Origin of the sequence: Embleya sp. NPDC005575, assembly GCF_040605455.1 — a bacterium.
Taxonomy (GTDB): Bacteria; Actinomycetota; Actinomycetes; order Streptomycetales; family Streptomycetaceae; genus Embleya.
On record NZ_JBEXCV010000047.1, the window covers coordinates 1 to 56,472 of the forward strand.

Consider the following 56,472-nt stretch of genomic DNA (forward strand, 5'->3'; position numbering starts at 1 on the left):
CCCCGCGGGGACGGACCGGCCGCAGGCGTGCGGTCGCATTCACGCGCGGGTCTCCTCGGGCGCCGGGGTGGAGGCGCCGTCGGGGAGCGCGGCGAGTGGGCGGCGAGGGCGCGGACGGCGGAGGGAGGCAGCAGTCGCCTGTGCGTCGGGCGAGTTGCACGAGAGTGGCGTCGCCGATCATGCGAACCAGGTCGCCGCCCAGCATTCGGCCCAACCCCGCGCCTGTACCTGGGCGACCACGGCGACGCGGCCGACCCGTACGTGCCCCGATGCGCGCCGCGCTCACCAGCGGCCGGTTCGGCATCACCAACGGGGTGATCGGCCGCCCGTCCATTGCGCGACGCTCGCCGCAGTTTTGGTCCGTCACAGGATCTGGATGGCGGCAACCCTGGGCGAGCGGTTCGGGAAGGTGATGTCGTGCCAGCGCTCGATCTTCACCGAGTCACCGTTGACGTCGTAGTAGATGAGGTCGTTGTTGCCGGTGGAGATCCGGTCGACCCACCAGCCGCCGAAGTCGGTCCTCCCGGCGTTCGCGTAGCAGTCGACGCTCTCGCGGCCGTCGAGGTGCGACCAGATCTTCAGGAAATTCTCACCGCCGACACACTGGACGTGGTCGATGGCGTAGGCGTTGCCGCCCGGCAGACCGAGGGCGAGCGTAGCCGCCGCGGCGACCGCCACGGCCATGGAACGCGCGATCCTCTTGCTCTTCGAGATCACGAAGGACTCCCCTTTTCACACGAGGATCGGCGCAAGCCCCGACCCTGTCGGCGGCGTCGCGTCATGACGCAACGGTGTTCCGTCGAACCGGCAAACGACCGGCTTCCCACCAGGCCGACCCCTCACGGCGTACCCAGCAAGGCACAACCGGAGGAACCAGAAACCAACGTAATGGTTTTGCCTGGCGTTCGAGCCGTCCGGCCGCAACTTCACCCGTTCGTGGGGCCCACGGTCGGCGGGCCACACATGAGGTCCGCCGACCTCGCTCGTCAATGTCCGGGAAGAGAGCTCACCGAACACATCGACGCCACCTTCGCCCACGCAGGCATCAACGTCACCACCACGCCCTTGTGCACTGCGGCGAAACGACACTGGCCGGTCTCGTCCACTCGGGACGAGGCCGGCCGGTCGAGGCGGGTTGTGCGGTTACACGTCGTACGGCAACGTCCAGCGTATGCCGGGCTGTCCGACGCAGTCCCACAGCTGGGCACGGGCGCCGTTGGACCTGGAGGAGTTCTCGATCTCCAGGCACCGGTTACTGGTCCAGCTGACGATCTCCGACGACTGGGTGTCGGACTGCCAGAAGAACGCCCAAAGGGCGCCTTCCTGGCCGACGCAGCTCCACTGCTGGACGCGAGCACCGTTGTAGCCGTTGGAGTTCTGGACTTCCAGGCACTTGCCGCTGTTCTTGTTCACGATGTTGTAGAGGCCGTTGGACTGCCGCACCGGATACCAGTCGTCGCCGCGGCGGGAACTGCACGACCACTGTTGGACACGAGCACCGTTGGCGGTGGAGGAGTTCTCGACTTCCAGGCAGAGGCGGCTGTTCGTGTTGACGACACGATCGAAGTCCACCGGACCGGGGGCGGCCCCGGCCGTGGAGGTGCCCGCCATCATGAGCAGGCCTGCTGTTGCGCCGAGGATGCCGAGTGAACGTCTGCCCAGCCCCATGGTGGTTCCTCACTGTCGGATTCAGGGCATGCCACAGGCCACTCACGGGCGCGTGATGGGCCTGTGAGGGTGTGGTGTGCCCCGCGAGGTGGTCGGTCGCAGCCTAGGCGGCGACGGTACGGGGCGCTGTCCAGATCGCGCGGGGCATGGTCGGCCGTTGCGGCAGCCGAGGTCGGTGTCCGTCGCCGCCGGCACCGCCAGACGGCGCCCGTCGGCCGTCGGCGGACAAGGCGGCGATGACGTAGTCGTTGCCGACGGTGATCCGATTGTCGCCACTGCGCTGGACGACGAAATCCACCCGTCGCCTCGCGGACGAGTTGATCCGGCAAGGCACCGGATATCCGCGGACACGGTCGTGGACCTGCTGCGGACGGAGGGCTTCGGCCTGCAGGCGAACGTCAAAACGCTGAAGGGGAGGCAACGCTTCGACCGGGAGCCGCAGTTCCGCTACCTCAACGGAGCAGGTCCGTGAGTACCGGGATGCGGGACAGTCGGAGATCAGATCACAGCTTGGGGTTTCGGCCCATGCGGTGCAACAGCCGGTCCTGTGGCGATCCGTCGTCGGCGGGTTCCCCGTCCGGTGCCGCGAAGAAGCGATTCGTCGTTTCGACGGCGATGGGGGTCTCCATCAGGCCCGCGTAGATCTCGTCGAGGTGGGAGTCGATCCACCCGACCAACCCCGCATCCAGGGCGTCGTCGACGCCGATCGCCCGGGCCAGGTCCCACGTGTGGATCACGCTGTCCGTGGTTCGCACGGCGATTGCCTGCTGCCCGCTCACCCGGCCCAGCGGATAGTCGAGGACGCGCTCCAAGGCGCCGGGCTGTCCGAACGCGGCCGCGCATTCGCGCACCGATCGGATGTACGCGGCGACCGGGTCCGCACCCAAGGCGTCCTCGTCGCGGAGCCGAATGAAGTCCGCGCCGGCGCCGCCGTGAAGGAGTTGCACGTAGCCGACGTTCCCCCGGGTCATGTGGTTGACCAGTTGCCGTACGTTCCACTCACTGCAGGGGGTGGGCCACGTCCACTGTTCCGGCCGCACCATGTGCAGGCGCCGCTCGAATTCTCGGCCGGCGAAGACGAATCGGTCGATGGGTTCCTCGCTTGAGTTGAGCACGCATCCCAGCATGGTCGCGAAGGTGGCCCATGGCCGGCGGAAATCGGACATCGCTCCGTCGATTGCCTGGTTCGGCGGGCGTTGCGCTGCCAGGGCGCAGCGGCGGTGCCTCGGGTACCGGACTCGGTGTGCAACGTCGATGTCTTCGTGGACCTCAAGGACGGATCCCGGTCGAGCGCGACTGTCTTCACGGTCGCCGAAGTCGAAGATCCTCCAGCAAATCAGCGGTGACTGACCAGGCCACGGCCCGGCTTCATGAAGCGGCCGGTCAGGCCACTTCGGTCTCCCGCCCGATGGCTTGGAGGCGGTTCCGGAAGGGGCGGGTGCCGGTCAGCTCGTCGTAGACCGACAACGGCTTTTGCCCTACGTACCCGACCGCGTCGCCGCACTACCCGCAGCACGGCCGCTGCCGGTCGGACCCGGGTCAGCCATTACGGACGCGGAGAGCATCACGCAGTACTGTTCTTCCCTGGAAACCGCAAACGGTGAAGTCACCGGCCCAGCCTAGAAGTCTCGTACGGACCTCGGGGCCTGTTCCCGCCACACGAACGGCGGGTAGCGACCGCATCGTTTCGACGGCGAACCGCACACAGCCGAAGCGGGCAGCGCCGGTGAACGTCGGCCATGGGATCCGACGCTCGCCTGCCTCGCCGAGGCGGTGGTCCGCAGGGCGTGCGGGGCTTGTACGGTGGATTTCGTGACGGCTGACGCGTTTCCCGACCCGACCGCGGAGTTCGAGGCGGAGCGGGGGCGGTTGTTCGGGATCGCGTACCGGATGCTCGGATCGGCGGCGGAAGCCGAAGACGCCGTACAGGACGCTTACCTGCGCTGGCATGCGGCCGATCGGGGCTACATCGACGCGCCGGGAGCGTGGTTGGCCAAGGTGCTGACGAACCTGTGCCTCAACCGGCTCACGTCCGCACGGGCGCGGCGCGAGGAGTACGTCGGGCCGTGGCTGCCCGAGCCGGTGCGGACGGACACGGGGGCGCTCGGGCCGATGGAGACCGCCGAGCAGCGGGACGCCGTGTCGATGGCGATGCTCGTGATGCTGGAGCGGCTGTCGCCGCCGGAGCGGGCGGTCGTGGTGTTGCGGGACGCGTTCGCGTACAGCCATCGGGAGATCGCCGAGGTGCTGGACTGGCCCGAGGCCAACTCCCGGCAGACCTACCGGAGGGCCAGGCAACATCTCGCGTCCGGTCGGCCGCGCTTCGAGGTTCCCGCGGAGGCGCGGGCCGACCTGTTGGCGCGCTTCCTCACGGCGGCGGCCGAGGGAGCGCTCGAGCACCTGGAGTCGCTCCTCGCGGACGACGTCACGGCGTGGTCCGACGGGGGCGGCAAGGTATCCGCGGCGACGCGCCCGATCTCCGGCCGCGACAAGGTGGCCAGGTTCCTCATGGGTCTGGTGGAGCGCTTCTCGGCCGGCATGGAGTTCGGCTTCGCCGAGGTCAACGGCGATACCGCGCTGTTGGGTCGGGAAAGCGGAGTACTCACGACGGCGGCCGTGGTGGAGGTCGGCGGGGAGGGTATCGCGGGCGTGCGGATCGTCCGGAATCCGGAGAAGCTGAAATTCCTCGAAGAACAATGCCGAGAGTTGTCACATAACGCGTAGCCGCCCGGTTCCCAGCTGACGAGGGCGACGCCGCGGCGGAGCGACGTCCCCGGATCGAGGAGGAACGATGAGCGAGAACGTGATCCTGGTGACGGGCGCGACCGGTGTACTCGGGCGTGAAGTGCTGGATCGGGTACGCCGTACCGGCCTGCCGGTGCGCGCGATGACCCGCAGGGCGACGCTGCCCGAGGACCCGGGAGTGACCTGGGTGACCGCCGACCTACAGACCGGTGCGGGCCTCGATGCGGCGTTCGACGGTGTCGCGACGATCATCCACTGCGCGTCGGACACGCGGAAGCCGAAGCACGACATTCCCGGCTGGCGGCACCTGCTGGACGCCGCGAAGCCGGCCGGAGTCGGGCACATCGTGAACATCTCGATCGTCGGCGTCGACCGAATCCCGTACTCCTATTACAAGATCAAGGTCGCGGGTGAGCAGTTGCTCGCCGAGTCCGGCATCCCGTGGAGCAATTTGCGCGCGACGCAGTTCCCGGACTTGCTGAACGCGGTTTTCGGCGTGCTGTCCAAGGCGCCCTTTGTCCTGGTCCCGTCGAGGACCGTGTGCCAGCCTGTCGATCAGGGCGAAGTGGCCGACCGACTGGTCGAGTTGGCCCAGGGCGCACCGGCCGGGCGGGTCGCGGACATGGGCGGCCCGCACATCCACCAGGCGGCGGACCTGGCACGTTCGTGGCTGAAGGCGGTGGGCAGGCGGCGGTGGGTGTTGCCTGTGCGCGTCCCGGGCAAGGCGGGCGCCGGGTTCCGCGCCGCGGGGCTGGTCACGCGGGAGAACGCGGTGGGCGTCAGGACGTGGGAGGAGTACCTCGCCGCCAAGGCGACCCGCTGAGCGCGACGCGATATTCGGCACTTGCCGTCGTGACGGCCCGCTGCTCCGCGTCGAGGGCATCGGCGTCGCGTCCGGGCCGCCTGCCATCGGCGGGGCTTGGGAAGGGCCGTCCCGGCCAGGGGGAGGCCATGAGGCTGTGACCGATTGTGTGCCGAACCCGCCCTCGCCGGGTCGATGCGGCGAACCCGGTCGTCGTCCATGTCGTCGTCGGGTCGACCTGCCTGGCGACCCGCGTCATGGTCGAGACCGTCCCGCCGCTGATCGGCGGACGGCTGGGTCTGCTCACCCTGGGGGAGCATTCGGTGCCGTCCGGGCCGGCCACTCTGCCGGCTGCGGCGGTGCCGGTCCGGTGGTCGTGCCGCGCGTCGTGCACGGGGAGAGGATCGGTCCCGACCCCACCGACCGCCGCGAATTCCAAGAGGCGATGTCCGGGGGCAGGGCATGCGGGCCCGCAGTGGGGAGCGGGCCGCTCGGACCGCCGCGAGCGGCGCGTGGCGGATCCTCGCGTCAGCTGGAGGCCCGGCGTTCCCGACTGTGCGGGTCGTCGATCTCGGTCCACTCGGCGTCCATGCGCATCGTGGTCCTGCGGTCGTTGTCGTACGGAGCCCAGCCCGGGTCGCCGGTCCCGGCGAAGCGGATCCAGGCCTCGTGGACCCGGGCGGCCAAGTCCGTGGGCGGCTTCTCGGGGCCGAGCAGTGCGTTCGGGCCGTGCAGTCGGGCGAGGCCTGCCAGGTCGAAGACGAAGGGAAGCTCCATCGCGTGGGTGGCGCCCAACTCTCCGTCCAGCGCCTCGGAGCGCCACGTGAACTCGTAGCGGTAGGTGCCCGACGAGGGGTGCTCGGCATGCGCGGAGGCCATCGCCCGACTGCCCGCGCCGAACAGCGCGTCGCCCATGATCGCGGAGCGCAGCGCGCCGGGGGACGCCTCCGGACGCGCCGCCCGGTACACCTCGACGAGTTTTGCCGGGTCGGGGTGCGAGGCGGCCGCGGCCGCCTCGACGTCGGCGTCGGTCGAGGTGGAGTACTTGCCCACGGGGGCCAGATAGAGGTTGCCCTCTTCGGAGTTGGTACCGATGAGCAGGTCGACGTCGGCGCTCAGTCCGGCGGCGACGGCCTCGGCGGGCTGGATGTCCATCCAGGACCAGGCTGAAAGGGCTGAGCCCGATCAGCGGGTCGCCGTGCGTCTCGGTCTCGAGGTGAGCGGCGTCCGGGTGCTGCGTGCCGAGGGGAGCGAGTCGGAGGCGAGCCTCGCGTTCTCGGGTCTGCATCAACTGCTGCACCCGGTCGTCGGCGCCGTGGGCCGGCTGCCCGAGCGGCAGCGCGCGGCACTCTCCGGTGCCCTCGGTACAGGTCCCGCCGAGGGAGGGTCCGACCTCATGCTCATCGGCGTCGCCCTGCTGGGCCTCCTGTCGGATCTGGCCTGCCGGCAGCCGCTCCTCCTGGTGATCGACGACGCCCAGTGCATCGACCGGGCCTCCCTGGACGCCCTGGCCTTCGCCGTCAAACGCCTGGATGCCGAGCCGGTCACGCTGCTCATCGGCGTACGCACCGGCGATCCGCTCCCCGCACTCGACCGGCACTGGCCGGTCCTCACCCTCGACCCGCTCGACACGGCCGCCGCGGGACGGCTCCTCGAACATCAGCCGCAGAGCCCCACCGGACGCGCCAGGGACCGGGTCCTCGACCAGGCAGGGGCAACCCCCTGGCCCTGGTCGAACTGGCCCGGGCCGCCACCGCACCCGGCAGCGACCCCGCCGGGCCACTGCCGCTTCCCGAGCAACCGGAGCGGCGCCCGCCGGCTCGGCGACGACGCATCACCCCGGCTGCGTGCGCTGATCAGCCGGGCCCGCGCGCTGCTCGCGGACCCGGAGGACGCCGAACCGCACTTCCGGGAGGCGCTCGCCGACCCGGCGCTCGAACACTGGCCGTTCGAGCGCGCCCAGACACTCCTGGACTGCGCCGAATGGCTGCGCCGCCGCCGGCGCATCGCCGAGGCACGGTCGCTGCTCACCGCGGCCCTCGAGACCTTCCAGCGTCTTGGGGCCCGTCCGTGGGTGGAGCGCGCCCGGGCGGAATCGCGCGCCGCAGGCATCGATGTCGCACACCCCAGCTCCGATGCGCCGGCCGAACTCTCCCCGCAACAGCGGCAGATCATCAGGCTCGCCGCTCGTGGTCTGACCAACAGGGAGATCGGCGAGAAGCTCTTCCTCTCGCCGCGCACGGTCGGTTCGCACCTCTACCGCAGCTTTCCCAAACTGGGCATCACCGCCCGCTCGCAACTGCGCGACCTCATCGAGGGGACGCTCGTGACGACCTCGGGGCAGCCGGGGTGATCGGGCGCCGGGCGGCGGCAATCACCCGACGCATACCGCGCGAGGGGACGCCGGACCAGACTGGCCTCAAGGCGATCGATCGAGCGGCGGCCCTTCCAGTGGCCCCCTTCTCCATCACCGGTGCCTCGGCAAGGTGCTGGAACTCCTGCACCCAACTCTCCTCGGAACTGCCGGCACCGCGCATTCAGGAGACCGCCCTCGGGGTGGTGTGCAAAATCCTCGCCGCGGCGCTCGTCGTACCGTTGACTGTCCGGCGGATCGGCGACGACCGGCTGAGAGAGTTCCTCCTTGCCCTCAACCACGCGGTGCGGCGCACGGTGGACAGGTTGGACCAGGGCGCCGCCGACCCGCAGTCGGTGCAAGTGTCGGGCGTACAACCTGTGGACGGCGGCGATCGGCACCCAACTGCCAAGCCAACACACCGATCTCATCCTGAAACGATCGGTAAGGGGTTCGGGCCGCCCGCCGGACGGACAGCGCGAAATGTCCAAGCACGCCGGACTGTTTGTCCAGGTACGGGAGTTCGGCCGGGCGCAGACTGTGCGCAGACGCGGAGCGCCCCCACCCCCTACGCTCTGCGGACCGCACGGTGTTCGATGTCGACGAGGGATGGGGCCACCAGCGGCTACGAACCGGGTTCGGTGCCACCCCCTCCCGGCTGTGGCGCTTCCCGCTCTGCCTCACCCCCGCCGTCGCTCCCTCGCGTGGTCCGCCGGCCGGCTTCGGCGCCCTCGGCGAAGGCCCCGGCGTGGCGTCGATCCCGATTCGGATGCGGCAGCACTTCACTTTGACTGAAGCGACTTCGCCAGGGGCGACTGGGTGTCCATGGCGCCGGAATCGGCGTCGTCCACGCAGCCACCGTGCCGGCCGGGCGCAGCCGACCCGAGGCGGCTACTCCGAGCGCATCGAAATCGGCGCGGTCGCCGAGCCTGTCCCGAAACGGGGACGGGTCGGCTTCGGCGCCGGCGATCTCACATCGCCATGTGGAACAGCTCCAACTGGATCCCATCCGGGTCGCGCAGGCACAGCACCGCGCCGAAGTCCGTTTGTTCGATGGGTGAGTTTGTCACGCCGAGGGCGGTGAGTCGTTCCTGCCAGGCATCGAGTTCGGCGCGTTCGGCGACCGCGAAGGCGAGGTGGTCCAGGCCGGCGCGGCGCGGGTCGAAGTCGCCGCCCTCCCGGTCGTGGTGCTGCTGGAGGCCGAGCGAGAAGCCGCTCTCGTGGACGCAGATCCGTTCCACGAAGGCGGGATTCTCGATCGTGGTGATCTCCACGAAATCGAGCACCGAGGTGTACCACGCGACGCTCGCGGCACAGTCCGCGACGGACAACGAGATGTGCGAGAAGCCGGTATGCCGGGACATGAGGGTTCCTTGGGCAGAGCGGAAGATACTCTGGTTCGGAGTATCGAATCGGATTCGGAACGTACTCCGGACCGGAGTATGTTTCAAGGCATGCCGATACCCGACTCCCGCCCGCTGACCACGACTTCGTACGCGATCCTCACCCTCCTCGCCGTACAACCCTGGACCCCGTACGAACTGGCCCGCCAGCTCGACCGCAGCATGCAGTGGCTGTCGTCGCGATCCGCGAGCGTCGTGTACGAGGAGCCCAAACGCCTGGTCCAAGCCGGTTTCGCGACCGCCGAGCAGTCTTGGACCGGCCGCCGCGCCCGCACGCACTACGCCATCACCCCGGCCGGCCGCGACCGGCTCGCCGAATGGCTGGCCCGCCGCAACCCGGAACCCGACACCCGGGAGAGCGACCTGCTCCGCGTTGCCTGCGCCGATCAGGGCGAACTCGCGGATCTGCGTGGGACGTTGGCCGCGTTGCGCGCCGACGCCGAGGACCGCCGGGCCAAGGTCCTGGCCCGAGTGGACGAGTACCGCGAGGACGGCGGCCCCTTCCCCGACCGCCTCCCGGTGATCTCGCTGATCACCCGCCTCTTCCTCGAACAGGCGGAGGCGGCGGCCCGCTGGGCGGCCTGGGCCGAAACCGAGGTCGAGACTTGGCAGGGCGTCACCCCGACCACCGGCGCCCGTCTCCCCGACCTCGCATTCGACCCGGATCGGCCGCTGCCGTAGATCTCCTGACGCTATGTCAGGAATTGCGGCCGGGGCGCGGCGCAGCGGATGGCGTGGCGCCGCGAAGCCCGGTGCCGAGGGCCGGCCACCTCTTTTACGTGTCTCCGTAGACGAGCTGATAGCTCCGAATGGCCTGGCATCCTCGCCACGACGCCGACGGAGCCCACCCACTGGCTCCGCAACGTCGTCCGCCGCACCCTGAGTGCACCCGACGGGACGGGCACCTGACAGGTCTGCCGCCGGGTGGCCCCGCCGCGCGCGAAACCGCGCGGACGAGGTGCCGATCGTGGAAGGAACGCTCGTGCCGATCCGCGATCGGCAGTTCGCACGGCGCTCGCGTGTCCGGCCATGGCAGGCGGAGCCGCTGTCCGGGTCGCCGACCGGCCGACCGTTGCGGGCTCGTGCCGGGCGTCAATACCGGCGCGCGGTGATCAGCCAGGCGCGGGAGTCGAACCAGACGCCGTCGCCGGTGTCGTGCGCATCGAGGGTCGCGCGCAATTGATCGAGTGCGCGCTCGGCGGACGCGGCGCCCAGGCCGGTGAGCAGGTTCCGAGCCATCCGCAACCGAAGTACGGCCGCACGCGCGCGGTCGGCGTCCGGGCCGTAGTAGACGCCCTCGCGTACGTCGACGACATCCACCGCGGTGAAGCCGGCCGCGGTCAAGATGCCGACTGCGAGGTCCGGATCGGCCAGTGCGAAGGCGGCGTCGACTCCACCGGCCGGCGTCGACACCTTGCGCCCGGGCGCGAGCGCCGCCCCGATCGCGGCGTCCCAGTTGGAGCCCGCGGCTCGATTGCGAAACGCGATGATTTCTGATCGATTCATCGCCCATCGCAATGATCCCCGCCGGCAGATCCTCGCCGCTGGTGCCGGTGCCGGTGGTGTTGCGCTGTGAGCGGTGCGGATCGTGACGTAATCGATCGGCAATGTCCCACTGTGGCTGATCGCCGGCTTCGGAATCGAATCAGCAAGATTGCTATAGTCTCCGGCACTCGTCACCCATTCGGGTGGTCTCGGCCGGGTTTGGCACTCGGTGAAGTCCGACGTCCGACAGCGGAAGGGGCGCACCACAATGGCCCGGCACAGATGGCCCGAAGATAGCCAACCGCCTCGCGCCACCCGCCCGTGGCGGCAGCGTGGGCGGCATCGCCAACCATCGAGTGTGGCCGTTGCCCCGATCCTCGCGGCGGTCGCCGTCCTCGGCGTCGTCGCCGGCACCACCGCGCTTGGCCGAGCCGACGGGAGCGGTGACCAGCACGTGGCCGAGGCCAAGCGGGTGCCCTCGCCGCCGACCGTCGCTGATTCGCCCCCGTCCCCGCCGACCGCCGGCTCGGATGCACCCCCGTCCCCGCCGACCGCCGGCTCCGATGCACCCCCGTCCCCGCCGACCGCCGGCTCGGATGCACCCCCGTCCCCGCCGACGACCGACGCAGAGTCGACTTTCCCGTCGTCGCCGATCACCGAGGCGGGCGGTCGGCCCCCCGCGAGCGTGCAATCGCCCGCTGTTCCCACCACTGTCGACGACCGGTGGGGCGGGCAGTCTCCCTCGACCCTTGTCCGTGACAGGCCGTGGTCGCCACCCCCGACGCGTGCCATCGCCGGTGCGGGATCGACGCCGTCTGCGGCCCCTGCCACCAAGGCGATACCCACGCGGCCCACCGACTCGACGACGCCGCCACCTGCGCCGTCGACACGCCCGCCGCAGCCGCCCCCTTCCGTCTCCACATCCGCGCCCGCAACCGGTTCGAAGCCATCCACGAACGACGACTCCGCAGCGTTGGAGGAGCGCGTGCTGACCCTTGTCAACGTGGAACGGGGCAAAGCCGGCTGCGCCCCCGTGCGCAACGACGGCCCGCTTCGTAAACTCGCCGCAGCGCACAGCAAGGACATGGCGGAACGCGGCTACTTCGCGCATGACACCCCGGACGGCAAGAGTCCGTGGGACCGGGCGGCGGCGGCCGGGGTCACGAACCTCGCCGCGGAGAACATAGCCCGCGGGCAGGCGACCCCCGAGGCCGTGATGCAATCCTGGATGAACAGTTCGGGGCACCGTGCGAACATCGTCGACTGCGGTGCCACCTCGCTCGGCGTCGGCGTGTACATCGGTTCCGGTGGCCCATGGTGGACGCAGGACTTCGGACGGTGATCGGCAGGCACCGCGACCGCCGAGTCCGGTTGCGGTGCCGCGGGCGTTTCGGCTTCGCGGGGACTCCGTTCGGACAAACCGCGGCCGCTCCCGAGGCATGACGAAGGTGGCCCTGGCCCCCGCGAGGGGAGGCGGCGGGAGTCGTCGTGAGTACTTCGAACCACCCCGTAGGCCCGGCCTGACGGCCCCGTGCGGCCCGAACTCGGCTGTGTCGCCCGTTGTTTCGTGGGGCGTCGATCGCGGGCCCGCACCACGGTGCCCGCTCCGGAACCGACATCGGTTCCCGCGCCGGTCCCGCCGGCGAGGATCTGCCGGGGATGTACTGGCTCACGCACGGCGAACTCCACCAGGTCGCGGCCAGTTCCGCTCCGACCCTGGGCGAGCCCGGGCGGCGGGCGTTGGAGCCTTTCGACGCGGACCTGGCCCACGACGATCTCCACGACACGACCGGGGAGGCGCGCGGAGCCGTGCAGGGCCTGGTTGTCGTGGTGGAGCTCGCCGATGACGGTGGCGGCCGCGCCCACCTTGGCCGGCACATCCGTGCGCCGGCGGCGTTCGAGTACATGTACCCATCGCCGAGGCGCCGGTCGAGCAGGAGGTTCCTGTGACGTCCGCAACACGATCCCGGCAACCCTCCGACACCGACAGAACACCCCTGTCATGCCTGGATAAATGCTCGCGAATAGTCGCATTTCGGGCCGAGTAGCGGGCCCGTGCCGCGTGTGGCACGGGCCCTTTCGTGTGTTGCGGTACGGGTCAGTCGGGCAGGCGGTCGAGAAGCCAGGTGCACAGCTCTTGGGTGACCTGGGTGTGGCGTTCGTTGTGTGACGCGCAGACGAATTCGTCGACTTCGGCCTGTTCGGGGTCGAGTGCGTCGATGTTCGTGTACAGGTCGTCGTGGGTGTCGAGGCCGCGGGCGGCGATGGCGCTGACGGCGGGGACGAAGCAGTGCTCTGCGATGGGGTTGGCGACGCCGAGGCCGAGGACCTTGTTCAGCGCGTCGGCGAGGATTTCGAAGCTCTCCAGGGTGCCGCCGGGGGCGCCGTCGATGTCGGGGAGGCCTTCGACGCGGGCCTCGTTCTTCTGCGGGGTGACCACGCGCAGCGTGGCGGAGAGGGTGTCGGCGCCGGTGGGCGTGGTGCGCAGGTCGGTTCCGATGATGCCCAGACCCTTGCCCTTGACGGCGGTGGTGCCGGGCTTGATGCCGTTGCCGCTGCCGGTGGCCACACCGTTGGCCAGGGCCAGCTTCAGCGGGATCTGCGGCCAGGTGCCGACACGTTCGAGTTCGTCGAGGAATTGGGTGCGCAGGGGGCTGACGGAAGGCTTGTCCGACCAGTTCTCGATGTGGCGCCACAGGAGCTGACGCGCGGCGGGGCTGTTCATCTGGTCGGAGAAGCGGGGGTCGAGTTTGCGGATGTAGTGGGCGAACGCCTGGAGGGAGAGCGGGATGTGGGCGCCGTTGTGCGGGCTGTCGTAGGAGAAGTACACGGCGGTCCGGTGGTCCATGCGCTGGTACTCCATGCTGGCGAGCGCGTAGCGCGTGACCAGGCCGCCCATGCTGAAGCCGCCGACCGTCAGCCGGCTGTCGCCCATCTGCTCGGCGATGGTCCGCATGATCGCCGCGATGGCCGCTTCGGCGTTGTCGAGGATCGAGGCGCTGCGCTCCGCGAAACCGAGCAGGATCACGTCACGGCCCCGACGGCGCAGTTCGGTGATCAGCGGGTAGCCGCCGTTCTCCAATCCGGCCCAGAGGAATTCGAGCGTGCTGGGTCCGGTGTTGAAGCCGTCGGCCATGAGCACCGGCCGCACGATGCCCTGGTTGCCCTCGCCGTGATACACCCAGGCAATCCCGCCGGGCAGTTCCCACGTCTCGTCCGGCTGCGGAGGCGCCTGCGCGGGGAGTTCGCGCGGGCCTGCGGCGAGCACGATCGGCGGCGCCGCCTTCAGGGCATCGGAGGCGTCGCGTTCGGTGGGTTCGGACATGCGTGTTCCCCTGACTGGACGGGAATTCGGGACGGCCCGGCACCGAGGGCACGGGCCCGAACCCATTTGGCCAAACGACCGGTACGGTGTCGAGGTCCGACGACGAACGCCACTCGCACGGGTGACGGCCGAGTGGCCCTCGATCGACGTGCGCACCTCGGTCCGGGTTCCGGCCGACACTCCGGCTGACACCGTATGCCGCAGGGCCGGCGGTGGTACCGGCCGCCCGTGACGATCACGGTCCCGGCCGAGCCGATATCGGCCGCCCCGGTCGAATCCCTGCCGCGCGCCGGGGTGTTCGAGCCGGCTCCGTTCCTGGGGTGGCGCGCTCGGCCGCGGCCCGGCATGGGTCCTGTCCCGCCGGGGGACCGCCTTGTCGGACGCGTTCGCGGACATCGCCGAGGCCGCCGACCGGGACCTGCCGGACATGGACGGCTCCTGGACGGCGAGGGTCCCCGGCCGTGGGCAGCTCCGTTGGCTACCCCCGGGCGGACCGTTCACCTCGGCGCGGACCGGGGTTCGGGGCGCTCCACGCCGACGAGCTTCGATCGCGCCCGGGAACACCACCACGGAGGTGCCCGGCATGTTCGATCACGGAGCCGGATCCACGGCATGCAGGACCGCTCGGTCCCCGTCCCCGGTAAGCAGGATCGCGCGGCCGGCGCTGACGCCCCAGGGGATGGCGGCGTGGTCCGGCACCGCTACGACGCCGGACATCGTCAACGCGACGGGGTGGCCGTCGCGCGTGCCGTACGCTCGGCCGCCGGCGACGGAGCGGGCGACGAAGCCCGGGGTGACCGACGCGCGCCCCTCGGCGAGATCGACGACGACGGGTCCCAATGCCGCGAGGGGATTGCCGTCAGGGTGGATCCAGGCGCTCGACAGGGACCCGGTGGGAGCGTCGGCGCCGGCGAGCACCCGGCCGGAGGAGGAATCGTGCACGGCGAGTGTTTCGCTGCCGTCCCCGGGGCCGGACCACACGACGGCGACCGTCCCGTGCCCGCCGCCGGCCATGCGCAGTATGCGCGCGCCGGGGCGCGGCGGCAGCGGAGCCACCACGCGTGTCCTCCCGTCGAAGCCGAGCAGCTCCCAGGGGCCGACGGCGCGCCCCGCGAGGACGTGCGCCGCGTCGGCGGCCATCGCTACGGTTCCGGGAGAGAGCCGAACCGGAACGAGGGCATCGCCGCGCAGCACGGCGGCCGATCCGTCGGGCCCGGTCACCAGAGGGAGGGCGCCGGCGTAGCTGACGTGGGCGCCGGGCGCGAGCTCGACGGTGGTGGGCGGACGCGAGGGTTGGGGAGCGTGGTGTGGGGACCACACCACGAGCCGGCCCTCGGTCTCGGCGACGAGCACCGGCGCGGCCGGGTCGCCGGTCGCGTGCAGCGCGGCGTTGCCCGCCGGCAGCGGCTCGCCGACCCAATCGATGTGCCCATCGTGCGGATCGAGGATGGCGACACGACGGTCCGGCGTGAGTACGGCCAGGACACCCCCGAGGGCTGCCACGCTCGGCCGGCCGGCTCCGGGTGGCGCGATCGACCGCGACCAGGCGGACGTCTGCCGCCAGCCGGTCGGAGCGGTGATCGCGGCGGGCTCTGCACGCGAGGTCGCGCTCGGTCGGGACCCTGTGGATTCGTCGTCCGGCCATACGAGGACCGCGACGACCGTGACCGCCGTGGCGACCGCGAGGCCGATAGCGGCCGGCGCGACGCGGAGACCGGAGCGGGACGCGCGCCGCCGCGCGCGACCGGGTCGTGCGGGCGTGGTCGAAGACGGCTGTTCGGCCGGCGGGGCGGCTTCGGGCACGTTCGGCGGCTCGTGCGGGTCGTGCTCGGAGGCGGCCTGCCCGTGCGGGTCGTCCCCTTCGGTGTCGACCCACCACTCGCCGAAGTCGCCGTCGTGGTCGTCGGTCGGTGCCGCACCCCCTTCGCACGACGGGGCGTGTGTCTCGTCGCCGGGGATGTCCACGTCGGGATCCGGATGGGGCTCGGCCAGGAACGTGAGCGTCCCGTCCGGGTCGACGAGCAGGGGATAGCGCGTGCCGTCCGGGTCGACGTCGATCGCACGCACGGGCCGGTCAAGGAGGGACGCCGTGAAGCGGACCTCGTCGATGGCGGCATGCCGGGCTTCCGCTCCCTCGGGAACGTAGACGGGCGTGCCGTCCACGGTCGCAGTCCCGTCTTCGGGGTACTCGATGACGAACAGGGGCGTGGCCGGGACGGCGGAGGCGTGGTTGGTCAACGGTTCTCCCGGGCTCTCGGACGGTTCGGGTGGGCGCGGACGTCGTCAGCGAGAGGTCGCCGGCGCGCAGGTGGCCGGACCGGTGTGTGGCCCCGGGCGAAGCCCGGCGCTCGTTGCCCTGCCAAGGGACCGCGCGGCCCCCGTGGCCGCAGTATGCGGGCGGGGCCGTCGGGCGGGGCGTCGACTGCGGCCCGGTGACGGGTATTCCGGTCGAACGCGTCCGAGACCGTCCCACACGTCGACGTCCCCCGCCCGACGGCTCGGGGCAAGACGAAGCCCGACCCGGCGACAAGATGACCCCTCGGCCATGGTCGGCTCCTCGTTGTCGTCGATCGGGTGATTCCGGCACCCGGCTTCCGTACCGTCACGTGGGCGCGCCCCGGTCGCGGTATCGGTTCAACGAGCGACCCACGCCCCGGCAACGGATCAGTCGCCGGATTGCGGCGGTGGCGACCCCGGAAGACCTGCCCGGTCGGGTCGAGGAAGCCGACGTGACCTGTGCCGAAAGACGTCCGAACCCGTGGGCCGAATCCGTGAACCACCCACCGTGATTCGTGACTCGCGCCGCGAGGCCACCACAGCACCGGAGTAACTCCCCGAGCATGCACGCGTTACCCCCTACGGGACAGACCTCGTGCCTACGGAGGAACGCGTGCATATCACTCGACCGGCCGCCGCAGCGGCTCTCCTGCTCCTACTCGTGGCCGCCTGCGACACCGCGCCGTCCACCACCCCTACCCGAGCCCTCGATCCCGCCCTGGCCGCGAACAGCGTGCCTCTTCCCGACGCCGGCACGCCCGGGATCTCGCCGTCCACGACGAATCCCCTCGGCTCCACCGGCGCCGCGACACCCGCGACCTCGGCGGAGATGGCACCTCCCGACCAGCGAGAGGGCTCGCGCGCCGACACCCGATCGACCGGATCCTCCCCGTCGTCCCGTGGATCCGGCGCGTCGGACCGCGCCGACCATTCCTCCGGGTCCGAGACATCACCCCGACGCGGTCAACCCGACCGCACCACGTCCAGGGCGGGCGCCGTCGACCCCTGGGCCGCCTGTGGCTTCGGCGTTCGGTTCAGCGGCCGGACAGACGATGCCCCCGAAGCCCGCATCTGCCGTTCCGCCCACGGCTGACACGCACCGGACGGTGTCCGGTCGCTCATACGGGCGTTCGGTTCGAAGACGACTCTTCGAAGCCGTGATTCCGTGCGTCCGGCCAACTGTGATGCCCTGTCGGCTCGTGTGACCTGGCGTTGGTTCGTGGGGGGTGGGGTGTGTGGGTTGGGGCGCCGCAGGTGTGGTGCGTTCAACGCCAGTTCGAGCCCGACGCCCTCCAAGAGCGGTATCGGGCCGAACAGATGGCAACCACCCACCGAGATCGCCGACTTGTCCGAGGGACTCCGACAGGCACACCGCGCCCGCGAGGAAGCCGAACCACACCTGGCACGAGACGGCGCCAAAGTTGTGGCCGATCCACAACGCCCATGTCGCGGTCGGTCGTGACGACTTCGGAGGCAGCATCACGCCGCTGACGGCGTACACGACCGTCGAGGCCCGGTCGAACCAGGCCTACCCCGAGCGGTTCGCGGACCCACGCGCCCGACCGACGCGGAGTTCGCCTCGATGTACGTCGTCGCCCCGCTGACGGCCGTGCCGCCGGTTCCGTCGAAGGCCGGTGCGAATCACCGTGTGGCGTTCGCACCGGCCCTCGGAGACCGGTCAGTTCGGGTGCTTCACCCACGGGGATTTCGCATACCCGCTGTCGACGTGGAACACCTGGGGTTTCCCGTACAGGTTGCGGATGCGGATGGTCCAGACGGCCACCCCCTGCTCCGGCTGCACCACCACCTTGAAGTCCGCCGGGCGCCCCGCGTGGCGCCACTGCGCGCAGGCCTCGACGCAGACGGCCACCAGTTCGGCGAAGTACCTTGTGAGCTTGACGCCCGAGGGCGTCTTCCCAGTCTCCTCTTTCATGTGCTTCAGGCAGGCCAGGTCGGTCTCCATGCTCGCCGTGCAGAAGGCCCGCGGAACCCACGACTCGTGAATGGGGATCCAGGTCAGCGCGGTGACCCCGCCGGGACACTGGATCTCCGCGTAGCCGAGCTTGTGGATCGTGGCGCACACGAAATCCCACTCGACGCCGCGCCACGCGAGCACGTTGACCGCCTTGGACAGTTCGAGCGTGGTCGACTTCGCCGGCATTCGCTTCTTGAGCGCGGCGAGGATCGTCTCGTTCCGACAGTGCGCGAGGACCTGCGCGATCTCCTCCGGCTCCAGGCCTGCGATGCACACCAGCCACGGCTTGCCGTAGAACGCGACCATCGACGTGCACGCCTTCAGCGCTGGTGCCTCCATCCCGGAAAGGCACGTGAACCGGTCGACGACCTCGGGGCGGACCAGGCTCACGCTGCCGCACAGGTTCAGGTTCGCTGTGACGACCGCGCCGATCGGCGCCGCGCACAGGTTGGTGATCTGCTGCTTCTGCTGGTCCTCGGAGAGCGTGTAGGACGTGCCGAGTCGGACGTCGATCTGCTGTCCGAGTGTGACCGTGGTGACGTGGAGCAGGGGCACGGCGATGTTGCGGTGCTTGGCCAGCGGAGCGGTGAGCGGTTCGAGGATCACGGTGAGCTGGAACGAGCCGATATTGAGCACAGCGGCGTCCGCATCGGCAACGGTCGCGGTGAGTTCGTCGAACGCCGCGGTGTACGAGGCCAGTGCGGTCGTACGGTGCAGTTCGACGGTGGTCGAGCGTTGGGCGAACGCCGCCAGCTCGCCGTTCGCGCCGGGCAGTGCGGCCAGGAGGTCGTTCATCAGCTTGGTGGGCGAGGTGAACGCCCCGAGCCGGTCCTTGGTGGCGGTCGTGAGCCGTGCGCCGGTCACGTCGGCGCTCATGATGTCGTCGTGCCGGACCGACAGCAGCTCCGCGAGGGCGGACGCGACGGAATCGTCGAAGTGGGCCTTCAGGTCCTCGAACATCCCCAGCGCCAAGTGGTCGATGAGCGCGGCCATCTGGGCCTTCCACAGCGCCCGTCGCACCGGGTCGGCGATGTGCGCGAGCTGCGCGTCGATCTGCTGGTTGGCGTTGTCCTTCCACTTCTGCATCGCGCTGTTCGCCTGGCCCCGCAGCACCAAGTGCAGTGCGGGCTTCAGTTCGGCCTCGTTCGCGGGCCGCTCGGGCGGAGTATTGCCTGCCCCACCGATCGTGTGCTCGGTCATTGCCGCACCCCCAATCCCCCGCCGCGCTCGACGCCACGAGCGGGACAAGGTCGCGGCGGGCGACGGCACCCGACAATTCTGACAGCGAATCAACTCCCCGTGGGACAAAACGCGTTGATTCGACAGGACGGCGAACCGGCGCAACGCGCACGTGCGGCGGGCGGTGCACGGAATCGGGGAGCCGCCGACGTGCCGGGCCAACGTTTCGCGGGTGCGGTCGTCGTTGACGCGGGCGCCGGGTCCGCCGCTGACAGCAGACCCCGGATGGCGGCAGTACCCGATGCGAGTCCCGCTCGACCCGCAGGTGACCGTCGACCGCCACGTCGTCACACCACTCGCCATGCCGGAGTCGTGCGCGGCGTCCTATGTGGCCGCCCTCGCCGATTGACCTGCCTGGCTGAAGGGGCACCCGTCCCGCCATGCCCGACCGCCCAAAGGGGACGGGCATGGCGGGACGGGCGGTGCACACCGAGCACCGTAGGGCGCCGTGGCCGCGCACGAGATGGTCGCGTGAGGCGATGGCGTGGCCGCGCACGTTGCGTGGCGGATCCATTGGCTGCGGAGCCGGTCGGGATACGACACGGCGGTCGCCCGTAACCCGCATGCAACCCGAAGCGTGGTTGCGGCGTGACGTTTGTGGATGCTCGCGTCGAGAACCCGGCGTCGGCAGCCGACACACCAACTGCCCACGGCCTTGTGACGATCGCGGGGTCGCCCCCCGGTCGGCTCACCGAGCGAGCGTTCTCGCCGGAACCTGCGGCAGCCGATCCGGCGCGCACCCGCCCGCCGACGCCGACGCCGACGCGGATGTCGGCGATCGGTAGTCGTGCGCTTCGGGACACCTATATGAAGGAGTAGCTTCTTGACCACTCACCTACGGCGTGTCACCCGCCCACGGATGTTACTGGCGCTGCTGGCGGCCCTGTGCGGGCTCGTCGCCACCACCCTGCTCGGTACGACTCCGGCGGCGGCGGCCGATCAGCGTCAGGCGATCTATGCCATCGCGCACCGGGTCGACACCCTGGACGGCGTGGACGCCGCGATCAACCACGGTGCCAACGCCATCGAGATCGACGTCTGTGCCTGGTGGAATCCGAACGAGTGGCGTGCCTGGCACGACTGTTCCTCGGCCGGTGAGAACCGGCTGGGCCCCAGCTTCGACGCCATGCTCGACCGCATCGTCTCCAACGCCAAGGCGGGGCGCCGGTTGGCGCTGGTCTGGCTGGACATCAAGGACCCGAACTACTGCGGGGAAGCGCCGAACCGCACGTGCAGCGTCGCCGGACTGCGGGACAAGGCACAGCGCCTGACGGCGGCCGGGATCCAGGTTCTCTACGGCTTCTACGAGTACCACGGCGGCGGCACCCCGGACGTCGGCGGCAGGGGCTGGAAGAGCCTGGAGGGCAGGCTCGGCCCGCTGGAGGGCATCACCACGACCGGGACCCGCGACCAGGTCGTGAACGCGTTCGACCGATCCGGCTCCGGATTCCCGGCCGGCCGGCGGGCGATGGACTACGGCGACAGCGACATCACCAAGGGGTTCGGCAACTGCACCGAGGCCACCCGGAACACGTGCGCCGAATTGAAGAAGGGCGCCCGGGACCGCGCCGCCGGACGACTCGCGGCCACACTGTCCTGGACAACCACCTACAACGATCCTTGGTACGTCGACAAACTCCTGGGCGACGCACGCGTGGACGGCATCATCGCGGGCTACGGGGCCTACACGGGGGTGCGCGACTACGACAACAACTGGCAATGCGGCAACGCCGTCAAGATGGTCCGTGACTGGGTGAACGCACACAGCGGCACCCACCGCATGGCCAACAGCAGCGACCGCCTGTTCAGGTAGCACCACGCGGCTCCGGGGCCGGATGAATACCGTTCCGCGTCCCCGTGGGTTGCCTCGGGCCGTCGGCCGCCGTTCCCGGCCGACGGCCCCCTCTCGACAGGAAGGGGGCCGGTGCCGGTCGTCGTCGCGGTCGCGTACACCGCGCAGATTGCCATGGTGGTCGTGCAGGTCGAGGGGGCGCGTGGAGACCCGATACCCGGCCGACGCGGTGGAGACGGCCGCCTCGTGAGCGACGTCCACAACGTGACATCATCCGGGTACTGGGCCACATCGCCGGACCGGAACGAGGCTGAGATCGTCGGGCCGATCGATTCACCGGAGGAAGCCGGTGTCGGCCAGTGTGTGGCACCCACGCAACCGTGTGTGAGCACGAGGAGGTGCCGGAGAGCGGTGGATCCTGCGCTCCCCATCGTTCAGGCGTGGTTGCGGCGGTAGACCCGAGTGGCCTTGACCATGGCGACGGCGGCCGCGGTGGAGAGTACGGCGCGGATGCCGTTCCAAATATTCCAGGTGGTCTCGAAGTCGGCGCGGGTCTTGCCAGGGTCGACGCTGCCGGCGCCGGCGAGCATCTCGTTGAGCGGGACGTTGATGCCCGAGGTGGTCAGGACCGTCGTCGTGTAAAGCGCGAGGGCGGCGACCGCCCACCGCAGCGTTGTGCCGCCGCCACGCTTGCGGAGCCTCCACGCGGCGACGGCGGGTGCGACGAGCGCGGCGGTGAAAACGGCGAAGAACAGCGGGTTCTCGATGTTGGTGTTGATCTGCTGCATCGAGTGGACGAAGTCCGCGTCGCCCTTGGTGCCGAGTAGCGGCATGACGACGGTGGAGAACGCGACGTACGTGCCGGCCATGAGCGTGTTGGCGACGGTTCCGGCGGTGAGCCAGCGGCCGACGGTGTCGCGGGTGGTGGCGATCGACTGGGGGGCGGGGGCGATGAGGGTGTGGTCGAAGGCGGCCATGGCGAACTCCAAGCGAAACGAAAGAGGATGGGGGAGAGGCGGTGCGCGGTTTCCGCGACCGGCCGCTCCGTTCTGCGACACCTCAAGAATCGCGTGCATGCTCCGGTCGAACAACGGCCGTTCCCGGAAGCACTGTTAACCCCCGGGTTACCGATCTTCGGTTCCGGTCCGGAGCGCTCCGCGCCCGACCCGGGCGGATTACGGAAAGAGTGTTGCGTCCGGCAGGTTTCAGGCGAGGGCGGCTGCGTACTCTTCGTCGGTGACTGGCTCCAGCCAGGTGGTGCCGTCGCCGGTGTCGTCGCCGACGGTGAGGGCGAGGTGTGCCATGAGGGTGGTGTCGGTGGCGCCGTGCCAGTGCTCTTCGCCGGCCGGGCAGGTGACGGTGTTGCCGGCGGTGACGCGGACGACGTGGCCGTCGCGGGTGCCGACCAGGCCAACGCCGTCGGTGATGTGCAGGACCTGACCGAGGGCGTGGGAGTGCCAGTTCGTTCGGGCGCCGGGGGTGAACCGCACCAACGCCGCGACCAGGTAGGCCGGTTCGGCGGGCGCGGCGATCATGTTCAGGTAGACGTCGCCGGTGGACCGGTCGGCCGGCCCCGTGGCGGTGGGGGCGCTGGGCGTGAGACGCATCGGAAAACTCCGTTGGGTCGAGCGGGCGGGTCGGGCAGGCGCGCGTCAGACGGTGAGCAGGGCCTTGATGGCGCGGCGTTCGTCCATCGCCCGGTAGGCCTCGGCGGCCTGGTCGAGCGGGAGGGTGAGGTCGAAGACCTTGCCGGGGTCGATCTCCCGGCGCCAGATCAGGTCGATCAGCTCCGGCAGGTACTGCCGCACCGGCGCGGGCCCGCCGTGCAGATGGACATGGGAGAAGAAGAGTTCCTCGCCCGGCAGCGCGACGTCGTGGGAGACGCCGACGTAGCCGACGTGCCCGCCGGGGCGCGTGGAGCGGATGGCCTGCATCATCGACTCCTGCGTGCCGACCGCCTCGATTACCGAATGCGCGCCCAGCCCGCCGGTCATCTCCTTGATCCGTGCCACGCCCGCGTCGCCGCGCTCTTCGACGATGTCGGTCGCCCCGTACTCGACGGCGAGCTTCTGCCGGGGTTCGTGGCGGCTCATCGCGATGACCCGCTCTGCGCCGAGCCGCTTGGCGGCGAGCACCGCGAGCAGGCCGACCGCGCCATCCCCGACGACCGCGACGGTCTTGCCGGGCCCGGCCTGGGCCGCGACGGCGCCGAACCAGCCGGTGCCGAGCACGTCGGACGCGGCGAGCAGGCTGGGGACCAGGTCGTCGTCGGGCATGCCGGGGGTGGCGACCAGGGTGCCGTCCGCGAGCGGCACGCGCAGCCGCTCGGCCTGCGACCCGAGCGCGCCGACCGGTTCGCGGTGCACGCACGAGGACTGGTAGCCGGCGCGGCAGATCTCGCAGGTGTTGTCCGAGGCGAAGAACGACCCGACCACGAACTGCCCGGGGCGGATCGCGGTGACCGCGCTGCCGACCTCCTCGACGACGCCGACGTACTCGTGCCCCATCGGGGCCGGGGCGGCGAGCCGCTCGATCCCGCGGTACGGCCACAGGTCCGAACCGCACACGCACGTGGCCGCCAGGCGGATCACCGCATCGGTCGGGGCGAGGACCGCCGGGTCCTCGCGCTCCTCGACCCGGACGTCGCCGGGGGCGTGCATCACGACACCGCGCATGGTTGTGCTCCCATTTCTTCCGGAGGGCGGCCGCCGCGCGGCCGCCGGGCACTCGGGCCATTCAAGGACGGGCCCCGGAACCGGGCGGGTCAGGCGCGCGCGCAGGCAAGCCACGCTCACCCGTATGCCCGGCCGACCCGCGCCCCCGGGCCAGGGCGCTCAGCGCCGCGTACACGCGACAGAAGCCGGAGCCCTGCACGGGAGCCTGCAAGGGACTCTGGACGCGGTCACCGCCGGGCCCGCGTTCGTCCGCAACGGCCGCATGGACCTGCCGGCCGCCAACGCGCTCGCCCGCGCCTTCTACGCCGACGCGTACGCCTTCGCATCCGAAAGCCCCGGCGGGCGTCCCGCGAACCTGGCCCGCTTCCAGTTCCTCGCCCCGGCCGCGCGCCGCTTCTACCCCGACTGGGATCTCGCCGCCGACATCTGCGTCGCCATCCTGCGCACCGAAGCCGGCCGCAACCCGCGCGACAAGGACCTCCACGACCTCGTCGGCGAACTGTCCACCCGCAGCGACGCGTTCCGCACCCGCTGGGGCGCCCACAACGTCCGCCACCACGGCACCGGCACCAAACGCTTCCACCACGCCGTCGTCGGCGAACTCACCCTCGCCTACGAAGGGCTCGACATGGCCGCCGAACCCGGCCTCACCCTCACCGTCTACACCTGGCACGGCCGTACGTTCTCGCCCGCCTGGGGCTCCCGCGACAAGCGCTCCATGCTCCCGGTCGCTCCCGAACTCGTCGCGGAGATCGCGGTGGACTCCGCGTTCGCGACGGGCCTGCCGCGCCTGCTCGGGGAGATCGCCTACGCCACGCGCACCCGCGCCGGCCTGCTGCGCCATCCCGCGTGGCATCGACTGAGGCCGGATCCGGCCCCGGAGGATGCGACGTCGGAATGGGTCCGGCGGGCCGGGGCCGCCAATCAGAAGGGTGCGATGCCGGTGCCGGTGATGTGGGCGTGCCGGTCCAGGACGCGGTCGACGGTGAAGGAGGCGGCGCGTTGGTCGACGCGCAGGAGGCGGGTGGTGGCGGAGGCGATGCGGTTCATGTCGACGGTGGGGTCGTCGGTCCACACGCGTCCGCCCCAGGTGCCTCCGGTTTCCAGGCGCAGGTGGGCCTCGACCGGGATGCTCGCGCCGTCGGCGGCGACGATCGCGGGCCCGTCGTATCGGTCCTGTGTGTGGAAGGCGCCACTCATGTCTCGCGTCCGCTGATCCGGGCGACGTGGTCCGCGCTCGCGACGACGACGAACCGGTGCCCGAGCGCGGTGGGCTCGGTGTCGAGATGCAGGACACCTTCGGCGCCGGTCTCCAGGACGGGCCCGCCGTCGATGATCCCGCTCCAGGTGTGGGGGAGGGTGTCGCCGTCGACCGGCCAGTCGAACAGATCGGCCGTGACCTCGACGTCCCCGTGACCGGGAACCGTGACGTAGCCGTGCGCCGCGTGGATCTCCATGATCCGAGTGTGCGTCGACCCGTCTCGACCCGCCGGCGCCGGAACGCGCGGCTACGCGGACGGCCCGCCCGCGCGCCGGCGTCCTCGCGGGCGGTGATCAGGGTTCGTATGGCGCGCATCCGCGCGGCCCGCGGCCCGCGGCCCGCGGCCAGGGGCCCGGTTCAGCGCCTCGGCGTCCTCGGTCCCCGCCACGCGCCGGCACTTTAGGTGCGTGCATTCGAATGCGAGCTGGTGATCCAGCAGCGGGCGAGACGCTCGGGCAGTGAATCGGATATGTGTTCGATGTAACGGACGGCGTCCCGCGCGTCGACGCGACGCCCCGCCGGCCCGCCCGGATTCGCTCGGACGTTCGCGAAGAGCAACAGGTGCCGGGAAAGTCGGGCAGCATGTTCAGTGTCACCACCTGTCGCCGAGGGCGATGCCGGGAGCGGCAATGACACCGGCCCATTCGTTGTCGGTGGCTGCCGGCCGGTCGGCATCAGGTGGGGGTCAGCGGTGTGGCCTGGGCGATGAGGAGAGCGATGTCGTCGTGATCGTCGGGGTGCCGTAGCGCCTGCACGAGCCATTGACACATCTCCCCAAGGGGTCGACGTGGCTGTGCGAGGGTGTGGACCAGGAGATCCAGGCGCTCGTCTATGGGGTGGTGGCGGGTTTCGACGAGGCCATCGGTGTAGAGGAGGAGACGGTCGCCCGGGTTCAGCTCGAAGGTTGTGGTCAGGAACGGGATGCCGCCGACGCCCAGGGGCGCCCCGGTGGGCAGGTCGAGGAGTTCCGGTGGAGCGTCGTCGTGGGCGAGGACGGGCGGCAGGTGCCCGGCGTTGGCGATGTGGCACTGCCGGCGGTGGGGGTCGTAGACGGTGTAGAGGCAGGTTGCGATGTAGTGCTCGAGCCCGCGGGTGATCTTGTCGAGGTGTTGCAGGACCGCGTCGGGAGCGAGGGCGAGGTCGGCGAACGCGCAGGTGGCGGTGCGCAGGCGCCCCATGGTTGCGGCGGCGTCGATGCCGTTGCCCATGACGTCCCCGATGACCAGGGCGGTCTTTTCGTCGGCGAGGGGGATGACGTCGTACCAGTCGCCTCCGATCTCGCTGGAGGCTTCGGCGGGCTGGTAGTAGGACGCGAAGTCCAGTCCGGTCAGCGGGGGCGGTTCGCCGGGCAGGAGGCTGCGCTGGAGGGTCTCGGCGGCATTGCGGACGCTTTGGTGCCAGCGGGCGTTGTCGATGGCCACGGCGGCGCGGGCGGCGAGCTCGACGGCGAGGATCACGTCGTCCTCGTCGAACGGGAGCGGGTTGCCGGCGCGCATCAGGTCGAAGGCGCCGAGAACTTCGTTGCGCGCGATCAGCGGCACGGCGAGGTAGGAGTGCACACCGGCCCGGGCGAAGGCGCTCGCGGCGTCGGAGTTGCGGGCGATCCGCAGGAGGTCGTCTCGGTCGGTGTGGGCGACGACGACGGGCCGGCCGGTGTGGACGCACTGGGTGATCAGTCGGTCGGCGCCGTAGGCGGCCAGGTCGCCGGCCTTGTAGGCGGCGGCGGCCTCGGTGGGGTGGTCGGCGGCGACGGCGAGCGCACGGAACAGCTCCGGACCGTCGGACGGGGCGGTGGTGCGGCGGAAGGCCAGGACGGCGTCGAGGACGTCCACCGCAGCGAGGTCGGCCAGTTCGGGAACGGCGACGTCCGCCAGCTCGTGCGCGGTCGTCTCGACCTCCAGGGTGGTACCGACCCGAGCGGACGCGTCGGCGATCACGGCCAAACGGCGCCGAGCCCGGTCCGCCTCGGTCGTCGCCCGGTGCCGTTCGGTGACGTCGACGACCGAGGTCGCCACGCCGATCACCCTCCCGTTCGATCCTTCGAGCCGGTAGTACGACACGGACCAGGCGTGTTCGTGGTCCGGGTCCGAGGGGGTGCGGCCGACGGTGTACTGGTCGATGAGCGGTGTGCCGGTCAGGAGCACGTGCCGCAGCGCGGACTCGATGGTGTCGACATCGAGGAACGGCACGATGTCGTGCGGGCGGGCGCCGATGTGGTCGGCGGCGCGGATGCCGTTGATGCGTTCCAGGGCCGGGTTGACCAGGAGGTAGCGAAGATCGGTATCCATCAGCGCGATGCCGATGGGCGCTTGCGAGACAAGGCGCTCGGACAGGGCCACGTCGGTCTCGACCCGCCGCAGGGTGGTCTGGTCGGCGACGATGCCCAGGGCGTAGACGTCGCCGAGGTCGTCCAGCAGCCGCATGTTGCGGAACTCCGCCAGGCGGGTGCCGCCATCCTTGTGCCGGATCGGAAAGGCGCCCGCCCAGCTGGCCCCGGTGCCCATCACCTCGGCGAACAGCTTGTGCACCAAATCCCGGTTCTCCGCGTGGACCAAAAGCTCTTCCGCATGCCGGCCCAGGGCCTCCTCGGCGGAGTAACCGAACACGTCGTCCGCCTGCGGGCTCCAGAACACGATCCGCCCGCTCGTGTCCAGGACGATCGCAGCGACACCGAGCAAGTCCAGTAGGCCACCCGGCGGCGACGGGCCGGCCTCGTTCTCGGATCGTTCGCCTTCGGGAGGCATCGGCACATCCGCCATCCTGGAACGCTCCCTCCAAGGGCAGCCCTCGCAGCCGCGCGCGCGACCCTTCTTCCATGCTGAGCCCCCGAGCCGGGCGGAGCAAACAGCAGAACATGGCCCCCGTGGACGACGACGCCTTTGATCGACACGGGCCACAGCCGGGCGGTGGGCGCGTTCACGAATCCTCCACCGGCGTTCGTCGGGCGGCGCGGAGCGGCCCGACGAACGGGTGGGTGTGCCGCGTGGGTCACGGTGTCGGCGACGCGGCCCGACGAGTCAATCCTTGCGGCCGACAGCGCCGTACAGCCACACCAGGCTCTCGTCGAACGTCCCGTACGAACCGTCGTCGGGATCGTCGTCTGGGTCCCACCGGGGAAGCGGTACCAACCCGGGCGGCAACAGACGGAATCCGTCGAACAACGACAGGATTTCCTGCCGTGTGCGCAGCACCGCCGGCGCCGTCGCACGGTTGTAGACCCGCGCTCCGTTGTGGGCCCGCTCCGCGTCGAAGTCGGCGCTGGTGTGCGAAAGGACCAAATAGCTGCCGGGGGCCAAGGCGTCACGCAATTCGGCCACGAGCGCGCGCGGATCCTCCTCGTCGCGCACGAAGTGCAGCAACGCGACCAGCAATACGGCGGTCGGCCGATCGAAGTCGATGACCTCGCGCACCTGGGGATCGGCCAGGACCGACTGCGGCCGGCGCACGTCCGCCTGGACGTACGCGGTACGGCCCTGCGGTGAACTGCGCATCAGCGCCCGCGCGTGGGTGAGCACGATCGGATCGTTGTCCACGTACGCCACCCGTGCGTCGGGCGCCACGTCCTGTGCGACTTCGTGGGTGTTGCCCGCGGTGGGGATACCGGTGCCGATGTCGAGGAACTGGCGTATGCCGTGCCGCGCGAGATGTCGTACCGCGCGCCGGAGGAAGACCCGGTTTCCACGAGCCGACGGCCGCGCACTGGGGGCCGCGGCGATGACCTGCTCGGCCGCGTCACGGTCGGCGGCGAAATTGTCCTTGCCGTCGAGGTAGTAGTTGTACATGCGCGCCGGATGGGGGCGGGTCACGTCGATGCCCGGCGGCACATGGTTCCCGACCGATTCCTCCCGAGGTAACTGCCACGTACTGCTCGATTCCACCATCGACGTACCCACCTTCTCCGCGGTTCTCTGCCTGCCCCCGCACGCTAGCGCGTGTCTTCGATCCTGCGCAGGTCCGCGACGCCCCGCACCGCGTCTCGCCGCACTGGCGAAATAGCCGTGCGGAACCCCATATGTCAGCTCATCGGTGCGGTGCGCGACGGACGCGGAACGCGGTGGTTCTTGGACTGCTCGGCGACGGAATGGTCGCGGGTGGGCACCAGAGCGCCGTCCACGATCGGCACGGTGTCCTGGCGGAACCGCCGGCGGGAGCGGAGCGCGAGCACTGTGCCGGGTGCCGCCGGACCGTCGCCAACGGCGCGCTCAGACCGTGGAGTCCCGGTGCGAGCCCGTCGTGAAGGCGAGGATGTCGGGCACTGCCTCGTACAGGCTCGCGAAGTGGCGGTGCACGCCGTCCACCGGGACCGAGGCGTTGACTCCCCACACCGTCATGCCGGCCCGCAGCCCGGACTCGACTCCGGAGCGGGCGTCCTCAATGACCAGGCAGTCCTCCGGCCTGGCGCCAAGTCGTTCGGCGGCAAGCAGGTAGGGAACCGGTGACGGCTTGCCTTCCGCGACTGCGGCGGCATCCACGAGCACACCCGGAATCGGTAGCCCGGTCCGGGCAAACCGCCCACGCACCCGGTGCTCGTAGTTCGAAGTCACCAGCGCCCAGCAACCCGAGGGCAGGCCGGGCAGCAACTCGGATGCACCGTCGAAAGCGGCATAGACACCGGACCGGACGTCCTCATCCTCAAGCTCGTGCAGCACGGCCAGGCACTCCCGCGGGTCCTGCTCCGGGGCCACCCAGTACAGGACACAACCTGTCCGCTACCCCTGCAATGGTGGTCCACGAGCCGCCTAGGGGACACAGCCCCAGGTCACGGTGGCCGCGCCGTGCCACTTCCGTCGCAGCGGCGCACATCCGAGGAACCCAAGGCAAGGAGCGGGCCATGTCCGTTACGACCACCACCCACCTGAACTTCCGGGGGGCCGCGCGCGAGGCGCTGGACTTCTACCAGTCCGTCTTCGGCGGGCGGGTCGTCGCCGTCACCTACAAGGACGCCGGCAACGTGCAGAACGAGGACGAGGCGGACTGGGTGATGTGGGGCGAGGTGGCCGGGGACGACGGCTTCCATGTCATGGCCTACGACGTGCCCTCTCAACTGCCCTGGAACCAGGGCGAGAACCCCTTCTTCGTCTCCGTGCGCGGCGACGACGCCGACGAGATCAGCGCCCTGTGGCAGAAACTGTCGGACGGCTCGACGGTGATTCGGCCCTTGGCGGCCGCGCAGTGGGCGCCGCTGTACGGCATGCTCAGCGACCGCTTCGGCGTGACCTGGGTCCTGGACGTCACCGCCCCCTACAACGGCTGACCCGTCCGGGCCGGTGCGACGGACAGCGCCTTCGCACCGGCCCCGCGGGCTTGGCACGAGAACGACAGGGGGCCGCCGGGACGCGGCGGTCCGGTGGAGAGAAGCGAAAGAAGCGGGTCACCGTGCGAATGCAACAGCTGGGACGGACCGGTATCGAGGTCAGCGCCTACTGCCTGGGCACCATGGTGTTCGGCAGGATGGGCAATCCCGACCACGACGACTGTGTGGGCATGATCCACCGCGCGCTGGACGGCGGCATCCACTTCATCGACACCGCCGACGTGTACGGCTACAGCGAGACCGAAGAGATCGTCGGCAATGCTCTCAAGGGGCGCCGCGACGAGATCGTGCCGGCCACCAAGTTCAACGGCCCGATGGGCGAAGGCCCCAACCGCCGCGGCAGCTCACGCCGCTGGATCGTCACTGCGGTCGAGGACTCGCTTCAAACGGTACGCGCAGGGCGTGCCCGCGCCTTCAGGTCGAGGGCGGCTTCCACTCAGCGGAGTTCCTGGCCGCCACCGCCGCGACATGAGTCGATACGGCACCTCCGATTGCCTCGCGAGCTTCGGCGGAGCCGCCCCGGTGCCCCGCGACTCGGCACGCACCGCGTCCCCACTTGATCCGGCCGTGACCGGATCGGTCCGCACCCGGACCCGATGCGGCCTGTCGCCACCCCAGCTGCGCCCGTCAGGCTTGGGGGCATGACCCGAGCACTGATCGTCATCGATGTCCAGGAGTCCTTCCGCGCCGGCCCGCTGTGGGAGACCATCTCCAACCCGAAGATCGCCGACCGGGTGGGCCGACTGGTCCGGCTCGCCCGCCAAGCCGGAGACCTGGTGGTGTGGGTGCTGCATTCCGAGCCCGGCAGCGGCGATGTCTTCGACCCCGCCCTCGGCCATGTCCGGCTGATGGAGGAGCTGCAGCGCCGGGACGGGGAACCGCTGATCCACAAGACATCGCACAATGCCTTCACCACCACCAACCTGCAGCAACTCCTCACCGGGCGCGGCATCCACGAGCTCTCCGTCTGCGGCATCCGCACCGAGCAGTGCGTGGAGACCACCACCCGCGTCGCGAGCGACTTCGGCTACCTGGTTACCTTCGTCATCGACGCCACCGCGACCAACCCCATCCCGCACCGGGACGCTCCCGCCGACCGGAGCGTCGCCGAACTGCTGTCGGACCCCCGCACCCTCAGCGCCGAGGAGATCATCCGGCGCACCGAGTACGCCCTTGCCGGCCGCTTCGCCACGATCACCACCGTCGACGAACTGGAAGCCGCGGCCGCTGCCGAGGCATGATGACCGGATCGTGAACCACATCGTCTTCTTCCTGGTGCCCGGAGTCCATCTGCTCGACCTGGCCGGCCCCGCGCAGGCCTTCTCGACGGCCGCGGACTTCGGGTACCCCAGCACGCTCAGTTACATCGCCGAGCAGACGCAGGTCCCCACCGCCCAGGGGCTGCCGCTGGTGGCCCGGCTGGAGTGGCCCGAACTCGGCCCCGAGGACCTGATCGTGGTGCCCGGCTGGCGGTCGCTCGCCTTGGCCGACAGCCCCGCCATCGGTGCGGCCTCCCTGCAAGCCCTCCAGGACCACCATGCCAGGGGCGGCACCGTGGCCAGTGTCTGTGCCGGAGCCGAAGCCCTCGGCCGGGCCGGCCTGCTCGACGGTCGGCGCTGCACGACTCATCACGACATGCAGGACGAGCTCGCCCGGCGCCATCCCAGAGCCATGATCGTCCGCGATGTCCTGTTCACCACCGATGACCGGGTGGTCACCTCGGCCGGCATCGCCAGCGGCATCGATCTGGCACTGCATCTGATCGCGACCCGGCACGGCCCGGCCGTCGCCGCCCAGGTGGCCCGGGACATGGTCGTCTACGCGCGACGCAACGGCCACGAACCGCAGACCAGCGCGATGCTCCGCCACCGATCCCATCTCGACGAGACCGTACATCGCGCTCAGAACCTCATCGACGCCCGCTTCGACCAGCGGCTGGCCCTGTCCGCCATAGCCGCGGCCGTGGGCGTCAGCGAACGCACCCTCACCCGCCTGTTCAGCCGCGCCACAAACGGCCTGACCCCGCTGCGCTACCAGCAGACACTCCGCCTCGAACGCGCCCAACACCTGATCGGTCACGGCGCGACGGTCGATGCCGCCGCCCGCTCGGTCGGCTTCGAGGACCCACGCATGCTGCGCCGCCTGCGCGCTCGCGCAACCTGACCGGGTCGAGGGCGCGGGCCCGGTCGCGAAGGCGAGGCCCGTGCGTGGGAGAAGGTGACCGACGCGGTGTTCCTTGCCTACCATTCTGCATTCCGCGGGACGTGGCGCAGGTGAAGTACGAGATGGTGCGGCGGATTCGGATCGACAAGGTCCCGGTGGTGAGCGCCGCCCGTCGACACTGTCAGCCCGGCAGTCTCCCAAGCCATGCCGACGCAGTCGACTCCACCTGGTCGGCGAAGTGGTCGTCGTCGTGCGACATCATGGGCCGGGAGCCCTTTCCAGCAATGCGTCGCGTCCGTGACCACCTCGCCCACCGACCCAATGCAATCAGGTCGACTCGACGGGCACGCTCGTCGTCAGCCGCTCGCCGTCTCCCGAGATCCGGCTGTGGGCTCCATGACCTCCTTGAGGCGTTTGCCGAGGAGGATGAACAGCAGGATGAGTCCGACCGTGAGAAGTATGTGGCCGATGCCGGCGATCAGCTTGATGGCCTCGGGCACATGCTTGTCGAGGACGGTCTGTGTCCCGTGCACGAACATCATGGCGACGGAGACGGCGATCCCGGCGTTGTAGGTCCAGTAGAACCAGGTGAACAGCCTTGTCCCGGACAACTGGAAAAGCTTGTCGAGGGCGAGCACGATGAGGAAGACCAACATGCCCAGTGCGAGCAAGTGGGTGTGCATCAGGGCCAGTTGGGTCTTGCCTTCGAAGTCGTTGAGCTTCGTGAACTCGCGATAGTACAGCCCGGAGATCACTCCCAGGATCATGTAGACGTGCGCGGCGTGGTACGACTTTCGCATTGTTCTGTTCGCTTTCCATGGGTTGGTCACGAGTAGGTGCCGGGACGGCGGTGGAGCAGGTCGACCTCAACACGCGTAAGCGGAGTCCGGCTCTCGCCCATTGCCGTCACCCGCGGTTGGTTGAAGATGACGGCCTCGCCGTCGTGTGGGCCCCGATGTGGCACTCCGTCGCGGTCCGCGCGCTGGATGACCCGCTCGATCGGCGCGCTCTCGGGAACGGGTGAGTGATGGTGCGGCACGAAGCCGTGGTCAGACGGGGCGAGCCCGGCCCAAGGGGTGTATTCGCTCAGGCGGTCTCGGTGTCCTTCGGGTCGCCGACGAGGCCGTGCAGAGTGGGCGACAGGATGCAGGCCTCGGCGCTCCGACCGGCGTAGACGACACTGCCGCGCCGTAGTAGGTCGAGCACGGCGCCGGGCGGGTCCTGGCCACTGGCACGCATGGTCATGCTCCTTTGCCGGCCCCTCCGGGACGAGAGCGAAATTCCCCCGGAGGACGGCCGATCATCCTTGGATGGACGGCGAAGGGCCCCCGGGGCCTGCACAGCGCCGTCTCTCTCCGCACGTTTTCGATCGTGATCACTTTCGATCCTCGGAAGGCCCGGATCAAGGCCCAAGTGTGCAAGGGTCGGTGATCGAAACTCACCAATGGAGGCGGATGGTGGAGCGGCACGAGATCGAGACGTTCCTGACGCTGGCCGAGGAACTGCACTTCAGACGGACCGCCGCGCGGCTGGGACTGGCGCAGGGTCGGGTGAGTCAGACGATCAAGAAGCTGGAACGCCGTATCGGCGCACCGCTGTTCGAACGCACCAGCCGCCGCGTAGCCCTGACCCCGATCGGACAGCAGCTCCGCGACGACCTATTGCCCGCATACGAACAGATCCAACGCGCGATCGCGCGGGCGATCGCGGTCGGGCGGGGCATCACCGACACTTTGCGCGTCGGCTACTCCACCCCGTGGGTGGGAGATCTCGTCGTCCACGCCGGCGACGTGTTCCGGGCACGTCATCCCCATTGTGACGTCCACGTTCGGGAGGTCCAGCTCAGCGACCCGCTCGGACCCCTGCGGTCCGGAGAACTCGACCTCCAGATCACCGAGTTCCCCATCGACGAGCCGGACATCGGCGCCGGCCCCGTCGTCTTCCTCGAACCCCGTGCCCTGATGGTGCCCGCCGGTCACCCCTTCGCCCGGCAGGAGACCCTGTCGCTGGAAGATCTCGCCCACACGCCGCTCGTGACGGTCACCGGAAGGATTCCGCAGGACTGGCTGGACTACCACCTGCCGACCCACACCCCTGCGGGCCGCCACATACCCCGAGGTCCGACCACCGCCTTCTGGCCGGAAATCCTCGCGCTGGTCGCGGCCGGCAAGGGTGTGTTTCCCGTCTCCGCCCGCGCCGCCCTCTACCACGCCCGCCCAGGTGTCGCGTTCATCTCCTTCCGGGACGCCCCGCCCGTCGCCTACGGCCTGCTCTGGCCCACCGCCGGTGAGACGCCCCGGGTACGTGCGTTCGTCGAGATCGTGCGCGAGGCCGTCGGCATCGACGACGGTGCCTCGATGTAATCCGGCCCGACGGGCGTCGAGCCGACGGTGGCGCCGGCCTCAGGTCGGCGGGGCTGAGCCTGAGTGGTCGTATCGGGATGCGCTGATCTGCGGGGCAGTTGCATACTCAGCGCATGGTCTTGCCCGCTGGTCGGTTCCGGGATCCGCGCAGCACCGAGTATGACTTCATCAGCTCGGTCATCGTGCGGTGCCCCGGTTGCGCGAAGGCTGCTCGTGTCGTTCCTGCGCCCGAAGTCTCCGATCCCGGGGGACGGATGCTGTTCCGGCCGCGACGTCTGGTCTGCCGCGGCTGCGGACTGTCACGGGTGTGGGACGGCCGGAATGTCACGCTCTCTCGCGGCACAGCTCGGCCTGCGGCGGATCCGTACTTCGGTATGCCGCTGTGGCTCCAGGTCGAGACCCGGCATGGGTGGTTGTGGGCGTACAACCTCGAACATCTCGACCTGATCCGCCGTTTCGTCCAAGCGTCGCTGCGAGAACGAACGCCCGGGTACGACACCGGACAGAAGATGACCTTGGTTGCCCGCCTTCCGGCATGGATCAAGCGAGCGAAGAACCGGGACGAAGTTTCTGTTCTTCCGGCGCGCAGGGCGGTCAGCGGGTCGACGTGGTGGCGTATCGGGCGAGGAACAGGTCGACGCCCGAGGTGATCATCTCGGCGAGGTCCGCCTCGTCGATGTCGGTGTTCGGGGAGAAGGTGTGCATCAGTTGCGGGACGCCGAGGGTTGCGGCGACCAGCTGTTGGACGGCGAGCTCGGGGTTCGGGGCGTCGAGCGTGCCGCGGGTGTTGAGTTCGGTGACGGCCTCGACCAGCGGGCCGTTGTTCATGTCGTAGCTGACCCGGTACCAGAGTTGGCCGAGTTGCGGGAAGCGTTCGAGTTCGCCGATGACCAGGCGGCGTAGCGACATGATGTCGGGGCGCAGCAGGATGCGGGCCCAGTCGGTGGTGAGCCGGATCAGCGCGTCGCGCAGGTCGGGGGCGTGGAGGATGCTGGTCCGGGTCGGCTCCAGGTCGGCGTACGTCCTCGGCAGCACGCCGCCGACGACGGCGAGGAAAAGGCGTTCCTTGCTGCCGAAGTGCTTGTAGATGGTGGCCTTGGAGACGCCGGAGCGGGCGGTGATGGTGTCGATTCTGGCCGCGGTGTAGCCCTCGGCGAGGAATTCGGCGAGCGCTGCGTCGATGATCGCCTGGCGCTTGCGCACGGCGGTGTCGTCGGGGTCCGGGATGATCGGGATGCCGTAGTCGTCGGTGGCATCGGGGGTGTCGGCGGCCATGTGCGGTGCCCCTTTCGCTGGGGCCGTGCGCCGTCTCCGGCGCGCGGCGCAGGACTGATCGGTACGGTTCAGTCTATGTACTGAACGGTTCAGACGGCAAAGTCGACGACGACAGACGCCGCGCCGGCTCGCGCCGGCGGCTCGCGTGGGGGTGTCAGGGCGCCATCCGGCCGTGCGAGGCCCCGGTGGTGGTCTGTGTGGTTTTCATGCCCACGAGTGAACTAAACAACTCTGTTCAGTGTCAAGACTGAACAGTACTGTTGACGAACAGGACAGTTCTGTTTAGTGTTGTCGTCGTCGAGAACGGACGACGCGCCACGACGCACTTCACGACGCTCGGCCGAGCCGAGAATTGACCCAACAAATTGGGGCGTGAATGCACGTCGGCAAGGGTCGTTCCAGCTTCTAGATTTGCTTCTACAAGCAGCACCGGAGGCCGAGCGGCCACCCCGGAAAGCCATTGACCAGGGAGTACACATCATGAGTAAGAACCTGACCGCCCCGACCGCCGCATCCGTCCTGGTTCGTGCCGAGCAGGCCGAGGCGTTGCAGGACGGTCCGACCAGCCTGATCACCCTGCTGGCCGACGCCGGTGCCACGGGCGGTGCGCTGACCGCGAACCGCGCGACGTTCGAGAAGGGCTCCCCCGGCGCCCCCGCGCACTTCCACACGAAGGCCACCGAGATGTTCTTCATCCTCGACGGCACGATGCGCATCCTGGTCGGCGACGAGGTACTGACCCTGGAGAAGGGCGACTTCCTGACCGTCCCGCCGACCGTGCCGCACGCCTTCGCGCCGGCCCCGGGAGCGACCGGCGACATGCTCGTGGTGTTCACGCCGGGCCTGCACCGCTTCGACTACTACCGACTGCTCGAGCGGGTCAACCGCGGTGAGGCCACTGTCCAAGACATCAAGGACAGCTCACAGCAGTACGACAACCACTACTTCGCGAGCCCCCAGTGGCAGACCTCGCTCGCCGAGGCCGCCGCCCACGGCACGACCTCCTGAGAGAGCCCGCCTCGTCTTCCCCCGCCCACACCCCGGGATCCCGTAGACGCTCGCAAGGTCCCGCGCACACTCCCGGAACCTGTACACGCTCGCAAGGTCCCGCACACGCTCACAGACCCGCACACGCTCAGAGAATTGGTCTCCGTCATGCCCGAAAACCCGCCCACGCGCACCGCCACACAGCCGCGCCGCCGTCCGGGATTGACCCTGGCCCTGCTGGCCTTCGCGCAGTTGATCATCGCGATCGACTACAACATCGTCTACATCGCGCTGCCGGAGATCGGCTCGGGCCTCGGCTTCTCGGCGCAGAACCTGCAGTGGGTGATCAGCGCGTACGCCGTGGCGTTCGGCGGGTTCCTGCTGCTCGGGGGACGGGCGAGCGACCTGTTCGGGCCACGCCGGATGTTCGCCCTGGGCCTGAGCCTGTACGCCGGCTCGTCGCTGCTCGGCGGTCTGGCCGTCGACCCGGGCACGCTGATCGCGGCCCGCGCGATCCAGGGCGTCGGCGGCGCGTTCCTGTTCCCCGCGACGCTGACGCTGGTGTCCACCAACTTCGCCGAAGGCAAGGAACGGAACCGGGCGTTCGCGGTGTGGGGCACGGCCGGCGGCAGCGGCATGATCCTCGGCTCGCTCCTCGGCGGTGTGCTGACGGACGCTTTCGGCTGGGAGTCCGTCTTCTACGTCAACGTCCCCCTCGCCGGGATCGCGGCACTGCTGTCCTTCCGCCTGATCGCCCCCGACGCGCCGCGCACCGGGAAGCGCGCCTCGATCGACTTGGCGGGCGTACTCACCTCGACGGTCGGCATCACCGCGCTGGTCTTCACGCTCGTCCAAGGCCCCGAATCCGGCTGGACCTCCCCCCTCGTGCTCGGCGCCGCGCTCGCCGGCATCGTCCTGCTCGCCGCCTTCGTCGCCGTCGAACTGCGCAGCACCCACCCGCTGCTGCCGCTGCGCCTGTTCCGCAATCGCAACCTCGCCACCGGCACCGTCATCACGTTCCTCTTCATGGGCACCTTCGGCACACTGCTGTACTTCCTGACCGTGTACTTCCAGGGCGTGCACGGCTACGGACCGATGACCACCGGCCTGGCCTTCCTCGTCCCGATGAGCGCCATCGCGGCCGGCGCGCAGACCGCAGGGCGCCTCGCCACCAAGTACGGCATCCGTCCGATCATGATCGGTGCGTTGGCCGTCGGCGCCACCGGTGCGGTCTTGGTCGCGCTGACCATGTCGGCCGACGCGTCCTACCTGGCGCTGGTACCGGGCCTGATCGCGCTCGGCCTCGGCCAAGGAGCCGGCTACACGCTGATGTTCGGCGCCGCCGCGCTCGGCGTGCCGGCCGAGGACCAAGGCATCGCGTCCGGCGTCGCCTCGACCAGCCAGCAGATCGGCGGCGCGGTCGGCCTCGCACTCCTCGTCGCGGTCGCCAACGCCAACCTCGACGGCCTTACCGGCGAAGCGCTCCGCTCCGCGACCACCGACGGCCTGCGCACCGCGGTACTCATCGCGGTCGGCGGCATCGCCCTCACCGCCCTGGCCGCACTCGGCCTGCGCAAACCCGCACCCCGCGAGGTCGGCCGGCACGCCACCGTCGAATCCCGTCCGGTGGTCCACGTCTGATCCCTCCTACCCCAACGCGTACGCGATCAAAGGCCCTTCCGGTTCACCGGAAGGGCCTCTCGCGTTACTTCGCCACTGTGGTTCCGGGGGTGGTGGCATGGCGGTGGTGGGTGTCGGCGAGGTCGTCGAGGCGGATGCCGTCGAGGCCGGTTTTGGCCTGCCGTGTCCGACCCCGCGCCGCCCGGGGTCCCGGATGAGCATCCCGTCGCGCAGACCCGGGCCGCCCATGAGGCCCTGGTCGAGGAGGCCTACGACGGGCACCGCCCGATCCACCTGATACCTGACCACGATGGCCGACCTCGGCGTCATCCCCACCCTCGACGACACCACCTTCCCGACCGCCATGACCCGGCACAAGCAGGTCGACCCGGCCCGCGCGATCGTGCCGGCCACGATCAAGGTCACCGTCAAGGGCGGCATCGGCAAACTCCGCGAACGCCCCCAGAGCGCCCGCTACCGCCCCGGCGACGGCCGGCCCGCCCTGGAGCGCCCCACCTGGCGGGTTCTCCTCGGCAGCCGGATCCACCGACGACCCCCGCATGCGCCGCATCACCCAATCCCTCCCCCCGGCTGCGCCCAAGAGCTGTTCGACGCGCACCACGCCGGCGCGTCCGAACGTGACCTCGAGCGCATCGTCGCCACCGGTCCAGCAGTCGTGATTCGCCCGGTCACTTCGGCGTGGGTGCGGCCGTGTCGTCCTGGTGGGATGTGGGCGGGTGAGGGGGTTGGGCGAGGAGGCCGTCGATGATCACGCGGAGTTTCCACGCGGCCCTGGCGTCCTGATCGCCGCCCGTGAGTCTGGGCGCCAGGGCTCGCAGGGTGGGGTACCGCTCGACGGGCAACGCCCGGAAGGTGGCGTCGAGTCGGGCGGTGAATGTCTGGGACCCGGTCGGGTCGGCGCGGGGCGAGGGTTCTGCGGGGGCCGGTCGGGGCTGTGGGTCGCCGGCGTTCTCCAGGGCGGTCGAGTAGATGTACTGGCCGAGCAGGTCGATGGCCCAGGAGCAGGCGTCGTCGTCGAGTCCGCCCGTCTGGAGCAGGCGCGCCGCCTCCTCGGTCAGGCGCAGGCCGTGCGGGCCGGGGAGGGCGTCCCGCAGGCCGACGGAGGCGATGTCGTTGTGGCCGGCCAGGGCGGTGACGATGCGCCCGACGAGCAGTTCGAGGCGGGTCCGCCAGTCCCCGGCGCCCTCGTCGGGCACGACCACGTCGGCCACCGCGTGATCGAGGACGAGCGCCATCAATTCCTGTCGATCGCGGACGTAGACGTAGAGCGAGGCGGGACCGGTCTCGAGGGCCTGGGCCACGCGCCGCAGGCTCACCGCTTCGCAGCCCAGCTCGTCGACCAGCGCCATGGTGGCGGCCAGGACGGCGTCAAGGCCGAGCATGGATTTCGAGGGGCGGGAGCGCGAGCGGGCTTGCGGCATGGCTCAACCCTACCTTGACGAATGCTGTTCGTTAAGGGCACTCTGCTTGACGAACAGTGTTTGTTAAGCCTGGTTGGGAGACCCTGTGAGCGTTCCCGCTTCGACGTCGGCCGCCCGTGCGGCACCACCTGCGGCCCATCCGCATCGGTGGCGGATCCTGGCGGTGGTGCTGCTCGCCCAAGCCCTGGACCTGCTGGATGCGACCGTGATGAACGTGGCCGCCCCGTCGGTCCGCGCCGGGCTGGGCGGCGGCGCGGCGATCATGCAGTGGCTCACCGCCGGGTACGCGCTCGCCTTCGGCGTCCTGCTGATCGTCGGCGGCCGGCTGGGTGATCGGTGGGGCCGGCGGCGGCTGTTCGTCCTGGGCGCCGCCGGGTTCACGGCGGCCTCGGCGCTGTGCGCGTCGGCGCCTTCGCCGACCGTGCTGGTCGCGGCTCGGGTGGCGCAAGGTGCGCTCGGCGCGTTGATGATCCCGCAGGGGTTCGGCGTCCTGAGCGCGGTGTTCGACGAGCGCGAACGCGGCCGCGCGTTCGCGACGTTCGGACCGGTGATGGCGATCGCCGGGGTCGGCGGCCCCGTCCTCGCGGGCGGCCTCATCGCCCTCGACCCGGCCGGGCTCGACTGGCGGCTGATCTTCCTGATCAATCTTCCGCTCGGCGCACTGACCGTGGTCGGGGCGCTGCGGTGGATGCCGGCCGACCAGGGGGACCCGCTCGTGCGGATCGACCCGCCGGGTGCCGTCCTGGTTGCGCTGGGGTCCGCGTTCGTCGTCCACCCGCTGATCCAGGGCCGGGAAGCGGGTTGGCCGTGGTGGACGTTCGCGGAGATCGCCGTCGGCATCGCGGCCTTGGCCGCCTTCGGTCGACGTCAACGCACCAGCCGCTCGCCGGTCCTGGTGCCGAGCCTGCTGCGCAAACCCGCGTTCGTCGGTGGCCTCGCGGTCACCGCCGCGTTCTTCACCGGCCTCGGCGGACTGCTGCTCATCCTCTCCCTCCACCTCCAACTCGATCTCGGCCGGTCCGCGTGGGAGACCGCGCTCTCTCTGTCGCCGCTCGCCGTGGGCATCGGACCCGCCTCACTCGTCGCGCCGGCGGCGGCCGGCCGGCTGGGCCGCTGGCTCCTGCACCTGGGGCTGGGGGTCGAGGCCCTCGGCACGCTCGGCCTTGCCGCAGTGGCCGCGTCGGGCGCCCCGGCCTGGGCGCTGTCGATACCTACCCTGGTCGTGGGCCTGGGCGTGGGACTGGTGTCCGGCACCCTGGTCCAGTCGATACTGGCAGTCGCCGAACCCGCCGAGACGGGCAGTGCCTCGGGCACCCTCAACGCCCTCCAACAACTCTCCACGGCCTTGGGCGTCGCGGTGCTCGGCACCGTGTACTTCGCCGCCCACGACCCCGGCGCCCCCGACCCGGGAGCGGACGGCTTGGTCATCGGCGCACTCGTGGTCACCGCGATCTGCCTGCTCGGCGCGGCCCTCGTGCTCCTGCTGCCCCGTGCCCGCGCCTCGTAGGCGAAACACCGACCGAGTGGTCCCGCAACCCGCTCCGGCCGAACCGGTATCTCCGTGCCCCTCGCGACCCCCGACAAGTGACCCGCATCAACCCATCAACCCATCAACCCATCAACCCATCAACCCGTGAGGACCCTCGTCATGAGCAACGTCATCGTCTTCGGAGCCAACGGCCGCACCGGACACCTCGTCGTCCGGGAAGCCCTGCGCCTGGGCCACGACGTCACCGCCGCGGTGCGCGAGCCGGCCCGGTGGCAGCCCCCGACCCCGGAGGACTCGCCCGGCACGGGGAAGTCGGCCGTCGTACGGGCCGACGTGCGCGACGCCGCCGCCGTACGCTCCGCCGTCGAGGGTCACGACGTCGTGGTCTCCGCGATCGGCCCGCCGGGGCGGCACGCACACGGGCTCTACTCCGACGCGGCGCGAACCCTGGTGTCCGCGATGGAAGGCGCAGGCGTACCCCGGCTGATCGCGGTCACCTCGGGCGGAGTCCACCACGGCGACCCCAACTTCCCCTGGTGGTACCGCAACCTCGTCACCCCCCTGGTTCGGGAGTTGTACGACGACATGCGGTTGATGGAAACGATCGTCCGTCGAAGCGCCGTCGACTGGACCTTCGTCCGCCCCGCCCGATTGCAGGACGAACCCCCCACGGGCAACTACCGCGTCCTCGACGCGAGCAACCCCAGGGGCGGTCGTAAGGTCACGCGCACCGACCTGGCCCGCTTCATCGCCCGCGAACTCGACGAACACCGCTGGTCCCACGCTGCCCCGACCCTGGCCGAGTGACCCACGACGCACCGGTGGCGGGGGCACCACATGCGATCCGCGGGCGGATACGTCCACACCGTATCGCCGGCCCTGCGGGTTCGCCGTCGTACACACACCGGCAGGCCGCCAAAGGTCGTCCTGCGGCCGCGGGGTTCCGTCGGCGCCGGCGGTGGTGCTCGTGTCTGCTCTACCTGACCGGACGCTCGGAACCCGCGGCCTTCTGGTGGAGGTTCGCGGCCGGCGCCGGCGAAAGCGAAGCCATGCGGTTCCTGATGCTGCACCACCGCGTGCAGGGCGAACCCCGCGACGAGCAACGCTGGGCTGCCGGCATCCCCGTCGAACCCTCGTCCACCGTGACCGAAACGCCTGTCGCCGACGCGGTGCCCCGGCCCGCCAAGGACACCGAACGATACGTGGTGAACGCCGAACCCGGGATCCAGGAAGTCGAAGACCCCGACTTCGGCGAGGTCTGCATCCCGCGGACCTGGCTCCCCAGCCGCATGATGCTCGCCGGACGAACCTGATCCCGCCCGACAACGGTGGCCCCGACGAGATGACGTCGGGGCCACTGTCGCTTCTCAAGACAACTCGCGCCCACCCCGCCCGGCGACCAGACGACCAAACAAGGACCTCGTCGGCGCACATGCACAACTCCCACCGCGAACCGACTCGGACCATCGACTCGGACACGGCTGTGATCGATCACCCCTGCGCGTGCGTCTAGGCTGAACGCGGCTCACAGATAAGCCCGTTGCCGGAAACGGCGACGGCCCCCGGTTGCCGCCGGGAGCCGCCAATGCGTGCCCATCTTCGCTCTTCGCTGGAGGCGTGGTTGACCACCGATGGACGGGGCCCATGTTGCCATGCCCACTCCGACTCCGGGAAGGAAACCGATCCCGGGCCGGTCGCCGCGGGCGCTGACGACCGCCGCACCGTGTTGACCCACCGGATCCTGCCGACGTGGACGGCGAGCGCCGCACCGCAGGAGCGCCCGGTGGTCGTGTTTGTGGCCGGGCAGCCCGGCGCGGGGAAGACCGTGATCGCGGACCTGGTCCAGGCGGTGCTCGATCGTCGTGGTGGTGCGGTCCGCGTCGGCGCCGATCTCTACAAGGCTCTCCACCACTTCTACGCCGAGGCATTGGCGCTGGACGTGCGTACCGCCGGTGCCGCAGTGCGCGCGGACACCCGCCGTTGGCAGGCCGACCTCGAAGCACACGTCCGCGCCCGCGGTTTCGACGCGGTCGTGGAGACGGCCCTGGCCGACGTCGACGCGTTCCGCGCCGACGCGGCGGCGTATCGGTGGGCGGGGTTCCGGGTCGAGGTCCTCGCGTTGGCGACCCCCGAGGCCCTGAGCCAGTTGGGGATCCTGGACCGGTACGTGACCGGCGCGGTGGACGGCGCGGGCCGGTACGTGTCCTGGGCCAACCACGACAACTGCGCGCAGGCGTTACCGGACTGCCTGGCGGCGATCGAGGCGGAGTGCCTGGCGGACCGGGTCACCGTGGTGCGCCGCGACGCGAGTGTGGTGTACGCCAACGAGGCGGGCCCGGACGGGGAGTGGGTCCGTCCGGTGGGAGCCGGTGCGGCCGTGGTCGCGGAGCGGGCCAGACCGTGGACCGCGCCGGAGACGATGCGATTCAGGGCGGATCTGGCCGGTACGGACCGGCGCCTGCATTGCGCGCCGTTGGACGAGGACCACCGCCTGGCCGTCCGGCGCGACGCGGACCGGGCCGCGGCCCTGGCCGAGCCGGTACGCCGGATCGCCCAAGCGATCGCCCGGGCGCCCGGTGTCGTCTACCACCGCCTGTCCGCCAAGGAACACAGGTGGATCTTCCACGAGTTGCTCGTCGAAGACCTGGGGGAGATCACCCCACACCCGCAGCCGGTCGTGGTGTACGTCATGGCCCAACCGGGCGCCGGCAAGACCCGCGCGTCGCACCTGGTCCACCGCGCCATGCGCCACCGCCGGCCCACCAGGATCGACGCAGAGAACCTCAAAGGCGCCCACCCCGACTACCTGCAACTGCTCCGGGAACATCCCCGCACCGCCGGCGAACGCGTCCGCGCGGACTACCGGGCCTGGCGCGACCAGGCCATGGCCCACGTCCGCGCGCGCCGCGGCGACATGGTCGTCGAGATCGCCCCGGGCAGCGCCGACGCGTTCCTGGCCGACGTCGCCGCGGACCGGCGCGCCGGCTACCGGGTCGACCTCGTCGTCCTGGCCGTGCGCGCCGCCGACAGCCGCCAGGGCACCGCCGCCCGCTACGCCAGGGCGAGTAGGTCCGGGCCGGCCCGCTTCACCACGGTCGCCGGGCACGACCGGTGCCTGGGCGCGGTCCTCGAATGCGTGCACGCCGCCGAGTGCGGCGCGGCGGTGGATTCGGTGACCGTCCTGCGCCGGGACCATACGGCTGCCTACCGCAACGAGCTTGATCCGGAGGGACGTTGGTCCTTTGCGGGGGGCGCGGCGTGGGCGTTGCTGAGCGAGCAGCGGCGCCCCTATACCCCGAGCGAGGCAGCCGGCTTCCTCGCTGTCCACCGATGGCTAGTGCGGGTGTTGCCTCAGCACCGCTCCGAGTTGGCGGATATCGCTCGGCTGGCCGCGCCCCTGATGCCCGCGCCGACGCGGCCGCGGCCCCTCACCACTCCCGTGTCGCGGGCGGGGTTGCCTCTCCCGTCGCCACGCACCGTGTCCGAGTTCGACTGCCTCTCTTCGGCGATAGTGACCCACACTTCGAGCCTGACGTTTGCTTGACCCGTCGAACGGTCTCGACGTACCCGCGCGGGACTTCCAGGTGCCCGACCCGTTTCCGGGACGTCGCCGCAACGCCGAGCGCGGCCAGTTTCCTGGACGCGCTTGGGCCCGAGCCCGTCCGGCTTGTCCACCGGCCCGCCCCGGAGTCCCACCTCCCCGGCATCGACTCGCTGCGACTGCCTGGTCTCCCCGGAACTCGGCGAGGTCCTCACCGCCATCATCTTCCGGGTCCGCGCCGGACAAGCAGCCCTGCCTCTCGTGTCCGGCTAGACGTCTTCGAACAGGTCTGGAGCCCGCCCATGCCCTTCCGCGAGATGACCGCCGAACACACCACAATCGAACCTCGGCATGCCCGACTTCCGCACCGGCACCGGACGTCAGACTTCGAGCACCTGACTCCTGCAGGTCATCAGCACAACGAGGCGGCTGACGGAACAGGATGGACGACATGACCTACGAGCACACCCCCTTGGACACATGGGATCCCGCGTCCCTTGCCGAAGTCGCCGACCGGTTCTGCGATTTGAGGACCCCCTGGTGGGTGGCAGGCGGCTTCGCGATCGAACTCGCGGTGGGCCACCGCATCCGAGACCACGTCGACGTTGATGTCCTGGTACTGCGGCGCGACCAGCTCGCCGTCCAACAGGCTCTGCCGGACTGGAGGTGGTGGGCCGCCGATCCGCCCGGGAGCCTTCGTCCGTGGGCGTCTGACGAGGCTCTTCCTGAGAGCGTGCACGACATCTGGTGCCAGCCGGCGCCAGGCGAACCCTGGCGCATCCAGATCATGCTCGACGAATCCCATGACCAGGAGTGGGTGTCACGCCGTGATCCGCGAGTGCGTCGTCCGGTCGACATGCTCGGTCTGATCTCCGCCGACGGTATCCCCTACCTCGCACCGGAGGTGCAACTCTTCTACAAGGCCAAGGAGCCCCGGCCCAAGGACGAAGCAGACCTTGCCGCAGCCCTGCCCACGCTCACCGACGACCAGCGACACTGGCTCGTCCACGCCATCACCCAGGCTTACGGAGCACATCCATGGGTCAACCGGCTGCTGCGTTGATGCCAACAACGCGAGCGGCGACACGCCCGGAATCTCTGGTGGTGCAACTTCGCTGGCATCTACTCAGAGTGACCTGATCGGGCGCGCATCCGGGCTCTCAGCAGACACTGCAAGTTCGGTTGAGCTTGTGTCAGATGCTCACTCCTCCGGCCTGACCCGGCCCAACGGGCACGGCTTGCCGAGATCCCGCGACAACTTGATCGCCCGAATCGCCGAAGCCGAGACGGAATGCCGGCTCGGCGAGGTCGAGGGTCTCCAGGTCAGCATGGCCGGCGCCGAGGAGAAGCTCAGCCGGCTCGATCGGGGCCACGGGCAGCATACGGCCGTGGACCTTGGCATCCCCACCATGCGTTGATCGATGAACCCACGACGGTGGGCTGCCGCATGGCCCTGAACCAAGATCGAGAACAGGTTTGAGAAGCGTGCGTCAAACGCCCTTCAGAACACGATCAAGTGCTGCCCGGCCTGCAGGTCCCCAGTGCGGCTTGCCGCCGGGAAGGCCCCGATCTCCGTTCTGCCCCATGAGCATCAGGAAGAGGCTCTTCATAGCGGCCAGCCCGCGGGCGCGCCGGATTGCAGCCTCGTCTGCATGCGCGTACATGTCGAAGAACCGTGAGGCCGTGCCCGCGGGCAGCAGCACCCATGCGGCGGCGAGGTCCCACGCCGGATCGCCGGCGAACATGGCACCGAAGTCGACGATGCCCGAGAGCGTTCCCTCCGAGACGACGACGTTCGCGGGATGGAGGTCGCCGTGCACCCAGACCCGCGGACCCTTCCATGCGTGGGCGGCAATGGCGTCGTCCCAGACGGCCCGGACGTCGGCAGCGATGTCGTCGGGGACAACGGCCTGGAAGAAGTTCTCGAAGTCGTCCGTGCAGTTCCTGGGATGGGCACCGAAGTCCGTAGAGATTGGCGCCTCGGCGGGTGCCTCCACATGGAGTGCCCGGAGGAAACCCGCCAGCGTGTCGGCCGCGTGGTCACCGCGGCTGATCGAGCCGTGGTCCAGCGGCTCGCCGGGAACCCACGTCATCACGGTCCAGTGCTTGGGGAAGCGCTCGGACGGTTCGCCGAACCGCACCGGGGTCGGCACCGGGAGCGGCATGCGCGGGGCCAGCACCGGTAGCCACCGCCGCTCCTTCAGCTGGAGCTCCGGGGTGGGGTCCATGCGCTGCATGCGCACGGCCAACTCGTCCCCGAGGCGCCACATTTGGTTGCCCCAGCCGCCCGCCACCTCGCGGATGGCCAGCCCTGCAAGGTCTGGATGTTGCTCCTGCAGCAGGTCGCGGACCAGCTCTGCGGTGATCTCGATCTCGGTGTCGGTCATGCGAAGTCACGGTACCTCCGAAGTTCACAGAAGCGGGCGTGTTCGTGCCGGCAGGGGGTGCCGTAGGGCCTTCCGCAGGAGCCGAGTTGGACCTTGCGGGGGCGTGTTCCTCGAACTCGGTCCACTCCTCCGCCGTGGCGTCGCGGTATTCCTCTTCCGGGCGGACTTGGCGCCGTTGGTGCGGGTGGGCTTGGTAGTGCCGGATGACGTCCTCGTCGAAGACGGCAACGTAGCCGCGGGTGGTCTCGCGCAAGGTTTGCGGTCCGCCTTCGTGACGACGCGTCGATGGGCCCGTCCGGCGACAGGTCGAGGGTGTGGCGCGGGCTCCCGCGGTGGGGTGCGCGGCGCGGTTCGGTGCGCGCACCGGCGCGCGACGGTGTCACCTGTAGGTGTGGTTTGGCCGCCAAGACGCGGTCGTCCGGCGCTGTGGATGCTGTGCTGCTCAAGGCGATGTCCCGGACCGGTCGTGGTGCCCGCGATCGGTCGGTGCGGCCTCGCCGTCCTCGGCCTGCCCTGTGAGGCGGGTCGTGGGGTCAGACACTTTGCGACGTAAGGGGTTTCGTCATGTCCACGATGAGAAGACGGCTCACCGGACGCTTCGGCAGCGTCGGTATATCGATCGCGGTGGCCGTTGCGGGTCTGACCGCACCGTTCACCGTCGGCAGCGCGCAGGCCGCGCCCGGGACACCGGGTGTGCCGCAGGCGCCCGCGGCGATCTTCGCCGAGGGTTTCGAGAACGGCCAGGGTGCGACGCCGATCCTGCTCACGAACTACACCGGCGGTCCGCCGGTGGGCGAGACGTACACCGCCGACCCGGCCTGGTTGACCGCGTGCAACGGCTGGGTCACGTCGCCGGCCGCATCGACCACACCTCCCGCCGGCAGCGGGTGCGTCCCGGGCGACTGGGCCCAGGTCAAGAACCTCGCGGGCGTACTCGGTCAGTGGTCGGGCGGTTCCTCGACCACGAACCACGCCGTGACGGCGTACACCGCGGGTAATCCGGGCGCCGGCAAGGTGCAGTTGGAGACGGCGGCCCCGATCCCGTTGCCTGCGGGGCGGCGCTTCATCGCGTTCTCGGTCGACATCGCCGAAGTCAACTGCTTCGCCAACCACTCCAAGTTCAGCTTCTACCTGCTCGATGGCGGCCAGGCCACGCCCGCGTTCACGCGCCCGATCGAGGCGTGCGTGGATGCCACGACGACGATCGGCGGGGCCCGGGTCGGCACCTTCACCAGCAACGGAGCCGTGCTGTTCGCCGGCAACCAGGCCGGCATCCGGTTGGTGAACGAGCAGCCGAGCGGCACCGGCAACGACGTGGCCTTCGACAACGTCAAGCTCGTCGACGCGAGCCCGCAGGTCGACATCGGCTTCGCGCCGACGCCGGTGCTCACCGGCGGCACCTCGACCCTGACCTTCACGATCACGAACACGAACGAGCTGGGCGCCAAGCCCGGTTGGTCGTTCTCGGACGCGCTGCCGGCCGGGCTCAAGGCGACCGGGGTGACCACGACGACGTGCGATGCCGGTTCGGTCGTCGTGCCGGCGGGCGGGGGCTCGGTCGACGTATCCGGCAACCTGACGGTGGGTCAGGAATCCTGTACGGCGCAGGTCCAGGTGACCTCGGCGGCGCGCGGGGCGTACACGAACTGCGCGGCCGGCTTCACGAACGTGGTCGGGGTGAGGCTGCCCGGGTGCGCGAGCGTCGTGTTCGACACGATGCGATTCGACGCGCACGCGTACGGGGTCGCACTGAAGTCGCCGCTCGCGAACATCGGCCCGATCGCCGCGTCCGACGTGACGTGCTCGAACGTCGCGGCGGTCGACACCGGCAATGTCGCGACGGTGTCGCTGGGGGCCGTCGGCAACGCGGGCGTGGTCACCACCCGCGCGGAGGGCACGATCGACGCGAACGGCCTGCAGCGGGCGAACGCGCGTGCCGAGACGGCCGGGGTGAACCTGCTCGGCGGACTGGTCACGGCGGACGTCATCGAAGCGGTCGCCACGGTGCAGGGTGACGCGAACGGCGGGGCGACGCCGAGCGGTTCGGTCACGTTGGCGAACCTGCGGGTGGCCGGTGTGCCGGTGGTGAACCCGAACGTCAACGTGGATATCACGATCCCGCTGGTGGCGACGGTGCGCGTGAACGAGCGGGTGGTCGACCCCGGCGGTCGGGGGATCACGGTCAACGCGCTGCGGATCACACTGTTGTCCGGCGTGAGCGTCGTGGTGTCGCATGCGCGGGTGGCGCTGACGCTGCCGGGAGGTACGTGCCCGACCGCGTGAGGTGAGGCGGACGAGCCTGGGCGCGGCGGCCGTTCGCGGTCGCCGCGTCCGTGCCTGTCGGCGTTGGCGTCGGCACTCGTACCGGTATTCGAATCGGTGCTCGCGTCGGTGTCGACGCTGGTCGCCGCTGCGTCGATTCGTGTGAACCACCGTGCGGACCGGACCAATACGACGACGGACAAGACCGTGGCCGAGTAGCACGGAGGCGAACGGTGCCGGTTGGCCTGGAGTAGCCTGCGGGCATGACCGACGTGATCATCCTGCACGGTGCCTGGCATCAACCGGCTCACTACGATGACCTGGTCGGGCTGCTGCGTTCCCGAAATCTGAGTGTGGAAGTGCCCGACCTCTACGAGCTGTCGCTGGTCGACAGCACCGCCCTGGTCGAGGACATCGTCACCGCCTCCGAGCAGCCTCCGCTGGTGCTCGGGCACTCTTTCGGAGGTGTGACCGCCGGAACGGTCCGTGGCGCGGCAGGACTGATCTTCCTGGCCGGTTGGCTTCTCGATGTCGGTGAATCTCCCGCACGGCTCCTCGAAGAAGTCGCGAAGGAAACCGGTGCCCCCGCCGAAGGGCTGCTCGCTGCCCTCGACGACAACGGGCGGCTTCGACTCGATCCCGCAGATGCTCGAAAGAACCTCTACGGCGACGTCGACGAACCAGTGGCTACCCGCGCAATCGAGCTGCTGCGTCCGGAACCGCCCTCGATCTTTGGGGCCATACCGAGCCACGTGAGCTGGCGCGACACACCCTCCGTCTATGTTGCCGCCCGCGACGACCGTGCCATCGCAGCTCCACTGGTCAGCCGCTTCGCGGCCCGTTGCTCGGCCTCGGAGATATGGGAGACCAGCCACTCGCCATACCTGAGCCGGCCCGCGGCTGTCGCCGATCTCATTCACCGACAGCGACGAAACGCGAGTCGTTGACCAACCCGTCCGTGCGAATTCGACGTCTGCGACACCGCGCCGAAGCACGCGCACGCCGCGCACCCACCCTTCGTCGGTTGCTCGGGCTCGGGACGCGGGCATGACGGTTGACGGTGTTCAGCGCCGGTTGCAGGCAGCGGGCGCAGTCCGGTGGGCGGACGCCTTGGTCGAGCAGGGCGTGCACCTGATGCCGGCGTTCCCGGGTGGTTTCCTCGCGGACACGGGCCTGGGAAGGTGGTCCGCATTGCGCCCGGCAGCCGGTGTGCGCGTGGACCTCCTTTGGGGACAGCCTCGCCGACGTTGTGCCATGGGTGCCGGCGGTCGGTGAGCGGCCCAGGGCCGTGGCCTGCCGGACGTCGGCCATCCGCGCGGTGGTCTCGTCGTGTTCGCGGGGCAGCCCGCCCAGCGCCGTGCTCAAGGTCCGTCAACGCGAGGATCGACGCCGAGGTCCGCCGGCTGTGGCAGCCCCAGGTCCGCCGCCGGGTCGAGCAGCGCGAGGCCGCCACCGGCGGCGTCATCGTCGAGACCAGCGCCAGGTCCGGGTTCTCGTCGGCGGCCGATGCGGCCGCCGTGGCTCTTGGGCCGTGTCTTGGGCGTGGTCCCTGGCGTCCTCATGTCAAGATCCGTTTGGCGGCGCTGGGTCGCTACGTGACATTTGGAGCGGACATGTCCAACCGGCCAAAGCGGCACGGTGAAGTTCTTCGACGACGAGAAGGGGTTCGGCTTCATCACTCCGCAGGGGGGCGGCGACGACCTCTTCGTGCACTTCAAAGCCATCGAGTCCGATGGTTTCAAGTCCCTCAAGGAAGGCCGGCCTGTCTCGTTCATTGCCGAGAAGGGGGAGAAGGGCATGCAGGCGGCGCAGGTCCGCCCGGAGTAGCCCGCTTGCGGGCCGAGTGCCGTGGTCGGCGAAACTCGCCGACCACGGCACTCGCCCACACGTGCGTCGGGGCGCGGCTCGGTCAGGCGAGGCGGCCGATGTGGATGACGACGATGGTCAAGGTGGCGTCGGTGATCTCGTACATCACGCGGTAGCGGCCTACGTGCATGCGCCGCAGGTCGGGGGAGCCGTACTCGAAGGTGCCGTCCGGGCGCGGGTCGTGGGCGAGGAGGTCGACGGCGTCCATGAGCTGTCGCAGCCGTCGGGGTCGTCCTTGAGGAAGCGGGCGGCCGTGTCGATCGCCGCCCCGTCCCAGACGATCGCGTACCTCAAGCGCGGTCCAGCCCGAGCCGGGAACGCACTTCGTCGTGCGGCACGCCTGTGGTGGCGTGCTCCGCCTGCCGGGCGCGGTGGACGGCGAATCCGGCGGTGGCCACAGCGACTCCGGGCCGGGCGTGGATCCCGGCTCAGTCTGTGTCCGTCGCTGCCAGGACGGCCAGCCTGCGGCGATCCGGGGACAAGGCCGCGATGCCGTAGTCGTGCCCGACTTCGTTGTGGAACCACTCTGCTCCGGAAGCGAAGCGGAACCATGTGGTGCCGCGGGCGAGGGTCTCCACCTCGTCCGCACTAGCGTCGTGCGCCGCACCGGACAGGCCGGCCACTGAGCACCAGGCGGCGAACCGGCCGTATGCGCCGTACGAGGGCGGCCCGTACATGCCTCCCGTCGACGCCGTGGAGAACAGGATCGGCCACACGTCGTCGAGGGTGCTGACACCGATCTCGAAACGGCCTTCAGGGCCGAGTCCTTCGACGCAGCCCATGGGCAGCGAGGGCAGCAGCGCGGGCACGTCGCCGGGCTCGACCGGCTTGTCGAGGCGGAAGACCCACGCCTCGGAGCAGCCCCAGTTTCCGGCCTCGCCAGCGGCCACGATCGCCTGGTACTCCGCGGAGGTGGCCGCATTGCGCAGGTGTGACGGTTCGGCCGTGCGGGGCATCGGCGGATCCACGCGTTTCTCGGCGGGGGGTCCTGAGATGCCGCCACTCCATGACATGCCGCGTGCGTGGTACTCGGGGAACGACCACGCGATCTCGAAGTCGCGCCGCTCCGTGGGCAGCCAACGGAGCGGCGTCCACGTCGAACACTGCCAACCGCGAAGCGTCCAAGAGTCGCCGGGAATGGCGTCCCGCATGAGCAGTTCGTGGAAGAGGCAGTCGCGCAGTTCGTGGAGGTTGTCCCAGACGGACCTGTCGAAGACGGTGCGCTCCAGCGTCTCGTACGACTGGCACGCGACGAGCATCGATGCGATGTGGCGCGGTGCCGGGGACCCCCCGCCCGCCCGCGGCGACGTCGTGCCGACCGTCGGGTAGGGGTACACCTCCCTGAGGAGTTGCAGGAGTTCTCCGACGCTTTCGGGCCCGGGTGTGGTGGCCAGTACTTGCGTGACCTGACCCAAGCACCTTTCGTGGTCGCGGGTTTGCTGCCGTACGGCGGCAAGACGGGTGAGCAGGGTCGAGCCCAGCTCGCGTACGAACCCCACGTCCCCTTGGGCGGCGCGGGGCTCAGCTGTCTCCCAGGTGAGGCGCCAGAGCTCTTCGTCTGTGGGTGGTACGTCGGCGGAGTTCTTCATGCGGTTGTGTCTAGTACACCTCCAGGTGGGTCCGCTCGGATTATCCAGAGCGCGCGGCATCCGTGGCGCTCGCCACGTCAGGGTCCCGGACGGAACGCGGGGTGGTCGACGAGGTGGGCGGCGGTCTGCCGGGTGAGCCGGCACACCGGGGAGGTGAGCGGGTTGGTGCCGTAGTGGACCGCGACCGCGACGGTGCGCATGGGCCGGCCCCTACCGAGTTGTTCGACGCCCATTTGGCGCCGCCGGACGTCGACACGGCTCTTCCGGATGTGCGGTCCGTTCGGGACGATTGCCGGGTGTCCGTTGACGGAGGATCTTCGCGGGGAGGGCCCGGCGGGTCGGGGCTTTCGATGGTGAGTACGGATATCGTTCCGTTGCCGGAACGGTTCGGCTGGTGGGCGGAGTTGGTCGGCCGGCAGGTCATGCCGGTGTCCATCTGTTCTCACAAGGCCGCGTTCCGCGGTCACGTCGAGGCCGTGGAGACGCCGGATACCCAGGTGGCGGCCTTCAGGTTCTCGCCGATGACGGCCCGCCGCTCCGCCGTGCAGATCCGCCGACACGACCCCGAGTGCTGGAGGAGTTCCTCGGCGGCTTCCCGGGCCCGTGCCACCTGTCAGGGCTGCCGAGTCGACGGTTTACTCGGGGATTCCGTGTCCCGCTCTCGCCCGGTCGTGGCGGTCCAGGCGGCGAGGAGTTTGAGGCCGTCCTCTGCGGGGGTTCCGGGGGGTGCGCTGTAGACGACCACGCTCAGGCCGCTTTCATCCGGCAGGCTCATGGTCTCCTGGTCGAGTTCCATGTCGCCGACGAGTGGGTGGTGGAGGCGTTTCGTGCTGTCGCGGAAGACGTACACGTCGTGGGATCCCCACATCACGCGGAAGGCGTCGCTGCGGGTGGACAGCTCGCCGATCAGGTTTGACAGCTCCCGGTCGTAGGGGTTCTTCCCCGCCTCGACGCGCAGCGCGCCCACGGCGAAGCGGGCCATCCGCTCCCAGTCGGTGTAGAACCGCGTGGCCGCGGCGTTGAGGAACGCGAACCGGGCGACGTTCGCCCCGCAGGTCGGGTCGTCGTACATCTGCGAGTACAGGGCCCTGCCCAACGGGTTGGCGGTCAGCGTGTCGAGGCGGTTGTTCATCACGTACGCCGGCAGTTCCGGCATCCTCTCGACGATCCGCGCCACGCTCGGCCGCACCGTCGGCCCCACCGCCCGCTGCTTCGCCCGCGCCCCGGGCGCCGGGCCCGCGGCGCGGGCGAGGTCGTACAGGTACATGCGCTCGGTGTCATCCAGTCGCAGGGCCCGGGCGAGGGCGTCCAGCACGCTGTCGGAGACACCTTTGAGGTTGCCGCGCTCCAGGCGCGTGTAGTACTCGACACTCACCCCGGCGAGCGCGGCGACCTCACCCCTGCGCAGACCGGACACCCGCCGCCGACCGTACTCCGGCAAACCCGCCTGCCCAGGAGTGATCCGGTCGCGCCGAGAACGGAGGAATGCGCCGACCACGTCCCGGTTGTCCATCAGCCCAGGATAGGCAGACGGCGCGACGGGTGGGGGTCCCTGCCGGTACCCCTCACAGCGCGGACTCCCTGCTCTCGGCCGTCTCCCGTTGCATGGTCCTCGTTCCCCTCGGGGCTCGGCCGGCGCGACGAGAAACGGCGCCCCGGTCGACCTTTCTCGTACCGAGTTCCACATGAGGGCTCAAGCACCGAACAAGACCGAAAGGCACACAAGATGAGCAACCGGATCGAGACTGCGACGGAGAGCCCCACGGATGTCGTGCGGGGGCTGTATGAGGCGCTGCGCAAGGGCGACGTGCCGGGTGTCCTGGCGAAGCTCGCTCCCGGGGTGATCGTCGACGAACCGAACCAACTCCCCTACGGTGGTGTGCACCGGGGCCGCGAGGTGTTCGTGCAGTCGATCCTGGGCGTGATGATGGGCTACGCAGACGTCGCCATCACCGATGCCCAGGTGTTCGAGGGCCCGGCCGGTGCCGTCGGAATCCTCACCGGAACGCTCACGGCCCACACCACCGGTGAGGAGTTTGCGCTGACCACGGTCGAAATCCACCAGGTCGAGGACGGCACGGTGCGCAAGATCGACGTCTACCTCAAGAACCCCCACGAACTCGCCGCGTTCTACGTGCGTGCCGAGGCGGGCACCCGCTGACGACATCCGCGCTTCGCAGTCCGGCCGAGTTGCCTCGTGGCAGCGCGAGCAACTCGGCCGACTCGGGCCCGACGCAGGCGTCGCATCGACGGCCCCGGCCGGCACCGGCGATACCGCAGGCGGCCACTCCGACTGCGCGCAGCCACGCGCACGACACAGCGAAGGAAATATCATGACCGGCACCTGGTTCATCACCGGCACCTCCTCGGGCTTCGGGCGACTGCCCACCGAACGCCTCCCGGCCCGGGCGTTCGTCGTCGACCACGACGACAACGTCGTCCTCAAGGCCTCATCCAACGCCACACCGGTGCGACCTCGACGACGAAGCGGACCTCGATGTGTTCGACGACAAGGTGAACGTCCTCACGCCGGCCGAGCGGCTGACGGGTGTACGGGTGACGGAGGAACTCCTGTCAGGGGCGGAGTACTTGCTCGGCCACGTCCGGGAGGACCTCGCCGAGGAGTAGGCCGGCCGCATGTGCCGAGGCCGCGGTCCTGCGACGCCGGGCCGCCGACCCGGACCACGAGGCGCACGGGAATCAATCCCGTATCCGCCCGGCTGGTTGCGTGTGTGTGGAGCCGCACGTCCGCCGCGTCTGCAACCCTTTCTTCGGTGGCGGTGTTCCACAGGTGATGAGCGACATGGCCGAGCAGTTGACCGATCTGCTGGCGGAGGATCTCGATGGCGGCTTCACGGAGCTGGTACGAGTCCACGCCAAAAGCGTGCACGCCTTTCTGCTGCGCGTTACCGGCTCGGCCGCCGAGGCGGACGATCTGGGACAGGACACGTTCCTGCGCGCGTACACGGCGCTGCAGGGGTACCCGCCCGAGCGACGGCGGGCCCTGAGCCCACGTGCGTGGCTGCTGACCATCGCCGCGAACGTCTGGCGAAATCATGTCCGCGCGAGCGTGCGCCGCCCGGTGTCCGCGATGCGCGTGGACGATGCCCGGGACGCCTGGCCGGACGCGCGACCGGGGCCGGCGGAGCGGGCCCTGAACGCGGACGAGCGCAC

The 56,472-nt window shown here is 70.1% G+C and carries 48 protein-coding genes and 8 pseudogenes; 29 read left to right on the forward strand and 27 right to left on the reverse strand.

What is annotated here, in order from left to right; translation table 11 throughout:
- Positions 1-363 precede the first annotated feature (363 nt).
- Positions 364-717, reverse strand: a complete 354-nt coding sequence (locus tag ABZS54_RS17940; RefSeq protein WP_355536293.1) for a beta/gamma crystallin domain-containing protein — start codon at positions 715-717, stop codon at positions 364-366.
- Between the two features lie 426 nt (positions 718-1,143).
- Positions 1,144-1,668: an RICIN domain-containing protein gene (locus ABZS54_RS17945; RefSeq protein ID WP_355536296.1), complete on the reverse strand. Its 525-nt coding sequence runs from the start codon at positions 1,666-1,668 to the stop codon at positions 1,144-1,146.
- Positions 1,669-1,934: 266 nt separating this feature from the next.
- On the opposite strand from ABZS54_RS17945, the pseudogene ABZS54_RS17950 reads away from it, so the two are divergent.
- Positions 1,935-2,125 (forward strand): annotated as a pseudogene (locus tag ABZS54_RS17950) (ISAzo13 family transposase); the annotation flags it as partial.
- Positions 2,126-2,171: 46 nt separating this feature from the next.
- On the opposite strand, the gene ABZS54_RS17955 reads toward ABZS54_RS17950, so the two are convergent.
- The gene (locus ABZS54_RS17955) at positions 2,172-2,783 is read right to left on the reverse strand and encodes a TIGR03086 family metal-binding protein (protein ID WP_355536299.1); all 612 of its coding nucleotides are present in this window, start codon (positions 2,781-2,783) and stop codon (positions 2,172-2,174) included.
- A gap of 688 nt (positions 2,784-3,471) precedes the next feature.
- Between ABZS54_RS17955 and ABZS54_RS17960 the strand changes: the two genes are divergently transcribed.
- Positions 3,472-4,392, forward strand: coding sequence for an RNA polymerase sigma-70 factor (locus ABZS54_RS17960; RefSeq protein WP_355536302.1), 921 nt, complete (start codon positions 3,472-3,474; stop codon positions 4,390-4,392).
- Positions 4,393-4,459: 67 nt separating this feature from the next.
- Entirely contained in the window at positions 4,460-5,236 is a 777-nt protein-coding gene (locus tag ABZS54_RS17965) for an NAD(P)H-binding protein (RefSeq protein ID WP_355536305.1), read from the forward strand.
- Between the two features lie 507 nt (positions 5,237-5,743).
- Here ABZS54_RS17965 and ABZS54_RS17970 read toward each other — a convergent pair.
- Positions 5,744-6,431 (reverse strand): annotated as a pseudogene (locus ABZS54_RS17970) (carboxylesterase family protein); the annotation flags it as partial.
- Between the two features lie 180 nt (positions 6,432-6,611).
- Here ABZS54_RS17970 and ABZS54_RS17975 point away from each other — a divergent pair.
- The gene (locus ABZS54_RS17975) at positions 6,612-7,568 is read left to right on the forward strand and encodes a LuxR C-terminal-related transcriptional regulator (protein WP_355536430.1); all 957 of its coding nucleotides are present in this window, start codon (positions 6,612-6,614) and stop codon (positions 7,566-7,568) included.
- A 971-nt stretch (positions 7,569-8,539) separates the two neighbouring features.
- Here ABZS54_RS17975 and ABZS54_RS17980 read toward each other — a convergent pair.
- Positions 8,540-8,932, reverse strand: a complete 393-nt coding sequence (locus ABZS54_RS17980) for a VOC family protein (RefSeq protein ID WP_355536308.1) — start codon at positions 8,930-8,932, stop codon at positions 8,540-8,542.
- Positions 8,933-9,022: 90 nt separating this feature from the next.
- Here ABZS54_RS17980 and ABZS54_RS17985 point away from each other — a divergent pair, with 90 nt between their 5' ends.
- Positions 9,023-9,652, forward strand: coding sequence for a PadR family transcriptional regulator (locus ABZS54_RS17985; protein WP_355536311.1), 630 nt, complete (start codon positions 9,023-9,025; stop codon positions 9,650-9,652).
- Between the two features lie 411 nt (positions 9,653-10,063).
- On the opposite strand, the gene ABZS54_RS17990 is transcribed toward ABZS54_RS17985, so the two are convergent.
- Positions 10,064-10,477 (reverse strand): hypothetical protein, encoded by a 414-nt coding sequence (locus tag ABZS54_RS17990; RefSeq protein WP_355536314.1) that lies wholly within the window; start codon positions 10,475-10,477, stop codon positions 10,064-10,066.
- A gap of 964 nt (positions 10,478-11,441) precedes the next feature.
- Between ABZS54_RS17990 and ABZS54_RS17995 the strand changes: the two genes are divergently transcribed.
- Positions 11,442-11,798, forward strand: a complete 357-nt coding sequence (locus ABZS54_RS17995) for a CAP domain-containing protein (protein WP_355536317.1) — start codon at positions 11,442-11,444, stop codon at positions 11,796-11,798.
- A 317-nt stretch (positions 11,799-12,115) separates the two neighbouring features.
- The gene (locus tag ABZS54_RS18000) at positions 12,116-12,406 is read left to right on the forward strand and encodes a hypothetical protein (RefSeq protein ID WP_355536320.1); all 291 of its coding nucleotides are present in this window, start codon (positions 12,116-12,118) and stop codon (positions 12,404-12,406) included.
- Positions 12,407-12,554: 148 nt separating this feature from the next.
- On the opposite strand, the gene ABZS54_RS18005 is transcribed toward ABZS54_RS18000, so the two are convergent.
- From ABZS54_RS18005 to ABZS54_RS18015, 3 genes are all read right to left on the reverse strand, one after another.
- Entirely contained in the window at positions 12,555-13,781 is a 1,227-nt protein-coding gene (locus ABZS54_RS18005; RefSeq protein ID WP_355536323.1) for a hypothetical protein, read from the reverse strand.
- Positions 13,782-14,372: 591 nt separating this feature from the next.
- On the reverse strand, positions 14,373-16,019 hold the full coding sequence (locus ABZS54_RS18010; RefSeq protein ID WP_355536326.1) for a hypothetical protein: 1,647 nt from the start codon (positions 16,017-16,019) through the stop codon (positions 14,373-14,375).
- A 1,717-nt stretch (positions 16,020-17,736) separates the two neighbouring features.
- Positions 17,737-19,233, reverse strand: coding sequence for a hypothetical protein (locus ABZS54_RS18015; RefSeq protein ID WP_355536329.1), 1,497 nt, complete (start codon positions 19,231-19,233; stop codon positions 17,737-17,739).
- Between the two features lie 862 nt (positions 19,234-20,095).
- Between ABZS54_RS18015 and ABZS54_RS18020 the strand changes: the two genes are divergently transcribed.
- Positions 20,096-21,085, forward strand: coding sequence for a phospholipase (locus ABZS54_RS18020; protein ID WP_355536332.1), 990 nt, complete (start codon positions 20,096-20,098; stop codon positions 21,083-21,085).
- A 413-nt stretch (positions 21,086-21,498) separates the two neighbouring features.
- Here ABZS54_RS18020 and ABZS54_RS18025 read toward each other — a convergent pair whose 3' ends face one another.
- The 3 genes from ABZS54_RS18025 to ABZS54_RS18035 all read right to left on the reverse strand — a co-directional run bounded on the left by ABZS54_RS18025 (position 21,499) and on the right by ABZS54_RS18035 (position 23,739).
- Positions 21,499-22,041, reverse strand: a complete 543-nt coding sequence (locus ABZS54_RS18025; protein WP_355536335.1) for an anthrone oxygenase family protein — start codon at positions 22,039-22,041, stop codon at positions 21,499-21,501.
- A gap of 228 nt (positions 22,042-22,269) precedes the next feature.
- Entirely contained in the window at positions 22,270-22,671 is a 402-nt protein-coding gene (locus tag ABZS54_RS18030; protein ID WP_355536338.1) for a cupin domain-containing protein, read from the reverse strand.
- A gap of 45 nt (positions 22,672-22,716) precedes the next feature.
- Complete coding sequence (locus tag ABZS54_RS18035; protein ID WP_355536341.1) at positions 22,717-23,739, reverse strand: zinc-dependent alcohol dehydrogenase family protein; 1,023 nt, start codon at positions 23,737-23,739, stop codon at positions 22,717-22,719.
- Between the two features lie 196 nt (positions 23,740-23,935).
- On the opposite strand from ABZS54_RS18035, the pseudogene ABZS54_RS18040 reads away from it, so the two are divergent.
- A pseudogene (locus ABZS54_RS18040) lies at positions 23,936-24,403 on the forward strand (transcriptional regulator); the annotation flags it as partial.
- 532 nt (positions 24,404-24,935) lie between these two features.
- Here ABZS54_RS18040 and ABZS54_RS18045 read toward each other — a convergent pair.
- The 5 genes and pseudogenes from ABZS54_RS18045 to ABZS54_RS18065 form a co-directional block, all read right to left on the reverse strand.
- Positions 24,936-25,196, reverse strand: coding sequence for a hypothetical protein (locus tag ABZS54_RS18045; RefSeq protein WP_355536344.1), 261 nt, complete (start codon positions 25,194-25,196; stop codon positions 24,936-24,938).
- A gap of 478 nt (positions 25,197-25,674) precedes the next feature.
- Positions 25,675-27,744 (reverse strand): SpoIIE family protein phosphatase, encoded by a 2,070-nt coding sequence (locus ABZS54_RS18050; RefSeq protein ID WP_355536433.1) that lies wholly within the window; start codon positions 27,742-27,744, stop codon positions 25,675-25,677.
- 273 nt (positions 27,745-28,017) lie between these two features.
- Entirely contained in the window at positions 28,018-28,881 is an 864-nt protein-coding gene (locus ABZS54_RS18055; protein ID WP_355536347.1) for an SAM-dependent methyltransferase, read from the reverse strand.
- 170 nt (positions 28,882-29,051) lie between these two features.
- Positions 29,052-29,171: pseudogene (locus ABZS54_RS18060) on the reverse strand (IS5/IS1182 family transposase); the annotation flags it as partial.
- A 31-nt stretch (positions 29,172-29,202) separates the two neighbouring features.
- Positions 29,203-29,685 (reverse strand): annotated as a pseudogene (locus tag ABZS54_RS18065) (HAD family phosphatase); the annotation flags it as partial.
- 146 nt (positions 29,686-29,831) lie between these two features.
- Here ABZS54_RS18065 and ABZS54_RS18070 point away from each other — a divergent pair.
- The 4 genes and pseudogenes from ABZS54_RS18070 (at position 29,832) to ABZS54_RS18085 (ending at position 32,477) form a co-directional block, all read left to right on the forward strand.
- Positions 29,832-30,254: a VOC family protein gene (locus ABZS54_RS18070; protein WP_355536350.1), complete on the forward strand. Its 423-nt coding sequence runs from the start codon at positions 29,832-29,834 to the stop codon at positions 30,252-30,254.
- Positions 30,255-30,376: 122 nt separating this feature from the next.
- Positions 30,377-30,706, forward strand: a pseudogene (locus ABZS54_RS18075) (aldo/keto reductase); the annotation flags it as partial.
- 249 nt (positions 30,707-30,955) lie between these two features.
- Positions 30,956-31,555 carry an isochorismatase family protein gene (locus ABZS54_RS18080; protein WP_355536353.1) on the forward strand — a complete coding sequence of 200 codons (600 nt, stop codon included), beginning with the start codon at positions 30,956-30,958 and terminating at the stop codon, positions 31,553-31,555.
- A gap of 10 nt (positions 31,556-31,565) precedes the next feature.
- Positions 31,566-32,477 carry a DJ-1/PfpI family protein gene (locus tag ABZS54_RS18085; protein WP_355536356.1) on the forward strand — a complete coding sequence of 304 codons (912 nt, stop codon included), beginning with the start codon at positions 31,566-31,568 and terminating at the stop codon, positions 32,475-32,477.
- 356 nt (positions 32,478-32,833) lie between these two features.
- Here the strand turns inward: ABZS54_RS18085 and ABZS54_RS18090 are convergent, their stop codons facing one another.
- Positions 32,834-33,277, reverse strand: coding sequence for a DUF2871 domain-containing protein (locus ABZS54_RS18090; RefSeq protein WP_355536359.1), 444 nt, complete (start codon positions 33,275-33,277; stop codon positions 32,834-32,836).
- A gap of 286 nt (positions 33,278-33,563) precedes the next feature.
- Positions 33,564-33,716: a hypothetical protein gene (locus ABZS54_RS18095; protein ID WP_355536362.1), complete on the reverse strand. Its 153-nt coding sequence runs from the start codon at positions 33,714-33,716 to the stop codon at positions 33,564-33,566.
- 215 nt (positions 33,717-33,931) lie between these two features.
- On the opposite strand from ABZS54_RS18095, the gene ABZS54_RS18100 reads away from it, so the two are divergent.
- Positions 33,932-34,840: a LysR family transcriptional regulator gene (locus ABZS54_RS18100; RefSeq protein WP_355536365.1), complete on the forward strand. Its 909-nt coding sequence runs from the start codon at positions 33,932-33,934 to the stop codon at positions 34,838-34,840.
- Positions 34,841-34,953: 113 nt separating this feature from the next.
- On the forward strand, positions 34,954-35,490 hold the full coding sequence (locus ABZS54_RS18105) for a hypothetical protein (RefSeq protein ID WP_355536368.1): 537 nt from the start codon (positions 34,954-34,956) through the stop codon (positions 35,488-35,490).
- Here ABZS54_RS18105 and ABZS54_RS18110 read toward each other — a convergent pair.
- Positions 35,435-36,115 (reverse strand): TetR/AcrR family transcriptional regulator, encoded by a 681-nt coding sequence (locus ABZS54_RS18110; protein WP_355536371.1) that lies wholly within the window; start codon positions 36,113-36,115, stop codon positions 35,435-35,437. The two genes, ABZS54_RS18105 and ABZS54_RS18110, sit on opposite strands and share 56 nt — an antisense overlap.
- A 480-nt stretch (positions 36,116-36,595) precedes the next feature.
- Between ABZS54_RS18110 and ABZS54_RS18115 the strand changes: the two genes are divergently transcribed.
- Positions 36,596-37,123: a cupin domain-containing protein gene (locus ABZS54_RS18115; protein ID WP_355536374.1), complete on the forward strand. Its 528-nt coding sequence runs from the start codon at positions 36,596-36,598 to the stop codon at positions 37,121-37,123.
- Between the two features lie 147 nt (positions 37,124-37,270).
- Positions 37,271-38,743: an MFS transporter gene (locus ABZS54_RS18120; RefSeq protein ID WP_355536377.1), complete on the forward strand. Its 1,473-nt coding sequence runs from the start codon at positions 37,271-37,273 to the stop codon at positions 38,741-38,743.
- Positions 38,744-39,411: 668 nt separating this feature from the next.
- Here the strand turns inward: ABZS54_RS18120 and ABZS54_RS18125 are convergent.
- Positions 39,412-40,164 carry a TetR/AcrR family transcriptional regulator C-terminal domain-containing protein gene (locus ABZS54_RS18125; protein ID WP_355536380.1) on the reverse strand — a complete coding sequence of 251 codons (753 nt, stop codon included), beginning with the start codon at positions 40,162-40,164 and terminating at the stop codon, positions 39,412-39,414.
- Positions 40,165-40,249: 85 nt separating this feature from the next.
- Between ABZS54_RS18125 and ABZS54_RS18130 the strand changes: the two genes are divergently transcribed.
- The 6 genes from ABZS54_RS18130 (at position 40,250) to ABZS54_RS18155 (ending at position 46,612) form a co-directional block, all read left to right on the forward strand.
- Positions 40,250-41,671 (forward strand): MFS transporter, encoded by a 1,422-nt coding sequence (locus tag ABZS54_RS18130; protein ID WP_355536383.1) that lies wholly within the window; start codon positions 40,250-40,252, stop codon positions 41,669-41,671.
- A gap of 141 nt (positions 41,672-41,812) precedes the next feature.
- Positions 41,813-42,460, forward strand: a complete 648-nt coding sequence (locus ABZS54_RS18135; RefSeq protein WP_355536386.1) for an SDR family oxidoreductase — start codon at positions 41,813-41,815, stop codon at positions 42,458-42,460.
- A 242-nt stretch (positions 42,461-42,702) separates the two neighbouring features.
- Positions 42,703-42,966: a hypothetical protein gene (locus ABZS54_RS18140; RefSeq protein WP_355536389.1), complete on the forward strand. Its 264-nt coding sequence runs from the start codon at positions 42,703-42,705 to the stop codon at positions 42,964-42,966.
- Positions 42,967-43,436: 470 nt separating this feature from the next.
- On the forward strand, positions 43,437-45,197 hold the full coding sequence (locus ABZS54_RS18145; protein ID WP_355536392.1) for a zeta toxin family protein: 1,761 nt from the start codon (positions 43,437-43,439) through the stop codon (positions 45,195-45,197).
- Between the two features lie 448 nt (positions 45,198-45,645).
- Complete coding sequence (locus ABZS54_RS18150) at positions 45,646-46,257, forward strand: amino acid transporter (RefSeq protein WP_355536395.1); 612 nt, start codon at positions 45,646-45,648, stop codon at positions 46,255-46,257.
- A gap of 196 nt (positions 46,258-46,453) precedes the next feature.
- On the forward strand, positions 46,454-46,612 hold the full coding sequence (locus tag ABZS54_RS18155; RefSeq protein ID WP_355536397.1) for a hypothetical protein: 159 nt from the start codon (positions 46,454-46,456) through the stop codon (positions 46,610-46,612).
- 72 nt (positions 46,613-46,684) lie between these two features.
- Here the strand turns inward: ABZS54_RS18155 and ABZS54_RS18160 are convergent, their stop codons facing one another.
- Positions 46,685-47,581, reverse strand: a complete 897-nt coding sequence (locus tag ABZS54_RS18160; protein WP_355536400.1) for an aminoglycoside phosphotransferase family protein — start codon at positions 47,579-47,581, stop codon at positions 46,685-46,687.
- Positions 47,582-48,145: 564 nt separating this feature from the next.
- Between ABZS54_RS18160 and ABZS54_RS18165 the strand changes: the two genes are divergently transcribed.
- The 3 genes from ABZS54_RS18165 (at position 48,146) to ABZS54_RS18175 (ending at position 51,670) form a co-directional block, all read left to right on the forward strand.
- Positions 48,146-49,864 (forward strand): choice-of-anchor P family protein, encoded by a 1,719-nt coding sequence (locus ABZS54_RS18165; RefSeq protein WP_355536403.1) that lies wholly within the window; start codon positions 48,146-48,148, stop codon positions 49,862-49,864.
- 242 nt (positions 49,865-50,106) lie between these two features.
- Entirely contained in the window at positions 50,107-50,790 is a 684-nt protein-coding gene (locus ABZS54_RS18170) for an alpha/beta hydrolase (RefSeq protein ID WP_355536406.1), read from the forward strand.
- Positions 50,791-51,445: 655 nt separating this feature from the next.
- Positions 51,446-51,670, forward strand: coding sequence for a cold-shock protein (locus ABZS54_RS18175; RefSeq protein ID WP_355536409.1), 225 nt, complete (start codon positions 51,446-51,448; stop codon positions 51,668-51,670).
- An 82-nt stretch (positions 51,671-51,752) separates the two neighbouring features.
- On the opposite strand, the pseudogene ABZS54_RS18180 reads toward ABZS54_RS18175, so the two are convergent.
- The 5 genes and pseudogenes from ABZS54_RS18180 to ABZS54_RS18200 all read right to left on the reverse strand — a co-directional run bounded on the left by ABZS54_RS18180 (position 51,753) and on the right by ABZS54_RS18200 (position 54,811).
- Positions 51,753-52,003 (reverse strand): annotated as a pseudogene (locus ABZS54_RS18180) (type II toxin-antitoxin system RelE/ParE family toxin).
- Between the two features lie 134 nt (positions 52,004-52,137).
- Positions 52,138-53,298: a DUF6183 family protein gene (locus tag ABZS54_RS18185; RefSeq protein ID WP_355536412.1), complete on the reverse strand. Its 1,161-nt coding sequence runs from the start codon at positions 53,296-53,298 to the stop codon at positions 52,138-52,140.
- 77 nt (positions 53,299-53,375) lie between these two features.
- Positions 53,376-53,498 (reverse strand): hypothetical protein, encoded by a 123-nt coding sequence (locus ABZS54_RS18190; protein WP_355536415.1) that lies wholly within the window; start codon positions 53,496-53,498, stop codon positions 53,376-53,378.
- Between the two features lie 263 nt (positions 53,499-53,761).
- Positions 53,762-53,908 carry a hypothetical protein gene (locus ABZS54_RS18195; RefSeq protein ID WP_355536418.1) on the reverse strand — a complete coding sequence of 49 codons (147 nt, stop codon included), beginning with the start codon at positions 53,906-53,908 and terminating at the stop codon, positions 53,762-53,764.
- A gap of 3 nt (positions 53,909-53,911) precedes the next feature.
- Positions 53,912-54,811, reverse strand: a complete 900-nt coding sequence (locus ABZS54_RS18200; RefSeq protein ID WP_355536421.1) for a helix-turn-helix transcriptional regulator — start codon at positions 54,809-54,811, stop codon at positions 53,912-53,914.
- Positions 54,812-55,024: 213 nt separating this feature from the next.
- Here ABZS54_RS18200 and ABZS54_RS18205 point away from each other — a divergent pair, with 213 nt between their 5' ends.
- From ABZS54_RS18205 to ABZS54_RS18215, 3 genes and pseudogenes are all read left to right on the forward strand, one after another.
- Complete coding sequence (locus tag ABZS54_RS18205) at positions 55,025-55,459, forward strand: nuclear transport factor 2 family protein (protein WP_355536424.1); 435 nt, start codon at positions 55,025-55,027, stop codon at positions 55,457-55,459.
- A 332-nt stretch (positions 55,460-55,791) separates the two neighbouring features.
- Positions 55,792-55,926 (forward strand): annotated as a pseudogene (locus tag ABZS54_RS18210) (DUF6461 domain-containing protein); the annotation flags it as partial.
- Between the two features lie 166 nt (positions 55,927-56,092).
- Positions 56,093-56,472, forward strand: a 380-nt coding sequence (locus ABZS54_RS18215; RefSeq protein ID WP_355536427.1) for an RNA polymerase sigma factor, incomplete at its 3' end; no start/stop codon positions are given.

Coding starts and splice junctions, on each gene's coding strand:
- ABZS54_RS18205 (WP_355536424.1), top strand. CDS start 55,025: ATGAGCAACCGGATCGAGACTGCGACGGAGAGCCCCACGGATGTCGTG.
- ABZS54_RS17945 (WP_355536296.1), bottom strand. CDS start 1,668: ATGGGGCTGGGCAGACGTTCACTCGGCATCCTCGGCGCAACAGCAGGC.
- ABZS54_RS18190 (WP_355536415.1), bottom strand. CDS start 53,498: ATGCGCACCGTCGCGGTCGCGGTCCACTACGGCACCAACCCGCTCACC.
- ABZS54_RS17965 (WP_355536305.1), top strand. CDS start 4,460: ATGAGCGAGAACGTGATCCTGGTGACGGGCGCGACCGGTGTACTCGGG.
- ABZS54_RS17975 (WP_355536430.1), top strand. CDS start 6,612: ATGCTCATCGGCGTCGCCCTGCTGGGCCTCCTGTCGGATCTGGCCTGC.
- ABZS54_RS18110 (WP_355536371.1), bottom strand. CDS start 36,115: ATGGCCGCCGACACCCCCGATGCCACCGACGACTACGGCATCCCGATC.
- ABZS54_RS18150 (WP_355536395.1), top strand. CDS start 45,646: ATGACCTACGAGCACACCCCCTTGGACACATGGGATCCCGCGTCCCTT.
- ABZS54_RS18090 (WP_355536359.1), bottom strand. CDS start 33,277: ATGCGAAAGTCGTACCACGCCGCGCACGTCTACATGATCCTGGGAGTG.
- ABZS54_RS18200 (WP_355536421.1), bottom strand. CDS start 54,811: ATGGACAACCGGGACGTGGTCGGCGCATTCCTCCGTTCTCGGCGCGAC.
- ABZS54_RS18120 (WP_355536377.1), top strand. CDS start 37,271: ATGCCCGAAAACCCGCCCACGCGCACCGCCACACAGCCGCGCCGCCGT.
- ABZS54_RS18095 (WP_355536362.1), bottom strand. CDS start 33,716: ATGCGTGCCAGTGGCCAGGACCCGCCCGGCGCCGTGCTCGACCTACTA.
- ABZS54_RS17980 (WP_355536308.1), bottom strand. CDS start 8,932: ATGTCCCGGCATACCGGCTTCTCGCACATCTCGTTGTCCGTCGCGGAC.
- ABZS54_RS18105 (WP_355536368.1), top strand. CDS start 34,954: ATGGTCTTGCCCGCTGGTCGGTTCCGGGATCCGCGCAGCACCGAGTAT.
- ABZS54_RS18100 (WP_355536365.1), top strand. CDS start 33,932: ATGGTGGAGCGGCACGAGATCGAGACGTTCCTGACGCTGGCCGAGGAA.
- ABZS54_RS18140 (WP_355536389.1), top strand. CDS start 42,703: ATGCGGTTCCTGATGCTGCACCACCGCGTGCAGGGCGAACCCCGCGAC.
- ABZS54_RS18160 (WP_355536400.1), bottom strand. CDS start 47,581: ATGACCGACACCGAGATCGAGATCACCGCAGAGCTGGTCCGCGACCTG.
- ABZS54_RS18035 (WP_355536341.1), bottom strand. CDS start 23,739: ATGCGCGGTGTCGTGATGCACGCCCCCGGCGACGTCCGGGTCGAGGAG.
- ABZS54_RS18045 (WP_355536344.1), bottom strand. CDS start 25,196: ATGGAGATCCACGCGGCGCACGGCTACGTCACGGTTCCCGGTCACGGG.
- ABZS54_RS18080 (WP_355536353.1), top strand. CDS start 30,956: ATGACCCGAGCACTGATCGTCATCGATGTCCAGGAGTCCTTCCGCGCC.
- ABZS54_RS18165 (WP_355536403.1), top strand. CDS start 48,146: ATGTCCACGATGAGAAGACGGCTCACCGGACGCTTCGGCAGCGTCGGT.
- ABZS54_RS17985 (WP_355536311.1), top strand. CDS start 9,023: ATGCCGATACCCGACTCCCGCCCGCTGACCACGACTTCGTACGCGATC.
- ABZS54_RS18005 (WP_355536323.1), bottom strand. CDS start 13,781: ATGTCCGAACCCACCGAACGCGACGCCTCCGATGCCCTGAAGGCGGCG.
- ABZS54_RS18070 (WP_355536350.1), top strand. CDS start 29,832: ATGTCCGTTACGACCACCACCCACCTGAACTTCCGGGGGGCCGCGCGC.
- ABZS54_RS18135 (WP_355536386.1), top strand. CDS start 41,813: ATGAGCAACGTCATCGTCTTCGGAGCCAACGGCCGCACCGGACACCTC.
- ABZS54_RS18170 (WP_355536406.1), top strand. CDS start 50,107: ATGACCGACGTGATCATCCTGCACGGTGCCTGGCATCAACCGGCTCAC.
- ABZS54_RS18015 (WP_355536329.1), bottom strand. CDS start 19,233: ATGACCGAGCACACGATCGGTGGGGCAGGCAATACTCCGCCCGAGCGG.
- ABZS54_RS18030 (WP_355536338.1), bottom strand. CDS start 22,671: ATGCGTCTCACGCCCAGCGCCCCCACCGCCACGGGGCCGGCCGACCGG.
- ABZS54_RS18055 (WP_355536347.1), bottom strand. CDS start 28,881: ATGGTGGAATCGAGCAGTACGTGGCAGTTACCTCGGGAGGAATCGGTC.
- ABZS54_RS18185 (WP_355536412.1), bottom strand. CDS start 53,298: ATGAAGAACTCCGCCGACGTACCACCCACAGACGAAGAGCTCTGGCGC.
- ABZS54_RS18115 (WP_355536374.1), top strand. CDS start 36,596: ATGAGTAAGAACCTGACCGCCCCGACCGCCGCATCCGTCCTGGTTCGT.
- ABZS54_RS18000 (WP_355536320.1), top strand. CDS start 12,116: ATGTACTGGCTCACGCACGGCGAACTCCACCAGGTCGCGGCCAGTTCC.
- ABZS54_RS18025 (WP_355536335.1), bottom strand. CDS start 22,041: ATGGCCGCCTTCGACCACACCCTCATCGCCCCCGCCCCCCAGTCGATC.
- ABZS54_RS18050 (WP_355536433.1), bottom strand. CDS start 27,744: ATGCCTCCCGAAGGCGAACGATCCGAGAACGAGGCCGGCCCGTCGCCG.
- ABZS54_RS18125 (WP_355536380.1), bottom strand. CDS start 40,164: ATGCCGCAAGCCCGCTCGCGCTCCCGCCCCTCGAAATCCATGCTCGGC.
- ABZS54_RS17990 (WP_355536314.1), bottom strand. CDS start 10,477: ATGAATCGATCAGAAATCATCGCGTTTCGCAATCGAGCCGCGGGCTCC.